This is a genomic window from Stappia stellulata DSM 5886 (genome assembly GCF_000423705.1).
In the GTDB taxonomy this organism is placed as follows: Bacteria; Pseudomonadota; Alphaproteobacteria; order Rhizobiales; family Stappiaceae; genus Stappia; species Stappia stellulata.
The window spans coordinates 282496-338065 of sequence record NZ_AUIM01000004.1 but is presented as its reverse complement, the minus strand read 5'-3'; the positions used below and the strand labels follow the sequence as shown (position 1 = coordinate 338065).

The following is a 55570-nucleotide window of genomic DNA, read 5'->3' as shown; positions in this document are numbered from 1 at the left end:
GGCGAGGCGATCTCCTGGCGCGACCTTATCTTGCTTGCCGGCGGTCTCTTCCTGCTGGTGAAGGCCACCCACGAGATCCACAAGGGGATCGAGGGCGCGCATGACGAGACGGGAACCGCGGTCGCGGCCGGTTTCGGCGCGGTCATTGCGCAGATCATCGTCATCGACATGGTTTTTTCGGTGGATTCCATCGTCACCGCCATCGGCATGGCCGAACATATCGAGGTGATGGTTGCCGCCGTGGTGATCGCGATGATCGCGATGTATGTCGCGTCCGGACCGATCTCCGATTTCGTGCAGAAGCATCCGACGACCAAGATGCTGGCGCTTGCCTTCCTGCTTCTGATCGGCGTCGCGCTGATTGCCGACGGCCTGGGGTTTCATATCCCGCGCGGCTACATCTACTTCGCCATGGCGTTTTCGGCCGGCGTCGAGGTCATCAACATTCTGGCCGCCTCGCGGCGCAAGGCGAAACGTCAGGCGGCTTCCGGCAAGTAACCGGCGAGATGGTCAGCGCTCCGGCGGGGTCCAGTCGTTGTCCGCGCGTCGTTTGCTCACGGCGCGCAACGCTAGACCGAGCGTGACGCCAACGCCGATTGCCACGGTCAGGTCGACCAGAACGGTGAGCACCAGCGTGAGAAGCAGAAGCGCGGTGTCGGCGGCCGGACCCTTCGCGTAGGCGGACCAGCGATGCGGCTCGCTCATGTTCCAGGCCGTCACCATCAGCAGGGCTGCAAGGGCGGGCATGGCAAGATAGCCGGCCATCGGCGCCGCGAGCAGCATCACCGCCAGGATCACCATGGCATGGACGATGCCGGCAACGGGCGTGCGACCGCCGGCCTTGATGTTTGTCGCCGTGCGGGCAATTGCCCCGGTCGCGGGAAGGCCGGCGAAGAGCGCCGATGCGATGTTTGCCGCACCTTGCGCCGTCAGTTCCGCGTTCGGGCGGTGCCGGCCCTCGATCATCCGGTCGGCGACCATCGCGGAAAGAAGCGATTCCACCCCGGCCAGAAAGGCGATCACGAAAGCGGACGGCAGCAGTTCGACGATCCGGTCGACGGAAATCGTCGGAAGTGCGGGAAGAGGCAGGCTTGAGGGCAGGGCGCCGAACCGCGAGTCGAGCGTATCGACCGGCAGTGCGAACACCACCACCAGCCCCGACGCCACCCCGACGGCGACAATGAGACCGGGAAAGCGCGGCGCGAGGCGGCGCAAGCCGACGATCAGCGCAACGGCGACCAGTGCCACGCCCAGCGCAGAGGGGGCGAAAGTGTCGCGCGCGGACCAAATGGCGGACAGCCGGTCCAGAAACTCCGCCGGCGCGTCGCGAAGCGTCAGTCCGAGAAAATCGGGGAGCTGGCTGAAGGCGATCACGATGGCGATGCCGATGGTGAAGCCGTTGACGACCGCTTCCGGCACATGGGCGATGAGATTGCCGGCCCGAAAGTATCCGGCGATCAATAGAATGAAACCGGCCATGAAGGTGGCGAGCACCAGTCCGTCATAGCCGTGATCTGCGATGATTGCGTGCACGACGACAATGAAGGCGCCGGTCGGCCCGCCGATCTGGACCCGGCTTCCGCCGAAAAGCGAAATCATGAAGCCGGCGACGATTGCCGTGACCAGGCCTTTTTCCGGGGAGGCGCCGGAGGCGATGGCGATCGCCAGGCTCAACGGCAATGCCACCATCGCAACCGTGACGCCGGCCAGAAGGTCGGCGAGGAACAATGGCAAACTGTAGGTTTTCAGCGTGGTGAGAATTTTCGGCTGGCGCATGAAACATCGAATAGCACCGCGACACGGGTGCGCGCCAGCGCTCTGGATGTGCGCCATGATGACGCAAAGCGCGCGTCGCGGGGCTTGCCCGGCGTCGGTGCCCGCCCCATGATCCGTCCAACCGGTTATTTCTCAGGGAGAGAGACAAAAATGATTCACGCGATCAGGGTGCATGAAACGGGCGGTCCGGACGTGATGAAGTGGGAAGAGGTCGAGATCGGCGACCCCGGCGCGGGCGAGGCGCGCGTGCGCCATACCGCCATCGGACTGAACTTCATCGACACCTACTTCCGCTCCGGCCTCTATCCGGCACCGGCGGGCACGCCGTTCACTCCCGGAAACGAGGGGGCGGGCGTCGTCACCGCCGTCGGCGAGGGCGTGACCCATGTGGCGCCTGGCGACCGCGTTGCCTATGTCGGGCCGCTCGGCTCCTATGCGGAGGAGCGCCTGGTCCCGGCCGACCGGTTGGTGGTGATCCCGGACGGCGTCGATGACAAGACCGCCGCCGGCATGATGCTGAAGGGCATGACCGCACGCTATCTGCTGCGCAAGACTTACAATGTGACGCCGGAAACGACGCTCTTGTTTCATGCCGCTGCCGGCGGCGTCGGGCTGATCGCCGGGCAATGGGCGGCGAAGATCGGCGCAACGGCGATCGGAACGGTCGGTTCGGCGGAGAAGGCGGAGCTCGCAAGGGCCAATGGCTACACCCATGTGATCAACTACCGCACGGAGAATTTCGTCGAGCGGGTTCGCGAGATCACCGACGGCAAGCTGTGCGACGTCGTTTACGATTCGGTCGGCAAGGACACCTATCCGGGTTCGCTCGATTGCCTGCGCCCCCTGGGGCTCTGGGTGTCCTTCGGCCAGTCGTCGGGACCGATCACCGACTTCAATCTCGGTCTGCTCGGGCCGAAGGGCTCGCTCTTCGCAACGCGCCCGACGCTCTTCACCTATATCGCCTCGCGGGCCGATCTGGAGGAGACTGCCAACGATCTCTTCGGTGTGGTGCGCTCGGGCGACGTGAAGATCCAGGTCAACCAGGAGTATGCGCTGAAGGACGCCGTGACGGCGCATCAGGACCTTCAGGGTCGCAAGACCACCGGCACCACGGTGCTCGTGCCCTGATGCTGCAAGGGCGGCCGGGCGGGGCGTCCGGTCGCGACGGCGGCGGGACGCGGGAAAAAGCGGGTGCCTGAAAATGGACAAGTCACGGCATCTCTACGGGCCGGCCCTGCGGTATTTCGCGGCTGTCGCCCAGGCCGGCTCCATCCGCGCGGCGGCACGCGACCTCAATGTCGCCTCCAGCGCGGTCAACCGGCAGGTGCTCTGGCTGGAACGGGCGCTGGGACATGCGCTGTTCGACCGGCTGGCCCGCGGCGTGCGGCTCACGCCGGCCGGCGAGATCCTGCGCGCTCATGTCTTGCGCACGCTGTCCGACTTTTCGGCAACGGCGGGGGAGCTGGATGCGCTCACCGGAATGCGCAGCGGTGCGGTCAGTATCGCCAGTGTGGAGAGCGTTTCGGAGACCCTGCTGCCGGCCGTGGTCGGCGAATTCCGGCGCCTTTATCCCGGCATTCACGTTGCGATCCGCATCGCGGGTTCGGTGCAGGTGGCCGAAGCGGTCATCGCCGGTGAAACGGACGTCGGCTTCTCCTTCGAACCACCCGAGGACCCGCGTCTGAGCGCCGCCTTTCGGCGGGATCTTGCCATCGGGGCGGTGATGGCGCCGGGACATCCGCTGGCGACACTTCAGCCGCTTCATCTGACGGACTGCTTGGCGTATCCCTTCTGCCTGCCGACGCGCGACCTGTCGCTGCGCAAGCTCATTGACGTGGCGATGCCGGCGGATGCCCTGGCCGGGCAGGCGTTCGTTGAGACCAATTCCCTGCGCATGATGAAGCGCCTGGCGGCGGGCGGGGAAACGCTCGCCTTTCAGACGATGATCGGGCTTGAACGCGAGGTTTTTGACGGCGCGCTCGTGTTTCGTCGACTTGCCGATACCGCGCTGGCGGCGGATCGTTTCACCGTGCTGACATCGTCGCATCGGGGCCTGAGCCACGCCGCCCAGGCATTTTTCGATCATTCGGTGGCCGCAGTCGGTGATCGGCTTTCTCAAATCGATGCCGATACGGCATCATAGGGTGCGCGAATCTGTTCTGGTCCCTCGATCATGGCTCATGCACTCTTTCAAGGCATGAACAATTCATGGTCACTGTCGGGCCGGGTTGCCAAACACGGGAAACACTCATGGGACGACTGACGACACATGTTCTGGACACAGCCCTCGGTCGCCCCGCGAGCGGGCTGGCCCTGTCGCTGTGGCTCCGCGAGGACGGCGGCGACACTTTCCGGAAACTCTCGGATGCCGTGACCAATGACGACGGGAGGGTCGATGGCCCGATCCTGAGCGAGGCCGACTTCCGGCCCGGCATCTATGAGCTGCGCTTCGAGGCCGGTGACTATCTCAGGCGGACGGTCGCCGCTCTGCCGGAACCGCTGTTTCTGGACGTGATCCCGTTGCGCTTCGGCATTTCCGATCCCGATGCCCACTATCACGTGCCCTTGCTGTTGTCGCCCTACGGCTATTCCACCTATCGCGGGAGCTGACAAATGCGCAGCGCCATCCGTTTCCTCCACCGCGGCCAGCTCGTCGAATTGAGCGAGGTCGGTCCGAACGAAACGGTGCTCGATTATTTGCGTCTGCGCCGGGGACTGCCCGGCACCAAGGAAGGCTGTGGCGAGGGGGATTGCGGCGCCTGCACCGTCGCCGTCGGCCGTGCGGTTGCGGGGCGGATGGTCTATCAGCCGGTGAATTCCTGCATCCAGTTTCTCGGCATGCTGGACGGTGCGGAACTGGTGACGGTGGAGGACCTCGCCACGGACGGCAGGCTGCATCCGGTGCAGCAGGCGATGGTTGACTGCCACGGCTCGCAATGCGGCTTCTGCACGCCGGGCTTCATCATGAGCCTGTTCACGCTCTATCACGCAGCCGATGTGCCCGCGACGCGCAAGACGGTGACCGACTGGCTGGCGGGAAACCTGTGCCGCTGTACCGGATACCGGCCCATCGTGGACGCTGCGCTCGGCACCTGTTTCGATGTGCTCGACGATGCCTTTTCGCGGCGGGCAAGCGAGACAATCGCCGCCCTGTCCGCGCTTCAGGACGGCGTGGATGTGATGATTCCGGCCGGCGGCGGGTTTTTCGCGGCGCCCGCGTCCATCGATGCGTTGGCAGCGCTCTATGACGCGCATCCCGATGCCACCATTCTGGCAGGGGCGACCGATGTCGGATTGTGGGTCACGAAACAGTTGCGGGACCTGCCGAAAATCATATGGATCGGCCGGGTCGCCGAACTCGAGGGTGCGGAGGAAACCGCCGGCGGCGTCTTGATGGGCGCGCGCGCGACCTTCGGCGACACCCATGACTTCATGGCGCGGATAGATCCGGATCTCGGGGAATTGTGGCGGCGGATCGGCTCGCGACAGGTGCGGGCCTCCGGCACGGTTTGCGGAAACATCGCCAACGGCTCGCCGATCGGCGACAGCCCACCGGCGCTGATCGCACTCGGGGCGACGCTTGAGCTGCGCAAGGGCGCGGACGCCCGGACACTGCCGCTCGATTCCTTTTTTGTCGATTACGGCAAGCAGGACCGCAAACCGGGAGAAATCGTTACGGGTCTGTATGTTCCCAGGCTCGACCCAAACCATGCCTTTCGCTGTTTCAAGATCTCGAAACGGTTCGATCAGGACATCACCGCCGTGCTGATGGCGGTCCGGCTGACGCTGGTCGACGGGCGCGTGACGGAGGCAAGGGTCGCCTATGGCGGCATGGCGCCGACCCCGAAGCGCGCGGCGGGAACCGAAATCGCACTGATCGGCGCACGACCCGACCAGCCTTCGAGCTGGGCGGCGGCGCTCAAGGCGCTGGCGGAAGACTTCTCGCCGATCAGCGACATGCGGGCAAGCGAGGAGTACCGTCAGGAAGTGGCACGCGCCTTGCTGGCGAAGGCGTTGGTGGAAATCGGCGGAACGCCGGACGAACGCACCCGGATCACTGGCGCCCGGCGCGAGGAGGCCTCCCATGCCGCTTGAGGAAATCGACGGAGAAACAAGGGCTTCGTCATCATCCGGCGACGCACTTGCACGCGTGGGGCAACCGACTCCGCATGACAGTGCCATCAAGCATGTCAGCGGTGGGGCGACCTATGTCGACGACATTCGCGAACCCGCCGGCACGCTGCATGTGGTGCCGGGCTGGGCAGGTGACGTTGTAAGGGGCACGATCACGGATCTGGATCTCGATCCGGTGCGGCAAAGCCCCGGTGTCGTCGCGGTTCTGACGCATGCGGACATCCCGGGCAAGAACGACGTGGCGCCGGCGCTTGGCGACGAACCGATGCTTGTCGAGAGCGAGATCCTCTATTGGGGGCAGCCGGTCTTCGCTGTGATTGCGACGACCCGGGATGCGGCCCGGCGGGCGGCCCGCAAGGCGCGGATCGTCGCCGATCCGCTAGCGCCGGTGCTGACCATCGACGACGCGTTGTCGGCCGATGAAACCGTTCTTCCGGACTATCAGTTCCGAAAAGGCTCGCCGGAGACGGGGCTTGCCACCTCGACCGCCAGATTGCGCGGCCGCATGGAGATCGGCGGGCAGGAGCATTTCTATCTCGAAGGTCAGGTGTCGCTCGCCGTGCCAGGCGAGGACCGGGATGTCTTCGTTCACACCTCGTCGCAACACCCGAGCGAAACGCAGCATATCATCGCACGGGTGCTCGACGTGCCGGATGCCGCAGTGACCGTCGAGGTGCGCCGCATGGGTGGCGGTTTTGGCGGCAAGGAAAGCCAGGCCAATCACTGGGCAGCGCTTGCAGCGCTGGCGGCGCGTGTCACGGGGCAGGCCTGCAAGCTGCGCCTCGACCGTGACGACGACATGATCATGACCGGCAAGCGGCATGACTTCCGGGCGCAGTGGACGCTTGGACATGACGAGGACGGGCGCATTCGCGCAGCCGAAATGCTGTTTCACGCAAGATGCGGCTATTCGGCGGATCTCTCGCTTGGTGTGGTCGACCGGGCGATGTTTCATGCCGATTCCAGCTATTTCTACCCAGATGCGCTGATTCATTCACGCAGGCTGAAGACCAACACCTGTTCCAACACCGCGTTTCGCGGTTTCGGCGGACCGCAGGGCATGCTTGCGGCCGAACGCATGATGGACGAGCTCGCCATCACCGTCGGCAAGGATCCGCTCGATGTGCGAAAGCTCAATTTCTATGGTGCCGACCGCGACACCACGCCCTACGGAATGCATGTCGAGGAACACGCGACACTGCATGCGCTCGTGGAGCAACTCGAGACAAGTGCCAACTACCGCGCGCGACGTTCGGAGATTGTCGCCTTCAATGCCCGCAGTCCGATCCTGAAAAAGGGGCTGTCGCTGACGCCGGTGAAATTCGGTATTTCCTTCACGCTCAAGCATCTCAACCAGGCCGGCGCCCTGGTGCATCTTTACACAGACGGGTCGATCCATCTGAACCACGGCGGCACCGAGATGGGGCAGGGGCTGTTCCAGAAGGTCGCGCAGATCGTCGCCGAGATCTTCGGCGTGACGCTTGACCGGGTGAACATCACCGCGACCCATACAGGCAAGGTGCCAAACACCGGTCCGACGGCGGCCTCCTCCGGAACCGATCTCAACGGCATGGCCGCGCAGATCGCGGCGGAAACGATCAAGGCGCGACTGGTCGCATTCGCAGCGGAGCAGCACGGCGTTTCGCCGGACGACATCGCGTTTCGCGACAATCAGGTGCTTTTCGGAAACGAGGCGATGCCGCTCGGGGCGCTGGCGCGTGCGGCGCATCTGGCCCGCATCCAGTTGTCGGCGACCGGGTTCTATGCAACGCCGACCATCACCTGGGACAGACCGAGCGCGTCGGGCCGGCCATTTCACTATTTCGCCTATGGGGCGGCGTGTTCCGAGGTCACCATCGACACGATGACGGGCGAGATGCGCGTCGACCGCGTCGACATTCTCCACGACGTCGGCAAGTCGCTCAATCCGGCCATCGACATCGGCCAGATCGAGGGCGGGTTCGTGCAAGGCATGGGCTGGCTGACGACGGAGGAGCTTGTCTGGGACGAAAGCGGGCGGCTGCGCACGCATGCGCCGTCGACCTACAAGATCCCGACGGCATCGGATGTTCCGGAAGCCTTCAACGTCGCGCTCTATGCCTCGTCCGGCAACCCGTCCCCGACGGTCTATCGTTCCAAGGCGGTGGGCGAACCGCCGGTGATGCTGGCGATTTCCGTCTTCAGCGCCATTCATGATGCGGTTGCAAGTCTTGCGCCCGGCGTGTTGCCCGACCTCAACGCGCCGGCGACAGCCGAGGAAATCCTGCGTGCCGTCACTGTGATGAAACGACGGAAGGCCGCGGGATGAGCGTCTGGGCCTCGGTTCTGGCACTGCTGAAGGACGAGCCCGCCTGCGCGCTTGTTACGGTGGTGCGTATCGAGGGTTCTGCCCCCCGCGAGGTTGGCGCGCGCATGGTCGTCGATGCGGCGCGGCGGTTTTCCGGCACCATCGGCGGCGGCATGCTGGAATATCAGGCCATCGAGGCGGCCGCGGCCGGTCTGCAAAACGATCCGAGCGACAGCTTGCGGCTCGACCGGATGTCGCTCGGACCGGACCTTGGCCAGTGCTGCGGCGGTCGCGTCACGCTTGCGGTCGAGACGATCACGCGGCGGCGGTGCGACGAGGTGGAGCGTCTCTCCCGCCTCGAGGCGCAAGGGACATTCGTCACGCAAATGACGATCCCGGACGCGGGTGTGTTTCCCCGGCGAACGCTCGTTGATGCGGGATCTTCCCTTCCTTGCGGTGTGGATGCCCGGCTTGGGGACGGTCGACTGAGCGAACGTTTCGGGATCGACAGGACCCCGGTGTGCCTGTTCGGGGCGGGGCATGTCGGCAAGGCGCTGGTGCTCGCGCTCGCCCCCCTTCCGTTTTCCCTCGTGTGGATCGACAACAGGCCGGATATCTTTCCCTCGCGGGCGCCGGCCACCGTACGCATGGTCGCGGCTGCCGACCCGCTGCCCGAAGCGAACGGCCGTTGCAAGGGGGCGGAAGTCCTCATCATGACGCATGACCACGCGCTTGATCTTGCCATTGCGGATGTCGCCTTGCGCCAACCGGACGTTGCCGGCGTCGGAATGATCGGCAGCGAGACGAAAGCGGCGCGCATGCGCTCGCGGCTTGTATCGGCCGGGCACGAGCCACGCAGGGTTGCCGAGGTGTTTCGTTGCCCGATCGGTCTTTCCGGACTTGCCTCGAAGGCGCCGGCCGCCATCGCGACTTCGGTCGCCGCTGAATTGTTGATGCGCCGGGAGCGGCGTGAGCCTGTCCACAATAAACGCCGCAACAGTCTTGCCGGGAGCATCGCAGCCATATGATAAGGGGCGGGGGGATCACATGACAGTGGACGACACAACGGACCCGCAACAGCGGCAGGCCCACCAGCGGCGCGGAACCATTCTTCTTGAAGCGCAGGGCATCACCAAACGCTTCGGAGACATTCTCGCCAACGACGATGTGTCCCTGACCCTGCGCGCCGGCGAAATTCATGCCCTGCTTGGCGAGAATGGCGCCGGAAAATCGACGCTGGTGAAGATTCTCTATGGCGCGCTCGATCCCAATTCCGGGGATCTCGCCTGGCAAGGGCAGACCGTCGGAATCGCGTCGCCGGCCGAGGCGAGGGCTCTTGGCATCGGCATGGTGTTTCAGCATTTTTCGCTGTTCGAAGCGCTCACTGTCGCTGAGAACATTGCGCTTGCCCTGCCGCCGGGCCAGTCGTTCCGGGAGTTGTCCGACCGCATTCGCACGGTGTCGCGCGACTACGGACTGACCCTCGACCCGTCCGCGATCGTTGCCGATCTGTCCGTCGGCGTGCGGCAACGCATCGAGATCGTCCGCTGTCTTCTTCAGGAACCGCGGCTGATCATCATGGACGAACCGACCTCCGTGCTCACGCCGCAGGAGGCGGACCAGCTGTTCGTCACACTGGAGCGGCTCGCATCGGAAGGTTGCGCGATCCTCTATATCTCGCACCGTCTGGAAGAGGTGCAGCGCATCTGCCACCACGCGACCATCATGCGCCACGGCAAGGTCGTGATGGAATGCGATCCGACGCAGGAAACTGCTGGGTCGCTGGCACGGCTCATGGTCGGCAGTGCGGTGCATGATTTGAAACGCGGCGTCGCGCCGCGCGAGGGCAATGTGCACCTTGCCCTGAAGGGCCTGAGCGCCGATGCCGAGGGACCGTTTTCAGTCGCCATCGACACGATCGGTCTCGACGTTCACGCTGGGGAAGTCGTTGCGATCGCCGGCATCGCGGGAAACGGACAAAGCGAGCTTTTCGAGCTTCTGTCCGGCGAGCGGCTTGCCACAATCGATACGTCGGTGATGATCGGCGGGATGCCGATGGGTCGTGCCGGCATCACGAAACGTCGCAGGGCAGGGGCCGCCTTCGTTCCCGAGGAACGGTTGGGACATGGCGCGGTTCCGGGCCTCAAGCTGTCGGAAAACCTCGTACTTACCCGCCACGGAACAGGGGACGGCCTGGTGCGTAGCGGTTTCGTCAAGACGGGGCGGGCAGGCGAGCTGGAACAGAAGATCAAGAAGAATTTCGATGTGCGCATGTCCCACGACGATCCGGAGGCGCGCGCACTGTCTGGCGGAAATCTGCAGAAATTCGTCATTGGCCGGGAGCTCGACCGGCGGCCGGACCTTCTGGTCGTCAATCAGCCAACGTGGGGCGTCGATGCCGGGGCGGCGGCGCTCATTCGTCAGGAACTGATCGATCTGTCGCGCCATGGGGCGGCTGTGCTGGTGATCAGCCAGGACCTCGACGAGATTTTCGAGATTGCCGACCGGGTCGCGGTGATTTCGCGAGGCAAACTCTCGGAGGCAATCCCCTCGAACAAGCTGACGCGGGAGCGCGTGGGGTTGCTCATGGGCGGTCTTGAGGAAAAAACCGGAGGCGCGGGCGATGCGGCTTGAGCTGGAAAAACGCGCCGAACGCTCCACCGCGATGGCGCTGCTGTCGCCGGTGATCGCGATCACGCTAACGCTGGTCACGGGCGCGGTGCTGTTTGCCGCCCTCGGGCAGAATCCGGCCGTGGCGCTTTACATGTTCTTCGTCGATCCGCTGACGGCGTCCTGGTCGCTTCAGGAGCTTGTGGTGAAGGCGACCCCGCTCATCCTGATCGGTGTCGGTCTGGCGGTCTGCTTCCTGTCGAACACCTGGAACATCGGCGCCGAGGGGCAGTTCACTGCCGGCGCGCTCGCGGGCTCCATGCTGCCGATCCTGCTGCCCGGGTTCGAGAGTTTCCTGACCCTGCCGCTGATGCTTGTGATGGGAATCGCCGGTGGCATGTTGTGGGGCGGAATCCCGGCGATCCTGAAAGTGCGCTTCGGAACGAACGAGATCCTCACCAGCCTGATGCTGGTCTATATCTCGCAACTGTTGCTGGATTGGCTCGTTCGCGGCCCCTGGCGCGATCCGGAAGGGTTCAATTTTCCCGAAAGCCGCGTGTTTTCGGAGGCCGCGACATTGCCGGCACTGGCGGACGGGCGCATGCATGTCGGGGCGATCTTCGCGGTGATTGCCGTCATCGCGCTGGCGGTCGTGCTGATGAAGACGCTGAAGGGCTTTGAGATCAGGGTCCTGGGGCAGGCGCCGCGCGCCGGGCGGTTTGCCGGGTTCTCGCGCAACAAGATGATCCTTTTTGCCTTCCTGCTGTCGGGGGGACTGGCGGGGCTTGCCGGCATCAGCGAAGTCTCCGGTTCCGTAAACCAGCTCACGCCGGTGATCTCACCGGGTTACGGGTTTACCGCAATCATCGTTGCGTTCCTCGGCCGGCTCAATCCGATCGGCATCTTCTTTTCCGGCTTTCTTCTGGCCCTTTCCTATCTGGGCGGGGAGGCCGCGCAGGTCACGCTCGGGATTTCCGACAAGACCACCCGCGTCTTTCAGGGTCTTTTGCTGTTCTACGTGCTCGCCTGCGACACGCTGATCCTCTACCGGATCCGTTTCGCCCGGCCGGGCGTCACCGCCAAGGGAGCCTGAGCGATGGGTGCGTTCGAATCCATTCTTCTGACCGTCATCACGGCGGCGACCCCCTTGCTGTTGGCGGCCATCGGCGAACTCGTCGTGGAGCGGTCCGGCGTCTTGAACCTCGGCGTCGAGGGCATGATGATCGTTGGCGCGGTGATGGGCTTTGCCGGCGCGCAAGCCACCGGATCGCCTTACTTGGGGGCGGTTTTCGCACTGCTGTCGGGCATGGGCATGGCGCTTCTGTTCGGCTTCCTCACGTTGCATCTGGTCGCAAATCAGGTGGCGACGGGGTTGGCGCTGACGCTGCTCGGGCTCGGTCTGTCCGGCATGATCGGCGAGGCCTTCGTCGGACAGCCCGGCATTCGGCTGACCGGAATCGACATTCCGGTCCTGAGCGACCTGCCGCTGGTCGGACGTCTCCTGTTTGGCCAGGACGTGCTCGTCTACCTGTCGTTGATCCTGGTCGCGGGGGTCTCCTATGTGCTGTTTCGCACAAGGGCCGGCCTCATTATTCGCGCTGTCGGCGACAACCATGCCTCCGCGCATGCGCTCGGTGTGTCCGTTATCAAGGTACGCTACCTGGCGGTCCTGTTCGGCGGAGCCTGCGCCGGCCTTGCCGGTGGGTATCTCTCGCTCGTCTATACGCCGCAGTGGGTCGAGGGCATGACGGCCGGGCGGGGCTGGATCGCCCTGGCGCTTGTGGTTTTCGCCACGTGGCGACCGGTTCGCGTTCTTGCCGGGGCCTATCTTTTCGGCGCGGTCGGGATCCTGCAATTCCATGCCCAGGCGCACGGCGTGGGGATTCCCTCACAGTTTTTGTCGGCGCTCCCCTACATCGCGACCATTGCCGTGCTTGTCATCATCTCCCGGAACCGCATACTGACACGGGTCAACACTCCGGCCTGCCTGGGACGGCCGTTCGTGCCGGACCGCTGAATCGGCGCGGGGCGACCGGAAACATCAAGACACCGGTCCAATGCCGGGCGACATAACAGAGCAGGGGACGGCACCGAATACAAATCTGCGTGCCGGAGAGGCGATGAACGCCGGCGCAGAATTTCGAAAACCATCGCATTTGCAAACGGGGAACAGGAGCCTCACATGAAAAAACTTTTCGGGATCGCGCTTGCCGCGGCACTCGGCCTTGGGCTGACAAGCGCGCAGGCCGAGGACAAGCTGAAGATCGGCTTCATCTACGTCGGGCCTATCGGCGACTATGGCTGGTCGTATCAGCACAACCAGGGCCGTCTCGCCATCGAGGCTGCCTTCGGCGACAAGGTCGAGACGACCTATATCGAGAGCGTCTCGGAGGGCCCGGACGCCGAGCGTGCCATCGAACGTCTTGCGCGTGACGGTGCGAAGATGATCTTCACCACCTCCTTCGGCTTCATGAACCCGACCCTGAAGGTCGCCAAGAAGTTCCCGGATGTCATGTTCGAGCATGCGACCGGCTACAAGCGGGCGGACAACGTGTCGACCTACTCGGCACGCTTCTACGAAGGTCGCTACGTCATCGGCCAGATCGCGGCGAAGGTGTCGAAGACCGGGACCGCCGGCTACATCGGCTCCTTCCCGATTCCGGAAGTCGTGCGCGGCATCAATTCCTTCATGCTGGGCGCGCAGTCGGTCGATCCGGACTTCAAGATCAAGGTCGTGTGGGCCAACTCCTGGTACGATCCGGGTAAGGAAGCCGACGCCGCCAAGGCGCTGCTCGACCAGGGAGCGGACGTGATCAGCCAGCACACCGACAGCCCGGCGCCGCTGCAGGTCGCAGAGGAGCGTGGTGCGGTCGGCTTCGGTCAGGCGTCCGACATGATCAAGTTCGCGCCGAACGCGCAGCTCACCGCCATCGTCGACGACTGGAGCGTCTATTACGTCAACCGCGTCCAGGCCGTACTCGACGGCACCTGGAAGAGCGAAGACGTCTGGGGCGGTTTCTCCGAGGACATGGTGCTGATGGCGCCGTTCACCAATCTTCCCGAAGACGTGGCCAACGAAGCCGCCGCGATGACGGACAAGATCCGCAGCGGCGAGTTTCATCCTTTCACGGGTCCGATCTACAAGCAGAACGGCGATCTGGCGGTCGAGGATGGCATCATCCTTGACGACGGAACGCTGCTTGGCATGAACTGGTACGTAAAGGGTATCGAAGACCAGCTTCCGCAGTAAAAGACAAAACGAAGCGGCGGCGGACCGATGTCCGCCGCCGTTTTCCGTCCGGTTTACGGACATTCTGCCGATCCGCCGGGCGCAGCGGGTCGGTGTCACGGTCCAAAGGGCCTCGCGCCGCGACCGGGGCAATCCCGGCAAGGATCCGGGTAATGACTGCCGCAGACGACGCGCGCTTTTCCAGGCAAGTGGACTTTCTCAAACAGCTCATTCGCGTGCCGAGCGAAAATCCGCCAGGGGACATGACCGACTTCGCCGAGGCAACGGCGGCCGCCTTGCGCGATCTCGGCTTCGAACCCGAATGGCACCCGGTGCCGGAGCCTTTCGTCCGCCAGGCGGGCATGCGCAGCGTCGTCAACCTCATCGTGCGGCGCAGTTTCGGCGACGGCGGCCCGGTCGTTGCGCTCAGCGCCCATGGCGATGTCATTCCGGCGGGTGAGGGGTGGAGTGTAGACCCCTTCGGCGCGGAGGAAGCCGGCGGCGCGCTTTACGGTCGCGGAACGGTGTTCGGCAAGTCCGACATCAGCGCCTATGTCTTCGCGCTTCTTGCCGTGTCCGACGCGCCCGACGGACTGAATGGCACGGTCGAAATTCACATCACCTGCGACGAGGAAGCCGGCGGCACGCTCGGACCGCGATGGTTGTTGGGGCAGGACCTCAGCAAGCCGGATTGCGTGATCGCCTCCGGTTTCAGCCGGTCCGTCACGACCGCACACAACGGATGCCTGCAGATCGAGATTGTCGTGCGCGGGCGGGCCGCACATGCGGCGGCGCCAGATGGCGGGGTCGACGCGCTCGAAACGGCAACCGGAATCCTCTCCGCGCTTTATGGCGAACGCGACAGGATCGCCGCAAAACGCAGCAAGATCGACACCGACATGCGGCCGCTCCTGACCATCGGCGTGATCCAGGGCGGGGTGAACACCAACGTCGTGCCCGATCGCGTGGCGCTGCGCGTCGATCGGCGCCTTATTCCCGAGGAAACCGGCGAGGCCGTCGAAGATGAGCTGTTTGCGCTGGTCGAGGCGGCGGTGGCGCCGCGCGAGGGCCTGGAGGTCGAATGCCGCAGGCTGCTGCTCGCTGAGCCGTTGAGGCCGGTCAAAGGCGCGGACACGCTCGCCGACATAGTTCAGACAGGCCTGCGCGAACGGTTTCCGGATCCGGGATCCCACACCACCGGTTCACCGTTGTTCAGCGATGCGCGCCATTATGCCGACGCCGGCATTCCCACGGTGCTTTATGGATCCGGTCCGGTATCGCTGGAGGCAGCCAATGCCTATTCGGCAGATGAACACGTGCAGCTGGAGGATCTTCGCGGCGCGACGGATGTGGTCGCCGCAGCCTTGCGGATGTTGCTCGACAGCGATCCGGTATCGCAGGCGTAAGCGCGGTGTCGAGCCAGCGCCATAGAAGGGCTGCGCATCGCTTTCCGTTCTCAAACGTCCGGTCAAAGGGCGCTCGCAAGGGGAAAATCCGGCAAGCGGATCGAATACGCCTAATTCGCATAATATATATTATGGAATATTTTTTGATTGAGACACGACGCCGATGGAGGTGCCGCCGGTCATTGGAATGCGTTTGATGCCGGGCACTTCGAACAGGTTCTTCAGTCCAGCCCCTTAGCGCGTTCGTCTTCGACTGTGCCCGAACCCGGCGCGCTCACGGGGCGACGCTTTCCTCCAGAAGTGCGTCGCGGTCCGTCGCCTCGACGACCTTGCGCGCCAGCGCAAGCGAGAAACCCTGTCGGCAGAGCGATGCGATTTCCTTGCGCTGTCGCTCCGGATCGGCTTCGCCCTTGCGCCAGGGTCCGAAGCGTTTCTTGCGTGCGGCAACGCAGGCGGCGGCGAGATCCGTCGTCTCGTCACGCGCCAGCAGCGTCTCGGCCATATCCTGGGAAATCCCCTTGGTCTGCAACACCGCGGCAATGCGACGGGTCGAGCGGCCCTTGCGGCGCTCGGATGCAATCTTCGATTCCGCATAGAGCCTGTCGTCGACGAGGCCGGAGGCTTCGCAGCGTGTAACGACAGCATCGATCATATGCGCGTAATCGGCCGGATCTTCCTCAAGCGCTGCGCACACGCGCCACACCTTGCGTTCGAGCACCCGGTGCAGATTGCCGGCGCTCGATCCGTATCGATCGAGATAGTGCAAGGCAGCGCGCATCAGCCGCTCTTCGGTCGGTGCGCGCATCTTGCGGCTCATTTCAGTCCGTCACCTGCGGCTCCGCGAAACCGCATCCCGTCGAAGGCCGGCACGACGCCATCCGGCAGTTCCCGCGTCAGCGTCGCATAATCCATGTCCACATGCATGTTCGTCAGGATCGCGGATTTCGGCTTGAAGGCACGAATGTTTTCAAGCGCATCGTCGAGCGAAAAGTGGCTCGGATGCGTTGTGCGGCGCAAGGCGTCGATCACCCATGTGTCCAGGTCCTCGAAGGCCGCCTGCGCTGTGTCCGGAATGCTTTTGACATCAGGCAGGTAGGCGACGTCACCGAAGCGAAAGCCCAGGGCGTTGATGTCGCCATGCGCCACCTCGACGGGCTGGAACGGGATCGGCCCGCCGGCACCATCGATCACGTAGCGCTTGCCCGCTTCGATGCGATGCTCCTTCAGGATCGGCGGATAGCTGGAGCCTTCCGGCGTCCTGAAGCCGTAGTAAAACAGATCGTGGGCGCGATCCGCCGTCGTTGCATCCATATGCACGGGAATGAGCTGGCGATGGGTGATCGCCAGCGGCCTGAGATCGTCGATGCCGTGCAGGTGATCGGCATGGGCATGGGTGAGGAGCACCGCATCCAGATAGGTCACCCGGGCATCGAGCAGTTGCTGGCGCAGATCCGGCCCCGCATCCACCAGAACGGTGGTGGTGCCGCCCTTCCCCGTCCGCTGCACCAGCAAGGCGCACCGCTTGCGGCGATTTTTCGGCTCATCCGGATCGCAGTCGCCCCAGATGTTGCCGACACGCGGCACGCCTGCGGAGGAGCCGCAGCCGAGGATCGTGAACTCCAACTCGCCATCCTGGCTCATTGCGCAGCGGCTCCCGGCACTTTCGAAAACAGGCGGAAGAAGTTCTCGCTGGTCTGACGGGCCATGTCTTCTTCCGGCACGCCGCGGGTTTCGGCGAGCACCTTGTTGGTATGGGCGACATAGGCCGGCTCGTTGCGCTTTCCGCGCCAGGGCTGCGGCGCAAGATAGGGCGCGTCGGTTTCGACAAGCAGCCGATCCGCCGGCAGATCGGCGGCGATCGCCCGCAACTCATCGGAGCGTTTGAACGTCAGGATGCCGGAGAACGAAACGTACAAACCGAGTTCGATGCCGGTCATTGCCAGATCGCGCCCCGACGAGAAACAATGCAGAAGTGCCGGAAATGCGCCCTTCTCCGTTTCCTCGGTCAGGATCCGGGCCATGTCGGCGTCGGCGTCGCGAGAATGGATGACGAGCGGCAGGCCGGTTTCACGCGCGGCGGCGATATGGCGGCGCAGGCCTTGTGCCTGCGCTTCGCGCGGCGCCTTGTCGTAGAAGTAATCGAGCCCGGCCTCGCCGATGGCGACGACTTTTTCATGCCCCGACAGGCGCACGAGATCCTTGGTCGTGACCGCCATTTCGGCGTCCTCGCCCGCATTGTGCGGATGGGTCCCGACGGAGCAATAGACGCAAGGATACTGCTCGGCAAGCGCGCGAATTCGCTCGAATTTCGCGACCCTTGTGCAGATCGTCACCATGAGGTCGATCCCGGCCTCGTTGGCGCGGTCTATGATCGCGTCGCGCTCGGCGTCGAAATCGGGAAAGTCGAGATGGCAATGGCTGTCGACCAGCATCAGGCGTCTCCGCTGTCGGTTGTCTCGGCCTCCACGTAACGCGGGAACACGCCGGCGGGTTTCGGCAGCTCGGTGCCGGGCGTCAGGCGCCCGTTCGTGCCGAGGCTGTCGAAACCGCGCGCGTTGCCGTCGACTTTCAGGAGATCGAGCAGCTTTTCCGCGCTTGTCGGCACCACCGGCTGCGCCAGGATTGAAACCTGCCGGATCACCTCGGCGGTTACATAGAGAACCGTTCCCATGCGCTCGGGGTCGGTCTTTTTCAGCGCCCAGGGCTCCTGACCGGCGAAGTAGCGGTTGGCCTCGCCGACGCAGGCCCACACGCAGGCAAGCATCTGGTGGATCGCCTGCCTGTCCATTGCCGCACGCGCGGTCTCCAGCATGGCATCGGCCTGGGCGAGGATCGCGGTGTCCTCGGCGCTCAGGTCTCCGGGCGTCGGCAGCGTGCCGCCGCAGTTCTTGCCGATCATCGAAAGCGAGCGCTGCGCCAGATTGCCGAGATCATTGGCGAGATCCGCATTGATCCGGTTGACGATGGCATCGTGGCTGTAGTTGCCGTCCTGTCCGAAGGGGACCTCGCGCAGGAAGAAATAGCGAACTGCATCCAGGCCGTAGTGGTCGATCAGCGCGAAGGGGTCGATCACGTTGCCGACCGACTTCGACATCTTCTCGCCCTTGTTGAACAGGAAGCCGTGAGCGAACACCCGCTTCGGCAGCTCAATGCCCGCCGACATGAGAAAGGCCGGCCAATAGACCGCGTGAAAGCGCACGATGTCCTTGCCGATCACATGCAGGTTTGCCGGCCAGAAGCGCCAGCGCGGATCGCTCTCGTCGGGAAAGCCCGCGCCGGTGAGATAGTTGGTGAGCGCATCCACCCAGACGTACATGACGTGACGCTGGTCGTCCGGCACGGGCACGCCCCAGTCGAAGGTGGTGCGCGAGATCGACAGGTCCCGGAGCCCGCGCTTGACGAAACTCACGACCTCGTTGCGGCGGTCGTCAGGTCCGATGAAATCCGGGTTGGCCTCGTAATGAGCGAGCAGTCTGTCCTGATAATCGGACAGGCGGAAGAAGTAGCTTTCCTCCTCCACCCATTCCACGGGCGATCCTTGCGGCCCGTAGCGCACGCCATCGTCGCGAAGCTCGGTTTCGCTTTCCTGGTAGTAGGCTTCGTCGCGCACAGAGTACCAGCCCGAATAGCTGTCCTTGTAGATGTCGCCGTTGGCGGCCATCCGGCGCCAGATTTCCTGGCTGGCGGCGTGATGGCGCGGCTCCACTGTGCGGATGAAATCGTCGTTCGAGCACCCGAGCGCCCCAACCATCTCCTGGAACCGCGCCGCATTGCGGTCGGCAAGCTCGCGGACCGGGATGCCCTCCCCGCGCGCGGTCTGCAGCATCTTCTGCCCGTGCTCGTCGGTGCCGGTCAGGAAGAGGACATCGCGCCCGTCCAGACGCTGAAAGCGGGCGATGGCGTCGGTCGCGATCGCCTCATAGGCGTGTCCGATGTGCGGCACGCCGTTGGGGTAGGAAATCGCCGTCGAGACGAGAAAGGGTGATCGGTCGGTCATGAACGTGTTGTCGATCCGCAGTTCGGTGGCAAAGGAAGGGCGCGGCGGGCTCCCGCATCCCGGTCAGGGCATCCGCGCCGTTTCCGCCAGATCGCGAAACACGTTCAACACGAGTTGTTTGCGGTCAAGGTTGAAGGCATCCGCCTCGCGGGCGGCGCGGTTCGTCTTTTCCCATACCTCGGCTACCCTGACAAGGCGCTGCAATGCGGGGCCGGATGCCGGATCGAGCCTTGCGTGCAGATGGTCTGCAACCAGATCCTGAAACAGCGTCCACGCGTCCTCCGCTCCGTTGCGCGACACCGCGTCTGCGAAGCCATGCACCTGCGCCACATCGACATCGGGAAGCTGCCTTACGAGCGCGGAAAATCCGTCGGCCAGTTCGATGGCATCGCTGGAGGCCAGCGTGATTGCCTTTCGCAAGCTCCCGTCGGCGAGTTCGGTGGCCCGTGCCGACTCGCGGGTGTTGGTGTCGGCGATGCCGAATTCCGCCAGACCGGCCGCGACCTCCCCGTCTGCGAGCGGCTTGGTCGACAGCATCCGGCAGCGCGAGCGGATGGTGGGCAACAACCGGCCCGGCGCATGGGCCAGAACGAGAAACAGCGAGCGTTTGGGCGGCTCTTCCAACACCTTCAGCAATGCGTTTGCCGCGTTCTGGTTCATGTCGTCCGCAGCGTCGACAATACAGATCCGCCACGACCCTTGTGCCCCGGTGGAGCCGAAGAACGGCACGGCGCGGCGCACTTCGTCGACGGTCAGGTCCTGCTTGAACTTGTCCTTGGACTTGCGCTTCGCATCATAGGGACGCTTGAGGTGCAGGATGCCCGGATGTGCGCCGGCGGCAACCTTGCGAAAGGTCGGGTCTTCGGGCGACAGCCAAAGATCGGACGCCGCTCGTGCTGCTTCCGATGAGGGGTCGGGGTGCGCAAGCACGAAGCGGGCGAAGCGGAACGCCAGCGTCGCCTTGCCGATTCCCTTGGGGCCCGAGAGGATCCAGGCATGATGCATGCGTGCCGAGCGGTAGGCGTCGAGCAGGACCGTTTCCGCCGGCGCGTGACCATACAGGAGCGTGCGTTCCCGAGGCAGCGGAATGCCATCCAGCGCGTCCGCTTCAAAAGCATGTGCGTCGTGCTGCTCCATTGGTCTAGCCTCCGATCCGGTCGCGGTCGGCATCGGGCGCGGCGGGGCCGGCATGGCCGAGATCGACGGGAAAGCGCGCACGCACCGCCTGCCAGATTTCTTCCGCCACCGTATCGGTTTGCGCGCTTCCGTCTACCACGACGAATCTTGCCGGCTCGGCTGCGGCGAGATCGAGAAAGAGCTGGCGACGGCGCATGTGCACCTCCCGTGTGTCGGTTTCGAACCGGTCGGGATCGGCGGTCGATCCGGCCGCGCCGCTGCGCGCGGCGACCCGCGACAGGCCGACATCGGGCGATACATCGATCAGGATCGTCATGTCCGGGCGGTATCCGCCAATGGCAACCGCCTCCAGCCGTGCCAGAAACGCGGTATCGACACCGGCCTCGCCCTGATAGACGCGGGTGCTGTCGGCGAACCGGTCGCACAGGACCCAGCGCCCGGCACCAAGAGCCGGGCGAATGGTTTCATCGACATGATCGGCGCGGGCGGCGGCAAACATCACCGCTTCCATTTCCGCTCCGAGCGGCTTGACCTTGCCGGACAAAAGCAGATCGCGGATGGTCTCGGCGGTTGGCGACCCGCCCGGCTCGCGCGTTACCAGGGCTTCAATCCCGGCCGCGGAAAGACGGTCCTTCAAACGGGCGATCTGGGTCGACTTTCCCGCCCCCTCTCCCCCCTCGAAGGTGATGAAGCGGCCGGGTCTTGGCCCGGTAGCGGGCGCATTCCCACGTGCGCGGCCGCGTTTTTCATCCTTCATCAAGCCACCATCCGAACAGGGTTTCGCGCAGGGCGTCGGCGGCCCGGCTGGTCACCGTGCCCCGTTCAACCGCCTCGGCGGTTGTCAGCGGCACCCGAAAGACCACATTCCGGTCGCGCATCACCCGCAGTTCACCGACAGTCTTGCCGCGTTCCACCGGCGCCTTCAGGGGACCGGTATAGACCACCCTCAAACGGTAGTCGCGCTTGCTACCACGCGGCAGCAGAACGTCCACAGGCTCGCGCGCCAGAAGGTCTACGCTCGGTTGCGTGCCGCCGAAAACGCGGGCCTGTGCGAGCACCGCGCCCCTTTCGAACAGGACGACGTCCTCGAAGTCCTTTTCCAGGCTGTCGAAGAGAGCCTTCAGCGCGTCGATTCGCGCATCGGCGGAGGGATGTCCGGCAACCACCCCGATCAGGCGGCGGTTTGCCCGGATGAGCGAACCGACGCCGTTGTAGCCGGATTTGTCGCTGGAGCCGGCGGCCAGCCCGTCAACCCCGGCAATCCCCCCGATCAGCGGGTTCTTGTTGCGTTGGAATATGCCGTTCCAGGTAAAATCGGGAAGGCTGAAAAGCTCGTAGCGGTCCATGTGTCGGGACAGGATGAAGCCCGCCAACCGTCCCAGGTCGGCGGCGGTGGTGACAGCGCCGGGCGCGTCCTGACCGGTCGGGTTCGCAAACCGGCTTCCGGTCATGCCGATGCGTTCCGCCAATGCGTTCATGCGCGCGGCAAATGCGTCTTCGCTGCCCTCAAGTCCTTCCGCAAGGATGATCGCGGCGTCATTCGCATTCTGGACGAGCAGCCCTTTCAGCAAGTCGAGGACGGGCACCTCGCTTTTCAGCGCCGCGAACATCGTCGCGCCGCCGGAGGGAGCGCCGCCGCTGCGCCAGGCATGTTCGCTGACGGGGAACGCGGTGTCCTCGGCGATCTCCCCGGACGACAGCGCTTCGAAGACCGCGGCGGCGGTCATCAGTTTGGCGGTGGAGCCGGGTTGGATGGCGACACTTGCATTGCGGCTGTTCAGCAGGGTGCCGGTGCTGAAATCGAGAAGCAGCGCTGGCGGTTCGGCTTTCTTGTCCTCGGCTGTGTCCTGCGCCAGGGGCGGCGAGGTCGCTGCAACGAGGAAGAACAAGGCGGCAAGCGCTGAAGACCACGTACGCCCAATCATTTCGACAACACCTTCATGGCCTGACGTCACGACGAAAAGCGTCCCGGCCGTTTCGGACCGGGACGTAGAACATAACGGCCATGTGTGCCTGCGCCTACCGGCTTGTCCACATGCTGATCAGCGTGTCTTGTCTGCGAGCTCGGACAACGAAGATCCGCCCTCGATTTCCGCAAACGCACTGTAGGCCGCCGCGATCCGGCGGTCAGCCACATAGGACGAAATCGCCGATCCGGCAACGAAGGTCCCGCCGGTCTCGCGGCTGCCGATGCCGCCGGGCAGAGCCTGAGACCCGGAGGCGGCCGGGGTGTTGTAGCCGAGCGCGGGCGACGTTTGGCCGGCCGCACCGGAAAAGCCGTTGAGCGAGGCAACACGCACGGCATTTTCGCCGGCTTCGAAGGCGATGGCCGGATCGAATGCGGCGGTGACCGTGTTGGAGAAGCTGGCGTTGCTGGCAAGGGCAGCGCCATAGGGGCGACCGCGCGGCACCGGCGCCGGTCCGACAAGGCCGGCCGGCGGCGTCGCCTGCGCCAGCAGGGTACCCGGCTGCGTCGCGCCGGGCGCCACGGCTCCGGGACCGCGATAGGAGGCCATCAGATAGGATTCGTCGAGACCGTCCAGACGGGCGCGTCCGATGTATTCGACCTTGACCTTGGCCACACCCTTGGACTTGTAGTCCAGCATGGTTGCGGCGCGTTCCGACAGATCGATCGTGCGCTTGCCGTGGAACGGCCCGCGGTCGTTGACCCGCACGATCAGCGAGCGGCCATTGGTCACATTGGTGACGCGGGCATAGGAGGGAATCGGCATCGTCGTGTGCGCGGCGGTCAGGGCGTTGCGGTCGAACACCTCGCCATTCGCGGTCTGGCGACCGTGGAAGGTCGGTCCGTACCAGGATGCAAGCCCGACCGATTCGTAATTCGGATCGTCCTTCGGGCGATACCATTTGCCGGCAATCTTGTAGGGCTTGCCGACCATGTAGCGCCCGCCACCCTTGGGAACAGGCTTGTTGTCCGCGACGACCTTGGGACTGGCTGCCACGCCATACTTCTCTTCGCTGAACTTCACCTTCTTCTTGCCTGTCGGCGCCGAGCTGCAGGCAGCCAGAACGAGGCAAAGCGCTGTGACAGCAATAGCGGGAGCCGGTTTGCGCCCACCGAAAAAACCGCCGGCGACGGTTGAAACCGGTCGCGGAAAGGCGCGAAGAAGGCCTTGTGAGGAGCCCGGTGCCCGGCGAAACTCCGCCGGATCCTTGCCTGTCGTCATGTTGCCGCCCTACTCGATACTCTTGCCGGCAAACGAGGCGATGTGTCCGGCGCGACTGGCGCACCCGCACCCGGTTCTTCCGGGGGACAGGAAACCACCCCTCGCCTTTTCCGGCCAAGGTCGGCTTTCCCGCAAGACGACACCGCAGCGCTCTACGCACCGGCGGAACCCTGATTGCGTCGCGATGCGGCCCCCCTAATGGCGCATCACAACCCGTCTAGCATGGGATCCCTTACCGCAAGGTGAAAGCCGGGTCGAGCGAAACAGGCTTCGGTCATGACGTTTTCAACATGGGTGTCGCCTTTCGGTCGCACTGCCGAAGTCACACCGTCAGTTTCCGATTCGCGCGCGGCCGTTCAATCCGTCGTCCCGGGTCCAGTAGAGCGTGCTCCCCTCGCCCTTCGAGAGGGTGAAACAGAACTGCTTGCCGTCGTACCAGCTCTGCCATTTCTGGCAGAGGCGATTGCCGCGCACCCACCAGCGTCCCTCGTCGTTTGGCTGCATGAACCGGCCGAGTCCAACCGCGTCGCCGGAGCCGTCGACCGTGCCGTTGGTCTGGTAGTAGAGCGGAAACTCGCCGCCAAGGGGCGTCTTCAGGTAAATGCGCTTGCCGGACACCACCTGCTTGATTTCGCTTTGAGAGAGCTGGGTATTGGCCTGCGCTGTTGCGGACAGGGCTGCGCAGGACAGCAGTCCGATGGCCACCAGACCGCTCTTCATGAATGCTTCGGGCATGATCGTCTCCCTTGATCCTCGTCACTTCCAGCCATAGAGGCCGGGACGGAATTGCTTGCCTGCCCGGGTTACGCCCGCGCGACGGCGCCGGATCAGGGAGGCCAATGACGCTTTTGTGATGCGGGTCACAGTCCGATTGAAAGAGTTGAACTAGAACCGGGGCCATGGCGCGTGCCCCCGCGCCATACGCCGGCACTCCGGCGCTACCGCCGATCCGGTCCCTGCCTCGACCTTCCGGATCGGCGGTTTTCCTTTGCCCGCAACGCAGCGGGGCGATCCCACTTGACAATGAAGAGCCACCCGGCCAAACGGGAGCCAACGGAAGAGTGGCCGAGTGGTTGAAGGCACCGGTCTTGAAAACCGGCAGGCGGGCAACCGTCTCGTGGGTTCGAATCCCACCTCTTCCGCCATAGTCAAATACTGAATCCGTCCAAGGTGTAACGCGCAAGAACACATGGCACAGAACCGGGATTAGGTGAGAATTGGCGAAAACAGCCGAAAACCATTGATATTGAATAATTATTCGAGATTGCCCGTGCGCATATCTGAAAATTGGCGCGCAAGATCAAATGGCACAAAACGGCGGCAAGCGCGAAATCGCGGCGAGAAAGATCAGCAGAAAACCGCCAATCTGATGCCAGAGGTGGGAAATCTGCTTCCCACCTAAAAACCCCGGTTTTCCGCCGTTTTACATTTCGAAGTGGGAACTCGCGATCTGCTCGCGTCCCGCCGCCTTCGCATTGAGAACTCTGACCAACGCGCAAGAGTTTGAGTTCCCGGAAATCCGCCAATTCCGTTCAGAAAGTCTGACGCGACGCGCGCCCTAAATTGACGCAACTCGACACCCGAATAGCGTGCATTTACGGATTGTAAAACTTGCCAGCGATGCAATTATCAGTAGCACTGGCAACCGAACTGCCATCAAGCCTGCTGTTTACCGGTTCCGGGTTCTTCGGTGGCTGCTCGCAGTCGTTTTTTCAAACGGGTTTCCAACCAGGTTAGAAGCGCCATCAACTCGTCCGCATCGGATGGGTCCTCGGCGCGTGCCAGGAGCGCATTGTAGGCGTCAGCCTGCTCGTCCAGAACGGCATCCGGCGGAAGCTTGATCCCTTCTTCCTTGTGGACCCGCGTTACAAGACGGCCGACCTTGCGGAACAATGCCGGGTTGATCGAAGGCGCCGCGCTCGCCGGAGCCTTTGACGGATCGGCGAACATCTCACCCGCGCCTGTGAGGAGCCAGTTTACATCTATTCCGAGCTTCTCACGGTACGCAGCTAGCACGTGCGCTGTCGGCACATTCTCGCCGCGCTCATACAACGCAAGAGAATCTTTTCCAAATCCCAACGACTTAGCGAACTCCGCGCGAGGCGTATCGCCCAAGCGTCGGCGAACCTCGCGCAGCCGAAAACCGAGATCGGTCTTCGGGGGGCTTTCGGGTCGAGCCACTACACCCACCATTAAATGAAAATCCTCATTTACAAAAAGAGGATCATCATTTATCCCTGTTTTATCGGCCCGTGATTTAGGGCCGTTGTTTCACATCAACCGTTCAAAGAAACCGGCCTGTTACCGCAGGCCGGTTTCGAAAGGGGTAGCCCATGAAGCCCGGAACGCCTCCCGCCTGGGACCAGCATTCCATCAAGGCCGAGCTGCACCGGCGTGGCATGACACTTTCCGCGCTGGCCGAGAGCATCGGAATGAAGCCCAACAGCTTCGGCCACATCTGGACGCGCAAAAATAGCAAGGCTGAGAAGGCGATTGCCGACTTCCTTGAGGTGCCCGTCGAACAGCTCTTTCCCGATCGGTATCCGATCAAGAAAACCCGCATTCTTTCTAGCAGGTATGCGCGGCGTGCCACCAGCGGCAATCGCGGCCAGGACCGCGCGGCGGCATGAACCTGTCGCCACGCGAAATCCTCGCCAAGAAGCGGGAGGCTCAGGGGGCCTTGCTCGCGGAGGTTACGGCTGATCTGGGCGCCAAGATGCACGACCATTTCAGGGCCGCCGTCCGCGATGCGGTGCGCGAGGTCCTACCGGAGGTTCTGGACGAGCTTCGCCAGACGGAAGGATCAGGGCGATGAGCCGGCGGGTTTCCTCGTCGGCGAAGGCGCGCACATATGGCGGCGTGCCCTCCGGCCAATCGAATAGCGCGCGCTCGGCCACCTCTCGGGCAGCGGTGGTGACGCCGGGCTTTATCCCCTCAAGGCCGGCAGCCAGGCAGCGCAGGATCACATCGCGGACGTTCTCGCGGTGCTCGCGCAGCCAATCCATGTCGGTCTGTTCCATCAATCATCTCCATCGTTCTTTCGCCGCCCAACCGGCCACCTGCCGAGAGCGTAGTACCGCCCCGATTGATCGGGACAGGCAAAACGTCCGTCGGCGCCCTGACAAAGGAGTGTCGAAATGACGGCTCTTCCGTCTGCAAACCGCGCTTTTCCTGACAACAGTCTCCCGGTGCCGGGACGGTCTCAAAAGGCCGTGTTGCTGAAAGTCTCCGCCAGCGGCGAGACCTATTTCCACAAGGGCAAGACACATCAAATCGAGGCCGACGGCGGCGGAACCATCGTCGTTGCTGAGACCAGTTTTTTCGAAGGCGACGCGCACCGGTTCGGCTCGCTCTGCGAAGCCCAAGCGGAAGCCGACTGGCTCAATGCGCGCGGGATCGGCGGCGCACCCTGGCACGCAATCGAGGTGCCGGCCTGATGAGATCGCGCGACCTGCGTCAGTGGTCGGGTGGCGGGGCTACCCGCGTTTCCTCCCCAACTGGCCGGGCCGTGCGGCGGCAGGCCCGGCCGCTTTTCGGGGACAACAAGATTACCGGGATGAAACACATGACTGCACACACCATCAGGGATCTGGATCTGGCTGCAATCGACGCGACCGATCGCCTGCGCAAGGCCCTGCCGGCGCGCGTCGAAGCCCTTGCGGAAGATCTCGATCAACGCGGACTGCTGACGCCTATCGAAGCGGTCGGACCGAACGACGATGGCGGTTATCGGTTGATCTATGGGGCGCACCGGCTTGCGGCCGCACAACAACTCGAATGGGCAACCATCCCGTCCATTGTCCATGCACCTGAAGCCTTCGCCGACGAAGCCCAAACCCGTCTTCGGGAGATCCGCGAGAACCTGATGCGGTTCGAGTTGAACCCATTGGAACGGGCCGTCGCGATTACCGCATGGCGGGACATCTACGAGGCCGCGCATGGCAAGGTGAAACCGGGTCGGAAGCCGAAAAAAGCGGATGCCGGAATTAGTGCAAACATTGCACGAATTCAGCCGAGCGGGGATCTCGACGATCAAAGTGCTAAGTTGGCAGTTTGCTTCTCGGAGGCAGCTCAGGCCGCATTCGGCCTGAGCCAGCGGGCGATCTATCTGGCGCTCCAGATCGCAACGATCTCGCCCGACATCCGCGACCGCATCGCCGACAGCCCGCTCGCCGGCAACCAGTCCGAACTCCTGAAACTCTCTGACCAATCGCCGGACCGGCAAGCGCAGATCATCGGTCTCATTCTGGCGGAGCCACCCACGGCGACAAGCGTCGACGAGGCAATTGCCGTGATCGACAAGACCCAGCCGGCACAGACGCCAAAGCCTTGGGAGAAGGTGTCGGATCGGTTCTCACGGCTCAAGCGAGCGGAGCAACATCGCTTCTTCGAGGCGCATCGTGACGCCATCGACCTCTGGTTGGCGGAGCGAGGCTAACCGTCATGTCCCGCCGTCGCGATACCCAAACGCAAGATCTGTTTTCCTGGACCCCGCCGCAAGTCACGGTCGGGCTCGGCGAGGAACAGTCAAGCCGTGGTGCGCTCGACAGTCAGATTGCACGCATGGTGTCGCGGGGGCTGCGCGAGGCACGCGAGGGCGGTGTGTCGCGTGCGGAGATCGCCCGACAGATATCCGAGACACTCGGGCGGGCGGTTTCTGAGACCACCCTCGACAAATGGGCGTCCGAAGCATCCGAGGAACATCGAATTCCGTTGGACGCATTCATTGCCCTGGTTGAAGCAACCGGCTGTCAGGGACTGCTTGGGGCGATCGTCGAGCGCTTCGGGTTGGTCGTGGTCGATGCGCGCTATGCCGACCTGATCGAATTGCACCTAATCGAAGAGCACGAACGCGACGTCGCGGCGCGCAAGGCCTCCCTTGAAGCCAAGTGGAGGGCGCGGCGATGAAGGAATGGTTCACCGCACGCGAGGCCGCCGAACTCGACCTGCCGGGATTGCCCGAAACGGAAAGCGGCATTCTTCGCGCAGCCGAGCGCGAGAGCTGGCACGAACACCCATTCTTGTCTCGTACCCGGAAAGGCCAGCGCGGCGGAGGCCGCGAGTACCATTTCCGGCTCTTCCCGACCGAAGCGCAGCTTGAATTCACGCGGCGCGCGCTCGCCGTGCGCCGGGAAGTGACACGGGACGCCGACGGCAATACGAAGCTGACCTTCAGCGGCACCGAGGCCGCACGCGTCAACCGGGATGCGCGCCTTGCCATCGTCAAGGCGTTCGAGAGCTTCTCGGCCGGCCTGACTCTCGGCCTGTCGTCCCGGCTCCAGATCTTCGCCGATCGCTACAACACCCACTCGATCGAGGTCGAGGACTGGATCAGGGATACCGTTCCCCAGCTGTCCAAGCGCTCCCTGCAAAGGTGGCGCTCCGCGAAACGCGCCGGCAAGGCCGATGCATTGGCAGTCGATCGCTCCACCGCCCGCAAGGGCAAGGGCGTTCTCGACACGGCAAATGGCGGCGCGGTCCGAGTCTTCATTCTGGCGCTGGTCGCCCATCAACCGCATCTTTCGGCCGATCATATCCGCACGCTGTGCCGGGACGAATTCGGCGAGACGCTGCAGGTGGAGCGGCAGGGCCGAATGGCATCCGTCGAAACCCCGCCGGTTCGCACGTTCCAGCACTTTTTGAAGCGGCTTAAAGAGACCGAAAAAGTCGCGCTGACGAAGCTGTCCAACCCGGACAAATACCGTTCCACGATGGCGCCCGCCGGCATCGGCGCGCTGCGGCACATTCGCGAGCCGAATGCGCTTTGGCAGATCGACGCCTCACCGGTGGATGCGCTTTGCACCGACGGACGGCATGCGATCTACGCCTGCATCGATATCGCAACACGGCGCACGCTCTTCTATGTATCAAAGACCCCGCGCGCTTCCGCCGTCGCCATGCTGCTGCGCCGTGCCATTCTCACCTGGGGTGTGCCGGACACGATCAAGACCGACAACGGGTCGGACTTTATCGCCAACGACACCAAACGCCTGTTCGCCGCGCTCGATATAGAGATGGACGTTTCCGACGCCTATAGCCCGCAGCAAAAGGGCCACGTCGAGCGCGTCATCAAGACCTTCCAGCACGATTGCGCCACGCTGCTGCCGGGGTTTGTCGGCCACAACGTCGCCGACCGGAAGGCGATAGAGGACCGCAAGAGCTTCGCCGACCGTCTCGGCGCGGATACCGCCGATCTCTTCGACGTGTCCATGACCGGACTGGAATTGCAGCGCTTCGCCGATGCCTGGACGGAGACGCGCTACAATCACCGCCCGCACTCAGCCCTCAAGGGCAAGACGCCGGCTCAAGCCGCGATGGCTTCCGATGCGGAGATCCGCACGGTCGATGCGCGCGCCCTCGACATCCTGCTCATGCCGGTCGCCGGCAAGGACGGTCTGCGGACGGTTACCAAGCAAGGCATCCGGATCGATCACTTCCATTACGTGATCAACGCAGCCCTTCCCGGCACCCAGGTCTTCGTTCGCATGGACCCCAACGACGCCGGGCGCGTGATTGTCTTCGACGCCGGCGACGGGACCTTTATCGACGAGGCGATCTGTCCCGAGCTTGCCGGCATCCACCCGTCGACGGTGCTTGCGGCCAAGCGCGAAGCACAGTCTGAGACCCTGGACGCCGCAACACGTGAAGCGAAGCGGCACATTCGCGAGATCACCAAGGGTCGCCCGCTGATCGAACGGGTTCTCGACGTTGCTGCGCGCGACGTTCCGAACGTGGTGTCACTGCCCAGGCGCGAGAGCGAACACACGACCGCCGACATTCGAAACGCGCTGGATGCCGTTGCCGAGCCGGCGGCTCCCCAAAAGAGCACCCGTGAAGCCAAGGCAATGGCCGAACTGCGGAGCGAACTTACGGCGCCGGTTCCCGAGCGGGCGAAGGTGACCCCCATCCGGTCGCAGGAGACGCCACAGCTCCGGTTCAAGCGCGCGCTCGATCTGGAAGCGCGCCTGGAGGCCGGTGAGGAACTGGAAACAACAGAGGCCATGTGGCTCGGCGGCTATCAGGCCGGCCCCGAATACCGTGCGCTCGCGTTGATGAGCGAGGACTTCGGCGGCTGAGCGCCGCCCACAAAAAAAGAGCCCCGGCGAACCGGAACCCTTCAAAGTCAAAAGAGGATGTTTTGATGACTGGAAATCTGGCGATGGTCAAGAGCGAAGCGCCCAGGCGAGGCTCGATCGCCCCGCTCAAGAACGTCATGACGCTGATGATGTTGATCGAGACGCTCAAGGATCGCGGCGTCGGTCTGCCGGGGATCGGCGTCTTTTCTGGCGACAGCGGCTACGGGAAATCGGTCGCGGCGCAATACGCCATGAACAAGACGGGCGCCGTCTATATCGAGGTTCGTCACTACTGGCGACAAAAGCGGTTTTGCGAGGCGCTTCTGGAAGAACTCGGGCAACCGCGTCCGCGCGGCACGGTGGCGGCGATGATGGATGAAATCATCCACCGCATGGGAGACGCCCCCAATCGGCCGATGATCATCGACGAGGCCGACAAGCTCGTCGATGGCAAGATGATCGAGTTCGTCCGCGACATCCACGAAACGACGCAAGCGCCCGTGGTCCTGATCGGCGAGGAACTCTTGCCGAAGAAGCTCGAAGCCCACGAGCGGGTGCACAACCGGGTTCTGGATTTCCGGCTGGCGCAGCCCTGCGATCTCGAAGACGCCACGACGCTTGCCGGCTTCCTCGTGCCCGAAGTGGCCATTGCCGAAGAGCTGCTCGACGACATTCGGAAGCAGACGGCCGGCAAGGCGCGGCGCATCGCGACCACCCTGCATGAGATCGGACAGTTCGCCCGCAACCACGGTCTCAAGGACCTCGACCGGACCTCCTACACCGGGCGGATCTTCACCGGCGAGACCCCCATCCGGCGGCGCGGAGGGCGGATCTGATGGCGGCGGTCCTCAAGCTCAAGTCGATCAAGGGCCGTCCCGTCCTGCGCGGCTACGAACACGTCTGGTCGGTCATTCTCGAGCTCACCCGCGACGGCGCGCCCTTCACGAGACACGACGTCGATCAGGCGAGTTGCGACCCCGGCGATAGTTCCGTGAGTGACTACCTTCGCAGACTGCGCGCAGCCGGAGTTATTGTGGCGGCCGGGCAAGCTGGCACGGATCCGCGATACCGGCGCACGGTCTACCAACTTGTTGAGCGTCGAGCCGAGGCGCCGCGCCTGCGCAGGGACGGCTCGGAGGCTCCGCCGTCTGTTCAACAGCTTCTCTGGAACACGATGCGCAACCTTCTGCGCGACGGGTTTAATGCGAAAGAACTGGCGGCGTTCGCCTCGACAGACGACCGCCTGATCAAGACGGTGTCGGTGCATAGCTACATCAAACACCTCGCCCAAGCCGGTTACCTGCATTGCCTGGAGGCAGGACGGCCGCGCCATCTGACCAAGTGGCGCCTGAAACCCTCCATGAACACGGGGCCGAAGCCTCCGAAGATCCTCCGGACACACGCGATCTACGACCCGAACACGAACAACCTGCACGGCGAACCGGTCGCCGAGGAGGTGTCGCCGTGAACGTGACAATCCCGATGATCGACAAGGCCGGCAACGCCTGGGCGGGGTCGCCGCCCGACTGGATTGCCGAACTCGCATCTCTCGCGGACCGCGACGGGCTTTCCGGTGCCGGCAAGCGCATCGGCTACTCGCCCGCGGTCGTCAGTCAGGTGATCAACGCGCGCTATCCCGGCGACCTTGAGAAGGTCGAGGAACGCGTGCGCGGTGCGCTGATGGGGCTTTCGGTCGACTGCCCTGTGCTTGGCGACCTGTCCCGCAATCAATGTCTCGACTGGCAGAAAAAGCCCTATGCGTCGACGTCCGCGCACCGGGTGCGGATGTTCCGGGCCTGCCGGTCCAGCTGCCCGCACTCGCGTGTCAAGGGAGGCGTCGATGCTGAGCGATGAACTCCGGAACATGCGCGCCATGGTCGATGCCGCAACGGACGAGCGCGGCGAGCTGCACCTCAGCGCCATGCAGACGCAACTGGCGAAGAGCGCGCTGCTCGACCTTCTGAAGCGGGCGAACAGTTTGGAAAGCTGTCAGGTCGCCGGCCCGGCGCGGATCACCGAGGCGGACATGCAGACCGGCAAGGTGGTTCGACTGCCGATCGTGCCGCGTCCGGTTCCGCATTCCTCCGGCGATGGAGGGTCGGTTGCATGAGCGAGCTACACGATCTTGTCGATGAAATCGTCGATGCCGTCTTCGATGGCACACGGCAGGACACGCCGGCAACGATTGCCGCAAAGGAAGTGGCAGCGCAACTCATGACCGGCCAGACCCGGCGTGCGGATCTCGTCGCGGCAATCGCTCGGCTGGTCCACGCGGTCAATCTGGAGCTCGCCTATCGCGAGGAAATGCAAGCGCTCTACGGCGGGCCGAGCCTTGAAGAGCAACTTGCGGCGGAGCCCGCGCCACCGCCGGCGCCCCAGCCGTCAAGTCCGCCCCCTAAACCGGCAGCCAAACCGCCGCGCGAGGCGATCTTCCGCCGCTACCGCGAAGTGCCGGTCTTCCATCCCCCTGCGGGACGCGGCGATCCGAACCAGACCCTTTTGGGCGACCCGGCTCCGGGCCGCTCGGCCCTCGATCAACGCAATGGAGACTACCTATGACGGAGACAGTCAACGCAGCCGATGACGGTACGATCGATGTCGGCGGAAAAAGCTATATGGCGGATGCCAAGGGCGCACTCGTGCCGCTCGAAATGGTCAAGCCCGCGCACAAGCTTGAGGACGAGTTGGTGCGCAAGATCATGCGCTACGCCGACGATCTGTCGGCGCAGATCGCTCGGTTTCGCGGCCACACGATGACGGACCTCGGCGAGTTCGACGCGCTGCTCGCCCAGGAGTACGGCGTAACCAAGGGCGGGCCGAAGGGAAACCGCACCTATCAAAGCCACGACGGGCTGATGAAGGTGCAAGTGCAGGTCTCCGATTTCATCGACTTCGGCCCGCAACTCCAGATCGCCAAACGGCTCCTGGACGAATGCCTCAACGAATGGGCGGCCGACAGCCGGCCCGAGATCCGGGCCGTTATCACGCGCGCCTTCAACACCGACAAGGAAGGCAAGGTCAACCGCGCCGAGATCTTCATGCTGTTGCGGCTCGATATCGAGGATCCACGCTGGCAGGAGGCAATGCGCGCGATCCGGGACGCCATGCGGGTGACCGGCTCAAAGGAATACGTCCGCTTCTACCGCCGCGATCGCGTTACCGACCGCTGGCAGGCCGTCACCATCGATCTTGCGAGGGCCTCGTGATGACCGGCCGCAACACCTCCACTGTCCAAAGCTTCGCGGATCTCGCGAAAGCCATACAGCGCGACACCGCGCCCGCTGGTCGCAAGCCCACGCTTCGCTCGCCGTCCCGAAGCCGGCCGGAGCAATCGCATGCGGCTCTGTCCTCGCACTTCCTCGCAAATCGCTGGGGATGGTCATGAGCACGCTCGCAACGATCCACATCGCGAAGAAGCAGCTCGGCCTCGACGACGAGACCTATCGGGATTTTCTGGCGCGCGAGACCGGCAAGCGCTCGGCAGCCGATCTCACCGAAGCCGAGCGGCGCAAGGTGGTTCTGGCATTCGAACAACAGGGCTTCAAACGGTCTTCGAAAGGCGGTTCAAGGCCGCGTGCCGATCGCTTGTCCGGGCCGTATGCTGCCAAGTTCCAGGCGCTTTGGATCGCGGCCTGGAACCTCGGGATCGTCGACAACGCCTCCGATGCGGCGCTGATTGCGTTCGTCAAACGTCAGACCGGGCTCGATCATGGCCGCTTCCTTCGCCATGGCGACGATGCGGGCAAGGTGATCGAGGCGCTCAAGGACTGGATGCGGCGGGAAAGCGGCGACGCGAGCCTGTTCACCCGGGACAGGCTTCGCCCTCCGCTTCTGAACGATCACCGCATGCAGATCCTGCTGGCGCAGTGGACCCGGCTTGTCAGACTGGATGCCGCGCCCGCCGCCTCGATCGACGCATGGGTGGCGCGGATGCAGCCCGGCATCGCCTATGCGGACCTCTCCAAGGATGCCTGGATCGATCTGATGAACGTTCTTGGCGCTAAGCTGCGCGCCGCTTTGCGCAAGGTATGATCCATGCCGTCCAGCGCCTCCGACCACGCCTATCTGCCGGACCTTCTGGCCGAGATTGCCGAGGTCGCGGGTCTCGATGCGGCCCTGAAACTGGCGGCGGCGCGCGGCGGTCAAACCGTCTACATCCCGAGCCGACCGGACCCGGATCACTGGCTTTGCCAGACGGTCGGGCTACCGGCTGCGGAGAAGATCTGCGAGCACTTCCGCGTCCGCAATTCCGGCGGGCGCTTCCTGATCCCGATCGCCCGGACGGCGAGCGCACGGCGCACGCTTGTGAAGGCGCTTGAAAACGGCGCATCGGCGCGGCAAGCTGCGGCAGCGGCGGGAACCCATGAGCGCACCGCCTATCGCGCAAGGGCGCGCATTCGCGCCAAGGACCCCAATCAGGACGACCTTTTCTAGCCTGCCGCTGACAGTGTCAGTCTCACCTCGCATCGGTCGATCCGCCACCGTGGACCTCATCCAACGAGGCCGGGGCGATCCACATGCCGATCATTTCCAAATTGAGCCCGCAGGGGGCGCGCGAGATCGTCGCGCATGAAGGGTTCGTCAGCCGTACCTATCGCGATCCGGTTGGGGTTCCGACGATCGGAACCGGCTTTACCAACCGGTCGGCAACCTTCAAAGCCTATTGGATCAAGACGCGGGGACGCCCGCTGAAGTTCGGCGACACGATCACGCGCGAAGAGTGTCATCGCATCCTTCCCCAGGTCACCGATGAAGAATACGGCGCCGCTGTCGTGCGCCACATCAAGCCGACCCGTCAGCACCACTACGACGGCGCGGCCTCCGTTTGCTTCAATCTCGGTCCGCGCGCGGCCACATGGCGGTGGGCGAAGGCGCTTGCCAAAGGCGATGCCCGTACCGCCGCCGAACTGCTGCGCAAGACGGGCACCACGGCGGCCGGCCGTCGTCTGCCTGGCCTGGTAAAACGCCGTCAGGCCGAGGCGCTGCTGATCCAGCGCGGGATCTATTCGACATCCAAGGCGATCAACGTCCCGCCGCGCGCCGACGTGGCGCGCGCGTCCAGCGCAAGCGACGAGCTGCGGCACTATCAGAGCATTCTTGCCAAACTTGGCCACTACGACGGCGCGCTCGACGGATTGGCCGGACCGAAAACGACAAAGGCCGTCTTCGCTTTCCAGAAGGACCACCCGCACCTCAAGACCGATGGCGTGCTCGGCCCGGCAACAGCCGCCGCGCTGGAACGTGCGACGGCCGCTGGCGAGGCCGGCACGACGACCGGTGTCGGGGCTCTTGTCTCCGGCGCCGGTGTTGCCGCCGCCCAGAGCGGCGCGCCGGATTGGGTGCTGTGGGTTGCCGGCATCGGGCTCGGGTTGGCCGTCCTCGGCGGCACGGTTGTCGCCTGGCGCTATCGCGACGAGATCCGCCACCGCCTGTCCGGACTGGTCAAACGGGGAGCGTCGGCATGAGGGGGTTCCGCACGCTGATCGTCAACACGCTCGTCGCGCTTCTGCCGATCGCCGCCGAAGTGCTGCGCTTTCTCGAGGTCTTCGACTGGCACCTCTACCTGGAGCCGCGCGACGCGCTGTGGGCTATGCTGATCGTCGGCGGCCTCAACATCTTCCTGCGCCGGATCACGCGGACGCCGATCGGGGGTGACGCATGAGCTGGCTTCTCTCCGTCGTCCTGCGCTTCGCGTCCTCCGGTCTGGTCGAGCGCACGCTGTCCTATCTGGAACGCCGACAAACGGAAGAAACCGGCCGCGAGAAACTGCGCACACAGGTCGAGATCGAGACGATCCGCGCGGCCGTTGCCGAGACTAAGGAACTCGCGAAGTTCAATTCCGCAAAGCTGGAACACGCGGCTTTTTGGGGCTTCGCGGGTCTCTTCGTTCTCCCGCTCGGCGCATGGTGGGCGGCCGTCATCCTCGACAGCATCTTCCGCTTCGGCTGGGGCGTTGCGACGGTCCCCATTCTGGAAGCCTGGGGCGGGCAGATGATCCAGTGGCTGTTCTATGTCGGCGGCGGCGTCGCTGCTCTCCGGTCGCTGCGGTAGGTGCTCATGTGGTTCGACTGGTCGAAGCTGAATGCGTTCCTGAGCGTCATTGCCCTTGGCATCAGCTCTGCGGGCGTCGTCTACACCTGGCTTACACGCGGGTCGCGCAAGAACACCCAGGCGATCGCGGCGCTAGAGGCCAAGGTCGAGCAACAGCAAGCGCGGGTCGATCGGGTCGAAGCCAAGCTCAACACGCTTCCCGACCGCGACGATCTCCATCAGCTCGACAAGCAGATCGAGGGAATGAGCGTTCGCTTCGGCGGTGTCGAGGACACTTTAAAAGCGCTTCAACGCGTGACCGAACGGATCTCCGATTATCTCTTGAACAAGGAGGGCAAGCGTTGAGCTTCTCCGAACACATCGCGGGCGACTGCCGTTTGATCATCTTGCGGGCTCTCTCCGAAGAGACCGATCACCGCCTCAACGAAACGCTGCTCGTGCGCGTGCTGGAAACCTTCGGGCACCGCAAGTCCCGCGACTACGTCCGCACGCAGCTCCACCGGCTCGCGGAACTCGACGCGGTGAGCCTGTCGGAAGCCGGAACCGTGCTGGTCGCCGGCTTGCGCCGTGCCGGCCTCGATCACGTCGAGCGCCGCGCCTATCTGGAAGGCGTCGCCAAGCCCTCGCCGGTGGATTGATCATGAGCAAGGGGCGCGGCCGGCTGTCGGCGATCGACAGGCTCCCGGAGGAATGCGAGGACGTCGTTGCCTGGGCGGCGAAGGAACTGACTGCGCGCGACCGCACGCAAGTCGAGATCTACACCGAGTTCCGCGAGAAGCTGATCGCCATCCAGGGCGAGACCGGCGCCGGCTTCGACGTTCCGTCCTTCTCGTCGTTCAACCGCTACAGCGTGAAGCTTGCCGCCATGGCGCGGCGGATCGAGGAAACCCGCAACATTGCCTCCGCACTGAGCGACCGGCTCGACGCCGGTGCGTCCGACGATCTCACGATCATCGCGGCCGAGGCGATCAAGACGCTGATCTTCGAGATCCTGCAATCGGCCGGCGACGGCGGCCTGTCGACCAAGGGCGCGCAGGAACTCGCCAACGCGCTTCGGGCAGCCGCCGCCGCGCAATCCGTGTCCACGTCGCGTCGCCAGAAGGTCGAAGCCGAGTTCGCCGAGAAGGTCGAGGAAGTCGTCGACACGGTGAGCAAGGAAGCCGGTTTGTCGGCGGAAGCGGTTGAACAACTCCGTCGCGAATTCCTGGGCGTTCGCAAATGAGCGAAGAGCCTGGCAAATCGCGCGATCCCGATCTCTTCGCCGGTCCGCCGATGCTGGCGCGCGAAGACGATCAGCTGCCCGGCGACCTGCCGCGCGGTGCCGAGGTGCCGGACGATCTCGATCCGCTCGCGGACGGCATCCTGATGCAGCACCAGATCGACTGGATCGCCGACAAATCAGATTTGAAGCTCGCCGAAAAGGGCCGCCGCACCGGCATCACCTTCGGCGAGGCGCTCGACGACACATTGATCGCCGCCTCGAAGCGGTCCGCCGGCGGCGACAACGTCTTCTACATCGGCGACACCAAGGACAAGGGCCGCGAGTTCATCGGCTATGTCGCGAAGTTCGCAAAATCGATCGGCGAAGAGCTCGCGGCGATCGAGGAATTCCTGTTCGAAGACCAGAAGGCGGACGGCTCGACACGGATGATCTCCGCCTTTCGCATCCGTTTTGCCAGTGGCTACCGCGTCGAGGCGTTGTCGTCGCGCCCGGAAAACATCCGCGGGCTTCAGGGCATTGTCGTGATCGACGAAGCGGCGTTCCATCAGGACGTGCGCGGTGTGCTAGATGCGGTCAACGCGCTCCTGATTTGGGGCGGCAAGATCCGCGTGATCTCGACGCACAACGGCGTCTTGAACCCCTTTAATGAACTGATCCGCGAAGCGCGCGCCGGCAAGGTCCCGTTCTCCGTCCATCACATCCCCTTCGCCACCGCCGTTGCAAACGGGCTCTACAAGCGCGTCTGCCTGATCAAGGGGATCGAGTGGACAGCCGAGGGCGAAGCCGAGTGGGAAGCGAAGATCCGGGGCGCCTATGGTGCGCGCCAGGCGGCCATGCGACAGGAACTCGACGCTATTCCCGCCGAGGCGGAGGGCGCGGCACTGACCCGCGTGCAGATCGAAGCCTGCATGGCGGATGGCATCCCGATCGTGCGATGGGCCTGTTCCGACGATTTCAAGAACGCGCCGGAACACATCCGCAAGGCCGACACGCGCGACTTCTGCGAACGCGAGCTGAAACCCCATCTGGAAAAGCTCGACCCGCTGTTGCCGCATGTCTTCGGCGAGGACTTCGCGCGCAAGGGCGATCTGACGGTGATCAACGTCATGGCGATCACCCGTGCGCTCGTGCGCCGCTCCGGCCTGATCGTCGAGCTGCGCAATGTGCCCTTCGACCAGCAGCGCGACATCCTGTTCTATATCGTCGATCGCCTGCCGCGCATGTCAGGCGGCGCGCTCGATGCCACCGGCAACGGTGCTTACATCGCCGAGGTTGCCGCCCAGAAATACGGTCCGTCGATCGTCGAGGTCAGCCTGTCGCGCGCCTGGTACCAGGTCGAGATGCCCGCCTATATCGAGGCGTTTTCCGATCGCACCGTGATCCTGCCGAAGGACGACGACATCCTGCGGGATCACCAGGCGCTGCAGTATGTCGACGGCATCATCAAGGTTCCCGACGATCACAGCGTCAACGGCGCGGACGGCATGAAGCGCCACGGCGACAGCGCGATCGCCTCCGCGCTCGCCTGGTACGTAAGCCGTCAGGATCTGCCGGAGTTCGACTACACGGCCGCGCGGCATTCCCCACTCGCGCAATTCGGGCAGCAAGTCGGCCACAACGGTGGACCGCCGCTCGACGATGACGACGACTTCGCCCGCGTTGGCGGGATCAATCCATCACGCTCAGGAGGCTTGTGGTGAGCACCTATCAGCTTGTCGATCCGCAGGGGCGGCCCGTCTCCTCCACGTCGCTCCTGAAGGAAGAGGCCGCGCCGACCCTGACAGGCGTGCGTGCGCTCTGGAGCGATCCCGTTGCCTCCGGCCTGACACCGGGCAAGCTTGCCCGCATCCTGCGCGATGCGGTCGAAGGGGAGCCTAGCGACTATCTGGCGCTTGCCGAGGAAATGGAGGAACGCGATCTCCACTACGCCTCGGTGCTCGGCACCCGCAAGCGCGCGGTGCTGGCGATCGAGCCGGCGGTCAATCCGCCCGACGGCGGCGCGACCGACGACAAGATCCTCGACGCGGTGCGCGAGCTTGTCGAAGCGCCGGAATTCGAGACAATGCAGATCGACGTGCTCGACGCGCTCGGCAAGGGCTTTTCCGTCGTGGAGATCCTGTGGGAGTATGGGGCAGAGTGGCGTCCGCGCGGCTATGCCTGGCGCGATCCGCGACACTTCCAGTTCGACCGCAAGACGGGTCGCGAATTGCGGCTGCGCGAGGACGGGTCGATCGAGGGGCGCGCCCTGTCGCGCTATTCCTTCATCCGCCATGTGCCAAAGCTCAAGTCCGGCCTGCCGATCCGGGGCGGTCTGGCGCGTCTGTCCGCCTGGGCCTTCCTTCTGAAATCCTACACGCTCAAGGACTGGGCCGCGTTCCTGGAAGTCTTCGGCATGCCCTTGCGCGTCGGCCGATACGGACGCGGCGCGACGCCGGACGAAAAGCGCGTGCTCCTGCGTGCCGTGCGCGATCTCGCCTCCGATGCCGCCGCGATCATTCCGTCCGGCATGGAGATCGAGTTCATCGAAGCCAAGGGCGGCAGCGGCAATGCCGTCTTCGGCGCGATGGCCGATTACCTCGACGCGCAGATTTCCAAGGGCGTGTTGGGTCAGACGATGACCACCGACGACGGTTCGTCGCTTGCCCAGGCGCAGGTGCATGAAAACGTCCGCTACGACATCCTGCGCGCCGATGCGCGCCAGCTTGCGGCGACGATCAACCGCGATCTGATCCAGCCCTTCATCGCCTTCAACTTCGGTCCGCAGGAACGCTACCCGACCGTCGACCTGCCGGTGGCCGAAGCCGAGGACATCAAGACGCTGTCCGACGCGCTCACCAAACTGGTGCCGCTCGGGCTCAAGGTCTCGATGGCGGAGGTTCGGGAGAAGATCGGCCTGAGCGAGCCGGAGGAAGACGCGGACGTGCTCACGCCGGCGGCAAAGCCAAAGGCCGACCGTCAAGACAGGCCGGAAACGGACGAACCGGAAGACGAGGATGCCGACGATCCGGCAACCGCCCGCGCATGCCCGTCCTGCGGCGAGGTGCATGCGACCGCTCGCGGGGGCGAAGAGCCGGACGAGCTCGACGAACTCCTGGAGGGCGCGCTCGACGAATGGGGCGCGGATCTCGCGCCGGTCATGGATCAGCTCCAGGCGGAGTTCGCCGCAGCCAGCTCCTATGAGGATCTCAAAGCACGGCTCGACCGGCTGGCCGGCACGCTCGACGTCGGACCGCTGGCGCGCAGGATCGTCGATCTCGCAATGATCGCGCGCGGGCTGGGCGATGCCGGCTGATCTGCCCGACGAGTTCCTGACCGCCTCGCCGGAGGTCACGCGCTATTTCCGGGAGAAAGGATCGCGCCCGACCTTCGATTGGCGCGACATCGCCCCGCGCGAACATGCCTATGCCTTCACCGTCGCCAAGTCCGCCGGCTTCGACGTGCTCAAGGATCTGCGCAAGGCCGTCGACGACGCCATCGTCAACCGCGTGCCCTTCGAGGACTTCAAGGCGCGTTTGACACCGACGCTGCAGGCGAAAGGATGGTGGGGCAAGCGCTTCGCGAAAGACCCGGCCGACGGCGTCTCCAAATACGTGCAGCTCGGCAGCCCGCGCCGCCTGCGCACGATCTATTGGGCGAACATCCGCACAGCCCATGCCGCTGGCGAATGGGAGCGGACCCAGCGCACCAAGCGCTTCCTGCCGTACCTGGTCTATACGCTCTCGCTCGCCGAACGCCGCCGGCCCGAACACCGCGGCTGGGTCGGCGTGATCCTGCCTGTCGATCATCCGTTCTGGGACACCCACTATCCGCCGAACGGCTGGGGCTGCAAATGCGGCGTGCGCCAGATCTCACGGCGCGAGGCGGAGCGTCTCGGCTACGACCCGGAAGCCGGCGGGCCTCAGATCGTCATGCGGCCCTGGCGCAACAGGCGCACAGGTCAGACGGTGAAGGTCCCGGTCGGCATCGATCCGGGCTGGGACACCAATCCCGGCAAGACGCGTGGGCAGAACGTCGCCGAGCTGCTGTCCGGCCGGCTTGACGAGCTGTCGACACCGGCGCGGCGTGCGGCGATCGCCGACTTCACGGCGTCGCCGGCGTTCAAGGTCTTCGTCCAGGACGCAATCGAAGTTGGCCTGAAGCGCGCCGCACGGGTGCCTGCGCTCAAGGCGGAAGGGCTATCGGGCCGCGACATTGCAGCGCGACTGAATGGCGAGCACGGCTTCGCCATGACCCGCTTTCCGGTGGCGATCGCGCCGGGGCGCTTCGGAGACGACTATCTGCCTGTGATGATCGACGCGGCGACCATCGGCCATGCGGCCGATCACAGGCGGGTGGTCGATGTCTCCGCCTGGCCGGACTTCGGCGACATACTGAAACGCGCGCGGCTGCGCCGCGACCTCGCCGGCACCATGCGTGCCTTCGATCCCGCGACCGGTCTGTTCATTGTGCTGGATCCGCACGGCGGGCACTGGCGCTTGCGCACGCTGTTCCGCCCACGCGGCAAAGCGCGCTACTTCGAAAAGCAACCCGGAACGGCTCTGGAGTGAAGGGCACACGGGCAGAAGGTCGCAAACCCTTCGCCAACGCATGTGGCCGAGCGCGCCCGGAGGCTTGATTTGCCCGTGTGCATAACTGAAGATACCGGCAAAAACAAAAACTTGCAAAACCCAAAGGGAGATCAACGACTGATAGGCAACCTACAATCTTACGTCTGCTTCCCGCCCCCAACGCCGCCGTTCCGTGGTCAGACTACTAATACCGGAAGCTTCCCTTTAATCTGATCTTACATTCGCGCCCGCTGGAAAATGGCGACCGGGTTGATGCCGTTGTATGTGTTGGCATAAGCTAAAGTCATCGAACAGGCTCAGAGCTACTCGAGGAGCGTCAACCGGCTTTTCATGCCAAGTGATGCTTTTGCCTATAGAATATCTGGATACTTAAGAAGATTAGAGAAACTTCGGGGAAGGTTGGAGCCGTGTCAAAAGGGAAAACTGTCAAGCGACAGATTATATACGATCGACCGGCTGAGACAGATGCATTTACCGGTGGTGGGCATGCTAGAACAGCTAACGGCCTCGCACGATTAATCCGCGAATTTGATGGCGAAACACGTGCGATCGGCCTTGAGGGCCGCTGGGGATCGGGCAAGTCCTCTATCGTTGAGATGGCAAAGAAGACGCTTGAAATTGAGGCTCATCAGCAGAAGAAGAATTCGAACAATCGTGCATATCACATCTTTACGTATGATCTGTGGGCACACCAGACCGGCAACTTCCGACGAACGTTTCTGGAGCAACTGATCGCGTGGCTAAAATCTCAGCCGCAAAGTGACCGTCAATCTCTGAATAAAATCTACGATCAAATCACAAATCGAACTATCAATACGCGAACAAGCAACGAAAAAACGTTTACTTTTTTTGGTCTCATCGTTCTTATTTTCATACTCCTTCTGCCACTTATATATATGTGGCTCAGCCCCTTTGCATTCTCCAACAAGAGCGCCATCGCGAGTGGCTATGGAGTATTCGCGAGGTACGGCGTCTGCATCATGGCGGCCTTGATCACAGTTCACATCGTCTACATGTGGTGGAATGGGAACGGATACCGGGGTCCATATTACCTGATCAAGCGATGGTGGAACGACGAGCCGCGTCCTCAGAGAGGGGAAAACATGTCGATGCTCGCCGCGATCTCGCGTACGCTTTCCTTTTTCTCGAAAGATGCGGAAACCACGCATCTTGAGCAACGCATTCGCGAAATTGATCCCTCGCAGCACGAGTTCGAGAAGACTTTCAAGGACATTATCGGGGGTTATCAGACAAAAGAGCGGCGCATCATCATCGTGTTTGACAATGTTGATCGTCTTCCGAACGACGGAATACAGGACGCGTGGGCGAACATTCGCGCAATCGTCTCGGCGGACCGCGCCAGTGATGGCACTGAGAGAAAGGTCACGTTGATTATTCCCTACGATCGTCAGCACATCCTAACTGCGATCACGACCGACCTAACTGCAATCACGACCGACGCTGACAAGAAAGTTCAGGAAGACCTCCTGCGCAAGTCGTTCGACGCCATCCTGTTTGTAGCAGCACCTGTTATCTCCGATGCGTCTGCTTTCTTTGCCCTGAAACTGTTGGAAGCCCTTGACGATCAAATCGATAAAGAGGTCGGTTATCGAGCGTACAAAATTTTTGACATTTCTTGTCAGGGATCGTTGTCCACTCCCCGCCAGATCATCGCGTTCATCAACGCGGTAACAGGCCTGTGGGAACAATGGGAAGGGCGCATTCCCATACCCACGATCGCGCTTTTCATGGCAAATCGTGAAAAGCTTTCAGTTGATCCGACATCGCTTCGCCGGCCCGACGAAATTGATGAGCGACAACGCGACCTGGCCGATGACCCAGACCTATTCAAGCATCTGGCGGCGCTAGCCTATAATGTAGATCCCGACCTTGCTCTGCAGGTGCTCTTAGACGGTCGAATTGAATTGCTATTCACAGGCATCACACCCGAGGATGAGGTAAACGCGATCATGGACTCGCCTGGCTGGGATACAATCTTGCCAGACGTCTACAGAGACAAAGCGAAGATCTGGGCGAGTACATCCGCGACACAGTTCAGAAATGCGGTTCGCAACCTCTCAAACCTCAATGCGAGCCCCTCCAACAGGCTTGAAAGTAAGCGGGCCTTGCTGGGAGCGCTGGGAGAACTAGTTGCCGTCTCTCCTGCTTCTTGGAGCGAGCAGGAAGACTTGTTGAGACTGTATGAGCTGTGCGATCGCAGCGAAGGGCGTCAATGGACGCTGGCACTGGCCGCGTGGCTGCAGCGCTCTTTGCCCAAGAGAGAGGAACGCGGTTTCTCTCACGGTCGCGATTGGATCTCCTTCGTCGGCAAGATGCACAAGGTGCTCGTGACGGAATACGGCGAGGATGAAGCACTGGAACTGATTTCAAATATTGAATTCCCCGAAAGCGACGAATTTCTCATCGGCGTCGCATTCGATGCAGACCTAACGGGTCTACGCCTAGCAAACTTCAAGAATCGACCGAAAACAAAGGACCTAAACGGAGCGTTGGATTCAAGGCTTATCGAAAATCCTGAGGAGTTTTACTATGCTTGGCCCGAGCTGCGCGCGCTGTTAGGAAAAGGACAGGCGGCCACATTTGCAGGAGCCTTGAGTGCTCATTTACAGGAAACAAAGGTCGAAGATATCGACGACCTTATCATCATGCTAAAGTCCTATAATAAGCTTATAACAGATAGTACAATGACCAGTGCGTTGACGACGGCACGCCAAGACTTGGTTAGTGATGGCGCCCTCTACCATCATATTGAAGCTATTCGTAACTCAAAAAATGACCGAGTGGATGAAGGGCTGGCAGCGGCCTTTTGGTTGATTCTGGGTGAAACAGAGGGAAAGGCGCCGGAAGTAACCAATCTTCAGGCTCACGCCTTCGGTGACCTCAATGCGCAACGAGATTGGGTGAATAAGGCTATACGGGACGCAGAGATTGGTGACGGGTCTGTCAGCAAACTATCCGAGTTGATCCGAGACGGTGATACGCTTGAGGCTTGGATCGACTGGGCGGCGGCCGCCCCCCGCGAGACCCGTCTCGTTCAGAACGCCATTCTGAAAGTCATACAACGCAACGATTTCGCACCACCTCCGCCTTCGGCCCTAGCAACACACTATGAGTTTCTCAAAGAGCTGCTGGGTGAAGATATGGAAGCTCTCCGAGCACGTACCGGCATCGTGAGAAAAACCGAGGAATGGACATCGTTGGCACCCCCGGATCTTCCGCTTTCCCTGATCGCCGACAATGCCAAGCGCCAGGAACAGGGTTGGCAGGCCATGTATACCACGATCGATAAATGGCTAGTCGATCAAGACGCCGACACATTGACGCAATCGCTGCTCGATGAGACGCGTCTCGTTGATGTCTTGCGCCAACGTGTAATAGACGCCAAGCTAACCCTTCCACCGGACAAAATAAAAACAGCTATCAAGGATCATGTCCTGGGCATGCTGTCCGGCGAAAGACCGTCGCGAAAAGACTTTGATTCCGTCTGGCGTGCTGTTCCAGTCAATTCAAGAGCAGGCTTGGCGAAAGATGTGCTGGACCTTCTGGACAACACGGTTGTCACATCCGCGGGTATAGACGTTGCGCTCACCTGCTATTCCGAGCTGCTTGCACAACTTCCACTAACAAAGCGCTCCGATGTTGCTGCCCGAAAGATCATACTGCCTTCGGTGGAAGCAGCGCTGAACGGATCAGCCACAGCACTTGATTTCTTGAAAGACAACGAACGACAGATGCGGCAGGTGCTGAAGGGAGTAGAGGAACCTTCAATTATCGGAGAACTTTGTGACCATCTCGAAAGCCGTACTTCTTCCGATGAGGACGAGGAGAGTGATAGCGTGCGCCAGCGTATACGTGAAATTCTTGCTCTCTCATGCTCCCAGTCAGAAAATTCCGAAGGAGACCAGCCCGAACAGTAAATGATACCGGCCGAGCAGTCGAACTGGGCGTGCGGGAATTATGATTTCGAAATCTGTACTAGACGGATTCGGATCTTGTGGCGGAGAGACGGCGATGGCCAAATGTGATGTGTGCGGCAGCAGCGCCGAGGCGGGTAGGCGCGGTGACATGCGGCAGTTTCGATGCAACCGATGCGGCCCCTTCATGATCACCGGCAGTGCAGTGGCAGTGCTTAGAGGTCGTTTCCACGAGTCGAACGGCGCCGTCAATGAACTCGTTGTAGCCAAGGTCAGTCACTACATCCGTCTACATTCTTCCGAGGACGAGTGGCTGGAAATCCATTCAAATATGATCGACGACATGGTAGCGCAGAAACTGCCATCGCCGAAACAGCAGCGAGAAAACCTGTTACGTTGGATGGCAGAACAGGCCGGTGAAGATCACTTCAAAGCCATAGCATTCTCAGGAACCGACATCTGCTCCATCATAGGCGCTGCATCCCCAGATGCGGCGAGCAACCTGATTGATGATGCCGAAAAAAAAGGACTGATCGAGTTCGTGCCCGACGACAACTATCGATTGACCGGTGCGGCTTGGGATCACTTGGAGGCCACGGAGCGCCCGTCAGCACGTCGCTATTCGGGCGACAACTTTGTAGATTCCGCAAGGATTGCGGAGCTCCGAGCCATCGAGAGCGATCAATTCGATTTGTCTCGTCTCCTAAGAATGTGTGAAGAGCTCAACGATGCTTGGCGTTCCGGCAGGACGATTTCGACGGCCATGCTTGCCCGCGCGATCGTAGACCACGTGCCACCCATTTTCGGTCGCAATAGTTTCAGTCAGGTTGCAAGTAACAGCTCCAAATCGATAAAGGGCTCGCTCCAGCAAATCGAAACGTCGCTCCGCCACATCGCGGATGGTGCATTGCACACACACATCCGAGCGAGGGAGAATGTTCCTACGCCGACACAAGTCGACTTTAGGCAAAACTTCGATGTCCTATTGAGCGAAGTGGCGCGAAACCTCCGCTAGTTCATCTTCGAACAGACGGCAATCGCAACTCGCGAATCGGCGGGCATCCCAGCGCGGCGCAGCAGCTTGATCAACGCCGCAGCGGACTTTCCTGTTACTATGGTTTCGTCGACGATGAGTATCGATTTGATCGAGGGTTCGTAGCCGTTCGGCGAATGCACAAACTCGCGCTCGACCAGATCATCGACGGTCGTCTCACTGTTTTGCGCCTTGATCTCACCCTTGCGGGTGAACGTCTCGGTGAAATCGCGGACGGGCCATTTGCCGAGGATCGCATCACGATATGGCTGCAAATCGTTTCTGGAACTTGGCGGGCAGACGATTGCATCGAAGCAAAAGCCACTCGCCTCGATTTGTTGCACCAGAACGGTCTGAAACTTCGGGATCAACGCATGGTAATTCACCTGCACCGAAGGCACATAATTGTTTTTAGTTCGCATTACATTGAAATATATCCCGGCAGTTCCTGTCCCCTCCGTGACGTGAAAAACGGTAACGGTCTCTCCGGTTGGCAACTCAATAGAACTGACTGTCATGTGTCTCTACCCTGGATATCTCACATTGAAGAGACTATCTGGCTCAGGCGAAATGGCCATCCCTCGCGCCGGGCGGTGGTATAAGTCTTGAATCTCCCTGGGGTTGCTAGACACTCCAACTCCTAGCGGCTGACAAATTCCTGCATATCGTATCGCCAACTCACCAACGCTCTGAACCTCCGTCGATTTCGCTTCATGAGGCGCTTCCGGTTGTGCTCCGCCTCAATCCCCGCCGCCACCCCCAAACGCGCGTCCTACCCCCTTTAAACCCCCTTTAACGGCGAAGCTGTCGCCGGGGCGCGGGTGCGGTTTGCATCGTGCGGGTGGTGAAGCCGGGAAGTGACGTTTTCGACCGGATTTGATCGCCGGTCCTGGCACTCATCCGCCTGACACTGTCAGGGGCGCGGGTGTGCGGTGCGTCCTGCACGTTGTCGCCCATGACAACGCGAACCGCAACCGCCCTTTTTTCGACAACCGCCATCGCCTCCGAGACCGGATCGGCGGCGCCCGCATGGGTGCAGCTCTTTCCGGCCGGGCCGGAGCTGGTTGCCCGCGACGGCCGGCGCTGGCGCCTGTCCGATCCCGCGTCGGTGATCGCGGCCTTTGAGGCCAACGGCGCGCCGCTTCCCATCGACTATGAACACAGCCAGGCGCACCGCGCGCCGAAAGGCGAGACCGCGCCGGCAGCCGGCTGGATCACCGCGATGGAGATCCGCGACGGCGCGCTTTGGGGCGCGGTCGAGTGGACCGACAAGGCCGCCGCCATGATCGTGGCGCGCGAGTACCGCTTTTTGTCGCCCGAGTTCCTTCACTCCAAGACCGGCGACATCCTCCGCCTTGCCGGTGCCGGCCTGGTCAACCGCCCGGCGCTGCGCATGGCCGCGCTCTCGCGCGCCGAAGATCCCGCTTCCCCTGATGCTTCAACAGATGCTCCCTCCAACCTCCCGGAGACCCCCATGGACCTCACAGCCCTTTGCCGCGCGCTCGGCCTCGATGCCGGCGCTTCGATCGACAACATCCTCGCCGCCGTCGAACGCCTCAAGACCGAACACCAGACGGCGGTTGCCGCCGCCCAGGCGCCGGACATGGAGCGTTTCGTTCCGCGCGCCGACTACGACCAGGCGATCGCCCGCGCCGATACGGCCGAGACGGCGCTTGCAGCCGAACAACGGAAGATCCGCGAGGCGGACGTGAATGCGGCAATCGAGGACGCCGTGAAAGCCGGCAAGATCGCCCCGGCCTCGCGCGATCACTACCGCGCACTTTGCGCCCAGGAGGGCGGTCTCGACCGGTTCAAGGATCTGGTCGGAACCCTGCCGGTGATCGGCAAGCCGTCCGATCTCGACGACAAGGACCTGGCCGCCGGCAAGTCCGCGTTGACCGATCAGCAGCGCAGCATCGCCTCAAAGCTCGGCTTGTCCGACGAGGACTACGCCGCGACCGCCTGAGGCGCGCCGCAGCCCTTTGACCCACGGCGCGCCGCGCCCGACCGGAGATCCACCTCATGGCCCTCATCAAGGAACGTCAGACCCGCATGCGCCTGCCCGAGCGCGAAAGCCACCCGGTCGCGGCCGGTGTGAAGATCCTCGCCGGATCGCTCGTCGTGCTGGAGGCCGGGTTCGCCAGGCCGGGGCGCACGGCAACCGGGTTGATCGCGCTGGGGCGCGCGGAGCGCACTGTCGACAACACCGAAGGTGCTGCTGGCGAAGCCCGGATCGAGATCCTGCGCAAACGCGCTTTCCAGTTCGACAATCTCGACGCCGATCCGGTCGGCCAGGCCGACGTCGGCACGACCTGCTTCATCGTCGACGACGAGACGGTCGCCAGGACCGACGGCACGGGCACACGTTCGTCCGCCGGCCGCGTTGTCGCCGTCGACCCCGCCGGCGTCTGGGTCGAGGTCTAGCGCCCGGCCGCGCCGCCCGAGTTTCCCTTCTTCCGCAAGGACCGCATCCGATGCTCATCAACCAGCAATCCCTCGACGATCTCTTTCGCGGGTTCTCCCGCGCCTATCAGAACGGCTTTGCCGAGGTGAAGCCGCACTGGCCGCAACTGGCGACCATGATCCCGTCGTCGACCCGCGAAAATTCCTATGCCTGGCTTGGCAAATTCCCGAAGCTGCGGGAATGGATCGGCTCGCGCGTCTACGAAACGATGGCAACGCACCGCTACACGATCGTGAACCGCAAGTTCGAGGGCACGGTCGAGGTCGAGGCGGACGATATTTCCGACGACCAGATCGGGATCTATTCGCCGCTCTTCACCGAAATGGGCCGTTCTGCCGCAGCGCATCCGGACGAGCTCGTCTTCGAAATGCTCGACCAGGCCTTCGAGGCGGAGTGCTACGACGGGCAGCCCTTCTTCGACACCGATCACCCGGTGATCGACCCGGAAACGCGCAAGGAAGTGTCGGTTTCCAACATGCAGGCCGGCGCGGGCGTGCCCTGGTACCTGATGGACACGACCCGCGCCTTGAAGCCGCTGATCTACCAGAAGCGCCGGGACTACCGCTTCGTGCGCAAGGACGATCCAAAGACCTCCGACCGCGTGTTCGACCAGGACAAGTTCACCTATGGCGTTGATGGACGCGCGGCGGCCGGCTTCGGGTTCTGGCAGATGGCCCATGCGTCGAAAGCCGACCTCACCAAGGAAAACCTGCGCGCCGCTCGCCGGGCCATGATGGACCTGAAGAACGAGGCGGGCCGGCCGCTCGGCGTGAAGCCGAATGTGATCGTCGTCGGCAGCACCCATGCCGATGCTGCTCGCGACCTGATCCTCGCCGAACGCCTGGCGAACGGTGAGACCAACACCGACCGGAACCTGCTCCAGATCATCGAGATCCCGCATCTCGCCTGAGCCTGACGGGCGCGCCGGCCGCGCCCGTTTCTCCTCGCCCTGATCCCGATCCTGCTCACAGGAGGCCGCCATGCCCCCCGCAACACCGTCGCCCGCCGCATCCGAAACCTCCGAACCGGCACAGCCGAACGCGGCCGAGCCGCAAGCCGCCAACGATCCCAAGGCGGCCGACAAGCCCCAGGCGGCCGACAAATCCAAGCCCGCCGCGAAAGCCGCAAAGCCGAAGGCATCCGCCAAATCCGCGCCGAAGCCCGACGCCGGCAAGTCGGAACCGCCGTCCGATTGTGGCGAGGTTCTGGTGGTGACCGCGCGCCGGCCGCGCCGCCGGGCGGGACGGGCCTTCGGCAAGGAACCGACCGAAATACCGCTCGCCGATCTGAGCGACCCGGACCGCGTCGCGATCGAAGGCGACCCCGCACTCACCGTGAAGATCCAGCCGGCCGACTAAGGCCGGCCCGTCAACCGCCACCCCGGAGCGCATCGTGATCTACGCCAGCCAAGCCGACATCGAAGAGATCTGGGGCGCGGACTTTCTCGCGGACATCCTGCCCGAGGATGTCGATCCGGCGGCGGCGATCACGCGCGCCCTTGAGTTTGCGGCCCGCGAGATCGATGCGCATATCTCGGCGCGCTATGAGCTGCCGCTTGCCACGCGTCCGGACGTTCTGATTTCGCCTTGCGCCAATATCGCGGTCTATGTCCTGGCGAACCGCCATGCCGCGCTCACGACCACGATCGAGGATCGATACAAGGATGCGGTCGATCTCCTGAAGCGCATCGCCGAGGGCAAGGCCGGCCTTGGATCGGCCGAGCCGAAGATCTCGGTCGATGGAACATCCAGCGACAGCGGCGCCGCCTTCTTCGCCGAACCGCGTATCTTCGGCCGGGGGCGGTCATGACCGGTATCGCGATCCGCATCGATGACAGCGATCTTGCCGCGCGCCTGGTGCAAATCGAAGGGCTTGCCGACGCGCCCAAGGACGAGCTTGCCGACGGCATCGGCCGGCTTGTTCAGGAACAGACCCGGCGCCGCATCGAAGAGGAAAAGACCGCGCCGGACGGAACGCCCTGGAAACCGAACCGCGCCGGGACCTCGATCCTTTATGCCGAGGGTCACCTGTCGCGCTCCGTCGACTACGTCGCCTCAAGCCATGGCGTCACGATCGGCTCAGGTCTCATCTATGCCCGCATCCACCAGGAAGGCGGCACGATCAAGCCGAAGAAGGGCAAGACGCTCCGCTTCATGGTCGGCGACGCCGCCGTCTTTGCCCGCGCGGTCACCATGCCGGCACGTACATGGATGGGTCTTTCGGCCGAGAACCGCGCCGACATCGAGGCGGCGGTGCGTGATTGGCTCGGGAGCGTGCTGCAATGAGCCGGATCAACGCCTTTCGAAGCGCCGTTGAAACCAACTTCAAGACCGCTTTGCCGACCCTTAAAAGCTGCGAACTGCAGCTCGGCCGCTTCGATCTCGACGAGCTGGAGCGCAATTCGATCCGCACGCCGGGCCTGCGCATTGGCGTCCTGCGCGCACCCGTCCAGTCGAACGCCGACGGATCTTATGACCTTCCGCTGGAATGCGCGGCCTTCGCAATCGTGCAAGGCTCAGAGCCTGCGCGCGACAATGATGCCTGGGCGATGGCCGAGGCCGTTCTCGCCATTCTGTCACCGCGCCAGCGCTTCGGCCTGGACAGCATCGGTGCGCCCTCCAAGCTGCGGATCGCGCCCGTTTTGAGCGGCAAGATGGACCGGCGCGGCGTTTCCGTGGTTGCGGTCGAATGGACGCAGGTTCTGCGCAACGCGACCGCTGGCGTCTTCGCCAATTCGCCGACCATAGACCTCATCTTCGAGGTGAACGGCGAGGCCTTCGTTCCGGATGCGGAGGTCGCGCCGTGATCCCGACCGTCGCCCGCGAGATCCGAACCCTGCGCAAGTCGGTCGACGCGCTGAACCGCAGGGTCGCCGCGAGCCACATGACCGGCAAGGTCGTGGAGATCAAGGGCAACAAGGTGCGGCTGGAGTTGATGCCGGCGGACAGCCGCACCGGCAAGCCGTTCTTGTCGCCCTGGGTGCAGGTGCAGGAAAGCGCCGGCGACGGCGTCGGCGGTTATTCCACCCATGTGCCGGTCGCCGTCGGCGAGACCATGCGGCTTCTCTCACCACACGGCGAAGTCGGGCCGCAATCGCTGGCCGTGCGCGATGGCTACACGACGGATAACCCCCGGCCGACCGACGATGACCAGCGGTTCGTCATCAAGCACGGCGATGCCCGTATCGAGATCACCCGCAATGCGATCGAGATCGGGATCGGCGGGGCGGCCTTGCGCATCACCGCCGACGAGCTGGTGACCACCGCGCGCACCCGGCTCAACAACGGCACCCGCAAGGTTCACCACGTCGACGCCCGCGACGAAGCCGGCCACCGCGCGATCGAAGGCGCCGACGACGTGCTCGTCTGACCCCATCCACAGGAGACCCGACATGCAGAAATCCTACCGCGTTCTCGAAGCCGCCGGCCCCTGGGTCGCCGGCGTGCGCAACCCCGGCAAGGGCAAGACGATCAAGCTCACCGAGGAACAGGCGCAATATGCGGTGATCGCCGGCGAGCTGGAGGACCCGGCCGCCGACAAGGCCAAACCCGTCGACGCCGACAAGCCGGCAGCGAAGGCGAAGGGCTGACCCATGCGCACCGGGGTCGACGCCAGGACGGGACGCGTGTTGACCGGCTGGGACCATTGCGTCCAGTCGATCGGCAAGGTCATCACGACCCGCGTCGGCACCCGCATCATGCGGCGGGACTTCGGCTCCCGCGTGCCCGAGCTTCAGGACGCGCCAGCCAATCCGCGCACGCTCCTGGAGCTTTATGTGGCGATCGCCGATGCGCTTGAAGACCCGCGCAACGGGGAACCCGGCTTCCGCCTGCGCACGATCGACATGATCGAAGGCGGGCGGTCCGGACGCTTCGTCTTCAGGCTTGATGGCGTCTTCTATCCGGCCGGTCATCTTGGCGACTACAGCCTTCGCGAGGATCGTGTCGCCGACGTTCTGGTGGGGGCCGCATGACGATCCCGCAGCTTCCCGCCCCGGCGATTATTGAAGAGCTGGACTATGAGGCGCTGCTGGGAGCGCTCGTCGAGGACGCGCGGGCCCGTCTTGCCGAGGTCGGCATCACCTGGAACGTCGGCGGACTGGAAACCGATCCGGTGACGATCATCTGCCAGGCCTTTGCCTATCGCGAATTGCTCCTGCGCGGGCGGATCAACGATGCGGCCCGCGCCAATCTGCTCGCGTTCGCGCGCAACTCCGATCTCGACCACCTGGCCGCCTTCTACGATGTGGCGCGGCTTGTCGGCGAGGATGATGCGCGGCTGCGCGAGCGGGTGCGGCTGACGATCCTCGGTCGCTCCGCCGGTGGCCCGGCCGAGCGTTACAAGGCCGTTGCGATGGCGGCGGACGTGCGCGTGCGCAATGTCGCGATCTGGCGAGACGGCCGCGACCCGACCGTGCGGATCGCAGTTCTGTCGACCGAAGCCGACGGCGTTGCCGATCAAGGCCTGCTCGACACGGTGCGCGCGGCGCTTGAAGCGCCGTCCGTGCGGGTGGTCTCTGATCGTTTCGAGGTTGCCTCGGCGGTTCGCAAGTTCGTCGATGTGACCTTGCGGGTTCGGCTTGCGCCGGATGCGCCGCAGTCCGTGCTCGATGATCTGCCGACGATCCTCCAGGAGGCCTGGACGGCGGAAGCGCTGCTTGGGCTGGATCTCACGGCTTCCTGGCTGGTCGCGCGGGCCATGCGACCCGGCGTGAGCCGCGTCGAGGTGGTCGCTCCGGCGGAGGACGTCGTCGCCGCGCCGACCGAGGCAATCGCGCTCCAGTCGATCACGATCGAGGACGGAGGCCGCGGGCGATGACGACGACGCTGGTTCCCTCCAACTCAACGCCGCTTGAGCGCGCGCTCGACCTGACCGGCGCCGGCGCGATTGCCGGCCTTGAGCAGGCGGCGGATGCCATCGCGGGCTGGAAGATCGTAAACCCGCAACCGGCGCTCGCACCCTGGCTCACCTATGAATACGGCCTCGGGCCGCTCAGCCCATACGTTCCGAACCTCTACGACCTGCTAGACGACGGCATTCGGTGGGAGCGGTTGCGCGGCACGCATGCCGGCATGGCAATGGGGCTCGGCTTTGTCGGTTACTCGGCTGAGATCGTCGACCCGCCCGCGCGACGGCTCGCCTGGGCGGATTATCAGCTCACCTTCGACCGGGTGCGTGACGACGAGGCGGACCTTGTGCCGATCGACGGCGTGGCACGGCTGTCGCAGCCGGCGCGTTCGCAGTTCCGGCGCGGCGTGCACGGCTATGACATTCCGGCCGTCGAGGCGTCCTGGACGCGGACAAGCGCGTGCATTCTCGGCGACGACAGCGGCGTGCATCTCCCGGAGACCGGAGGGCTGGACGGGCCGAAATGGTCTTATGGGCGCAGCTATCCGTTCGCCGTCACCTTGAGCGAGGCGGAGCTGACAGCGCTCGGGATCTGGATCCCCGGCGACG

At 63.5% G+C, this 55570-nt stretch carries 61 protein-coding genes and 1 tRNA gene (2 of these 62 running past the window's edge); 49 read left to right on the top strand and 13 right to left on the bottom strand.

Translation table 11 applies throughout. The features are described from left to right. On the top strand, window positions 1–498 hold the 3' portion of the coding sequence (locus G572_RS0101795; protein ID WP_037545060.1) for a TerC family protein. 240 nt of this gene lie to the left of the window's left edge; 498 of the gene's 738 nt are visible here — the last part of the coding sequence; the start codon falls outside the window, past its left edge; it ends in the stop codon at window positions 496–498. A 12-nt stretch (window positions 499–510) separates the two neighbouring features. Here G572_RS0101795 and G572_RS0101790 read toward each other — a convergent pair whose 3' ends face one another. Next, window positions 511–1776, bottom strand: coding sequence for a SulP family inorganic anion transporter (locus tag G572_RS0101790; RefSeq protein WP_029057020.1), 1266 nt, complete (start codon window positions 1774–1776; stop codon window positions 511–513). Between the two features lie 150 nt (window positions 1777–1926). On the opposite strand from G572_RS0101790, the gene G572_RS0101785 reads away from it, so the two are divergent. The 11 genes from G572_RS0101785 (at window position 1927) to G572_RS0101735 (ending at window position 15442) form a co-directional block, all read left to right on the top strand. Then, complete coding sequence (locus G572_RS0101785) at window positions 1927–2904, top strand: quinone oxidoreductase family protein (protein ID WP_029057019.1); 978 nt, start codon at window positions 1927–1929, stop codon at window positions 2902–2904. Between the two features lie 73 nt (window positions 2905–2977). Beyond that, complete coding sequence (locus tag G572_RS0101780; RefSeq protein ID WP_029057018.1) at window positions 2978–3919, top strand: LysR family transcriptional regulator; 942 nt, start codon at window positions 2978–2980, stop codon at window positions 3917–3919. Window positions 3920–4026: 107 nt separating this feature from the next. Then, window positions 4027–4386: a hydroxyisourate hydrolase gene (uraH, locus tag G572_RS0101775; protein ID WP_029057017.1), complete on the top strand. Its 360-nt coding sequence runs from the start codon at window positions 4027–4029 to the stop codon at window positions 4384–4386. Window positions 4387–4389: 3 nt separating this feature from the next. Continuing rightward, window positions 4390–5871 (top strand): xanthine dehydrogenase small subunit, encoded by a 1482-nt coding sequence (xdhA, locus tag G572_RS0101770; protein ID WP_029057016.1) that lies wholly within the window; start codon window positions 4390–4392, stop codon window positions 5869–5871. Next, window positions 5861–8218, top strand: a complete 2358-nt coding sequence (xdhB, locus tag G572_RS0101765; protein WP_037545057.1) for a xanthine dehydrogenase molybdopterin binding subunit — start codon at window positions 5861–5863, stop codon at window positions 8216–8218. Before xdhA ends, xdhB begins: the two co-directional genes overlap by 11 nt. After that, entirely contained in the window at window positions 8215–9225 is a 1011-nt protein-coding gene (xdhC, locus tag G572_RS0101760) for a xanthine dehydrogenase accessory protein XdhC (protein ID WP_029057014.1), read from the top strand. The genes xdhB and xdhC overlap by 4 nt, the downstream gene beginning before the upstream one ends. A 19-nt stretch (window positions 9226–9244) precedes the next feature. Further along, window positions 9245–10831: an ABC transporter ATP-binding protein gene (locus tag G572_RS0101755; RefSeq protein WP_084649824.1), complete on the top strand. Its 1587-nt coding sequence runs from the start codon at window positions 9245–9247 to the stop codon at window positions 10829–10831. Further along, window positions 10821–11900, top strand: a complete 1080-nt coding sequence (locus tag G572_RS0101750) for an ABC transporter permease (RefSeq protein ID WP_029057012.1) — start codon at window positions 10821–10823, stop codon at window positions 11898–11900. Before G572_RS0101755 ends, G572_RS0101750 begins: the two co-directional genes overlap by 11 nt. A gap of 3 nt (window positions 11901–11903) precedes the next feature. Then, window positions 11904–12824, top strand: a complete 921-nt coding sequence (locus G572_RS0101745) for an ABC transporter permease (protein ID WP_029057011.1) — start codon at window positions 11904–11906, stop codon at window positions 12822–12824. Between the two features lie 165 nt (window positions 12825–12989). Then, window positions 12990–14057, top strand: coding sequence for a BMP family ABC transporter substrate-binding protein (locus tag G572_RS0101740; RefSeq protein WP_029057010.1), 1068 nt, complete (start codon window positions 12990–12992; stop codon window positions 14055–14057). 152 nt (window positions 14058–14209) lie between these two features. After that, the gene (locus tag G572_RS0101735) at window positions 14210–15442 is read left to right on the top strand and encodes a M20/M25/M40 family metallo-hydrolase (protein ID WP_029057009.1); all 1233 of its coding nucleotides are present in this window, start codon (window positions 14210–14212) and stop codon (window positions 15440–15442) included. Window positions 15443–15716: 274 nt separating this feature from the next. On the opposite strand, the gene G572_RS0101730 is transcribed toward G572_RS0101735, so the two are convergent. From G572_RS0101730 to G572_RS0101690, 9 genes are all read right to left on the bottom strand, one after another. After that, window positions 15717–16259: a regulatory protein RecX gene (locus G572_RS0101730; RefSeq protein WP_029057008.1), complete on the bottom strand. Its 543-nt coding sequence runs from the start codon at window positions 16257–16259 to the stop codon at window positions 15717–15719. Beyond that, on the bottom strand, window positions 16256–17083 hold the full coding sequence (locus G572_RS0101725) for an MBL fold metallo-hydrolase (RefSeq protein WP_029057007.1): 828 nt from the start codon (window positions 17081–17083) through the stop codon (window positions 16256–16258). The genes G572_RS0101730 and G572_RS0101725 overlap by 4 nt, the downstream gene beginning before the upstream one ends. Next, window positions 17080–17874, bottom strand: coding sequence for a TatD family hydrolase (locus tag G572_RS0101720; RefSeq protein ID WP_029057006.1), 795 nt, complete (start codon window positions 17872–17874; stop codon window positions 17080–17082). The genes G572_RS0101725 and G572_RS0101720 overlap by 4 nt, the downstream gene beginning before the upstream one ends. Beyond that, the gene (gene metG, locus G572_RS0101715) at window positions 17874–19439 is read right to left on the bottom strand and encodes a methionine--tRNA ligase (protein WP_029057005.1); all 1566 of its coding nucleotides are present in this window, start codon (window positions 19437–19439) and stop codon (window positions 17874–17876) included. The genes G572_RS0101720 and metG overlap by 1 nt, the downstream gene beginning before the upstream one ends. Before the next feature lie 63 nt (window positions 19440–19502). Continuing rightward, a complete protein-coding gene (locus tag G572_RS0101710) occupies window positions 19503–20576 on the bottom strand; it encodes a DNA polymerase III subunit delta' (RefSeq protein ID WP_029057004.1) in 1074 nt (357 codons plus the stop codon). Window positions 20577–20580: 4 nt separating this feature from the next. Next, the gene (gene tmk, locus G572_RS0101705; protein WP_051241457.1) at window positions 20581–21333 is read right to left on the bottom strand and encodes a dTMP kinase; all 753 of its coding nucleotides are present in this window, start codon (window positions 21331–21333) and stop codon (window positions 20581–20583) included. Beyond that, window positions 21323–22501, bottom strand: coding sequence for a D-alanyl-D-alanine carboxypeptidase family protein (locus tag G572_RS0101700; protein ID WP_029057002.1), 1179 nt, complete (start codon window positions 22499–22501; stop codon window positions 21323–21325). The genes tmk and G572_RS0101700 overlap by 11 nt, the downstream gene beginning before the upstream one ends. Window positions 22502–22618: 117 nt before the next feature. Beyond that, window positions 22619–23566 (bottom strand): septal ring lytic transglycosylase RlpA family protein, encoded by a 948-nt coding sequence (locus tag G572_RS22060; RefSeq protein WP_342664753.1) that lies wholly within the window; start codon window positions 23564–23566, stop codon window positions 22619–22621. Between the two features lie 528 nt (window positions 23567–24094). After that, on the bottom strand, window positions 24095–24499 hold the full coding sequence (locus G572_RS0101690) for a hypothetical protein (RefSeq protein WP_051241455.1): 405 nt from the start codon (window positions 24497–24499) through the stop codon (window positions 24095–24097). 320 nt (window positions 24500–24819) lie between these two features. Between G572_RS0101690 and G572_RS0101685 the strand changes: the two genes are divergently transcribed. Continuing rightward, window positions 24820–24909 (top strand) — tRNA-Ser (locus G572_RS0101685). A 511-nt stretch (window positions 24910–25420) separates the two neighbouring features. On the opposite strand, the gene G572_RS0101680 is transcribed toward G572_RS0101685, so the two are convergent. Next, window positions 25421–25957, bottom strand: coding sequence for a helix-turn-helix domain-containing protein (locus G572_RS0101680; RefSeq protein WP_208978995.1), 537 nt, complete (start codon window positions 25955–25957; stop codon window positions 25421–25423). A 140-nt stretch (window positions 25958–26097) separates the two neighbouring features. Between G572_RS0101680 and G572_RS0101675 the strand changes: the two genes are divergently transcribed. Then, a complete protein-coding gene (locus tag G572_RS0101675; protein ID WP_029056999.1) occupies window positions 26098–26394 on the top strand; it encodes a helix-turn-helix domain-containing protein in 297 nt (98 codons plus the stop codon). Between the two features lie 99 nt (window positions 26395–26493). Here the strand turns inward: G572_RS0101675 and G572_RS26160 are convergent, their stop codons facing one another. Then, window positions 26494–26784: a hypothetical protein gene (locus G572_RS26160; RefSeq protein WP_156884452.1), complete on the bottom strand. Its 291-nt coding sequence runs from the start codon at window positions 26782–26784 to the stop codon at window positions 26494–26496. A gap of 117 nt (window positions 26785–26901) precedes the next feature. On the opposite strand from G572_RS26160, the gene G572_RS0101665 reads away from it, so the two are divergent. The 23 genes from G572_RS0101665 (at window position 26902) to G572_RS25285 (ending at window position 47631) form a co-directional block, all read left to right on the top strand. Next, window positions 26902–27201, top strand: a complete 300-nt coding sequence (locus G572_RS0101665) for a hypothetical protein (RefSeq protein ID WP_029056997.1) — start codon at window positions 26902–26904, stop codon at window positions 27199–27201. Window positions 27202–27329: 128 nt separating this feature from the next. Beyond that, window positions 27330–28202 carry a ParB N-terminal domain-containing protein gene (locus G572_RS0101660; protein ID WP_029056996.1) on the top strand — a complete coding sequence of 291 codons (873 nt, stop codon included), beginning with the start codon at window positions 27330–27332 and terminating at the stop codon, window positions 28200–28202. Between the two features lie 5 nt (window positions 28203–28207). Beyond that, window positions 28208–28672, top strand: coding sequence for a hypothetical protein (locus G572_RS0101655; protein ID WP_029056995.1), 465 nt, complete (start codon window positions 28208–28210; stop codon window positions 28670–28672). Further along, on the top strand, window positions 28669–30840 hold the full coding sequence (locus G572_RS0101650; protein WP_029056994.1) for a Mu transposase C-terminal domain-containing protein: 2172 nt from the start codon (window positions 28669–28671) through the stop codon (window positions 30838–30840). Before G572_RS0101655 ends, G572_RS0101650 begins: the two co-directional genes overlap by 4 nt. Window positions 30841–30905: 65 nt before the next feature. Then, window positions 30906–31676 (top strand): AAA family ATPase, encoded by a 771-nt coding sequence (locus G572_RS0101645; protein WP_084649821.1) that lies wholly within the window; start codon window positions 30906–30908, stop codon window positions 31674–31676. Then, on the top strand, window positions 31676–32308 hold the full coding sequence (locus G572_RS0101640; protein WP_029056992.1) for a hypothetical protein: 633 nt from the start codon (window positions 31676–31678) through the stop codon (window positions 32306–32308). Before G572_RS0101645 ends, G572_RS0101640 begins: the two co-directional genes overlap by 1 nt. Next, the gene (locus G572_RS0101635; protein ID WP_156884450.1) at window positions 32305–32694 is read left to right on the top strand and encodes a transcriptional regulator; all 390 of its coding nucleotides are present in this window, start codon (window positions 32305–32307) and stop codon (window positions 32692–32694) included. Before G572_RS0101640 ends, G572_RS0101635 begins: the two co-directional genes overlap by 4 nt. Further along, window positions 32681–32950, top strand: a complete 270-nt coding sequence (locus G572_RS0101630) for a hypothetical protein (RefSeq protein ID WP_029056990.1) — start codon at window positions 32681–32683, stop codon at window positions 32948–32950. The genes G572_RS0101635 and G572_RS0101630 overlap by 14 nt, the downstream gene beginning before the upstream one ends. After that, complete coding sequence (locus tag G572_RS0101625) at window positions 32947–33399, top strand: hypothetical protein (protein WP_029056989.1); 453 nt, start codon at window positions 32947–32949, stop codon at window positions 33397–33399. The genes G572_RS0101630 and G572_RS0101625 overlap by 4 nt, the downstream gene beginning before the upstream one ends. Then, window positions 33396–34046 carry a DUF3164 family protein gene (locus tag G572_RS0101620; protein WP_029056988.1) on the top strand — a complete coding sequence of 217 codons (651 nt, stop codon included), beginning with the start codon at window positions 33396–33398 and terminating at the stop codon, window positions 34044–34046. Before G572_RS0101625 ends, G572_RS0101620 begins: the two co-directional genes overlap by 4 nt. 175 nt (window positions 34047–34221) lie before the next feature. Continuing rightward, window positions 34222–34872, top strand: a complete 651-nt coding sequence (locus tag G572_RS0101615) for a gp16 family protein (RefSeq protein WP_029056987.1) — start codon at window positions 34222–34224, stop codon at window positions 34870–34872. Window positions 34873–34875: 3 nt separating this feature from the next. Beyond that, complete coding sequence (locus G572_RS0101610; protein WP_029056986.1) at window positions 34876–35274, top strand: hypothetical protein; 399 nt, start codon at window positions 34876–34878, stop codon at window positions 35272–35274. An 83-nt stretch (window positions 35275–35357) separates the two neighbouring features. Then, window positions 35358–36305 carry a glycoside hydrolase family protein gene (locus G572_RS0101605; protein WP_037545049.1) on the top strand — a complete coding sequence of 316 codons (948 nt, stop codon included), beginning with the start codon at window positions 35358–35360 and terminating at the stop codon, window positions 36303–36305. Next, window positions 36302–36502: a hypothetical protein gene (locus G572_RS0101600; protein WP_029056984.1), complete on the top strand. Its 201-nt coding sequence runs from the start codon at window positions 36302–36304 to the stop codon at window positions 36500–36502. Before G572_RS0101605 ends, G572_RS0101600 begins: the two co-directional genes overlap by 4 nt. Next, window positions 36499–36891: a hypothetical protein gene (locus tag G572_RS0101595; protein ID WP_029056983.1), complete on the top strand. Its 393-nt coding sequence runs from the start codon at window positions 36499–36501 to the stop codon at window positions 36889–36891. Before G572_RS0101600 ends, G572_RS0101595 begins: the two co-directional genes overlap by 4 nt. Before the next feature lie 6 nt (window positions 36892–36897). Then, window positions 36898–37236 carry a DUF2730 family protein gene (locus G572_RS0101590; RefSeq protein WP_029056982.1) on the top strand — a complete coding sequence of 113 codons (339 nt, stop codon included), beginning with the start codon at window positions 36898–36900 and terminating at the stop codon, window positions 37234–37236. Continuing rightward, complete coding sequence (locus tag G572_RS0101585; RefSeq protein WP_029056981.1) at window positions 37233–37529, top strand: VpaChn25_0724 family phage protein; 297 nt, start codon at window positions 37233–37235, stop codon at window positions 37527–37529. The genes G572_RS0101590 and G572_RS0101585 overlap by 4 nt, the downstream gene beginning before the upstream one ends. A 2-nt stretch (window positions 37530–37531) precedes the next feature. Further along, a complete protein-coding gene (locus tag G572_RS0101580; protein WP_037545047.1) occupies window positions 37532–38113 on the top strand; it encodes a DUF3486 family protein in 582 nt (193 codons plus the stop codon). Then, window positions 38110–39813: a hypothetical protein gene (locus G572_RS0101575; RefSeq protein WP_029056979.1), complete on the top strand. Its 1704-nt coding sequence runs from the start codon at window positions 38110–38112 to the stop codon at window positions 39811–39813. The genes G572_RS0101580 and G572_RS0101575 overlap by 4 nt, the downstream gene beginning before the upstream one ends. Then, on the top strand, window positions 39810–41405 hold the full coding sequence (locus tag G572_RS0101570; protein WP_029056978.1) for a phage portal protein family protein: 1596 nt from the start codon (window positions 39810–39812) through the stop codon (window positions 41403–41405). Before G572_RS0101575 ends, G572_RS0101570 begins: the two co-directional genes overlap by 4 nt. Then, complete coding sequence (locus G572_RS25290) at window positions 41395–42660, top strand: phage head morphogenesis protein (RefSeq protein ID WP_051241448.1); 1266 nt, start codon at window positions 41395–41397, stop codon at window positions 42658–42660. The genes G572_RS0101570 and G572_RS25290 overlap by 11 nt, the downstream gene beginning before the upstream one ends. 428 nt (window positions 42661–43088) lie before the next feature. After that, complete coding sequence (locus tag G572_RS0101560) at window positions 43089–46619, top strand: P-loop NTPase fold protein (protein WP_169391272.1); 3531 nt, start codon at window positions 43089–43091, stop codon at window positions 46617–46619. A gap of 94 nt (window positions 46620–46713) precedes the next feature. Further along, window positions 46714–47631 carry a hypothetical protein gene (locus G572_RS25285; RefSeq protein ID WP_156884449.1) on the top strand — a complete coding sequence of 306 codons (918 nt, stop codon included), beginning with the start codon at window positions 46714–46716 and terminating at the stop codon, window positions 47629–47631. On the opposite strand, the gene G572_RS0101550 is transcribed toward G572_RS25285, so the two are convergent. Next, entirely contained in the window at window positions 47628–48167 is a 540-nt protein-coding gene (locus tag G572_RS0101550) for a phosphoribosyltransferase (protein ID WP_156884448.1), read from the bottom strand. The genes G572_RS25285 and G572_RS0101550 overlap by 4 nt on opposite strands. 437 nt (window positions 48168–48604) lie before the next feature. Between G572_RS0101550 and G572_RS0101545 the strand changes: the two genes are divergently transcribed. The 12 genes from G572_RS0101545 to G572_RS0101490 all read left to right on the top strand — a co-directional run. After that, window positions 48605–49615 carry a phage protease gene (locus G572_RS0101545; RefSeq protein ID WP_029056975.1) on the top strand — a complete coding sequence of 337 codons (1011 nt, stop codon included), beginning with the start codon at window positions 48605–48607 and terminating at the stop codon, window positions 49613–49615. A gap of 56 nt (window positions 49616–49671) precedes the next feature. Continuing rightward, a complete protein-coding gene (locus G572_RS0101540) occupies window positions 49672–50073 on the top strand; it encodes a hypothetical protein (RefSeq protein WP_029056974.1) in 402 nt (133 codons plus the stop codon). 50 nt (window positions 50074–50123) lie between these two features. Beyond that, on the top strand, window positions 50124–51023 hold the full coding sequence (locus G572_RS0101535) for a Mu-like prophage major head subunit gpT family protein (protein ID WP_029056973.1): 900 nt from the start codon (window positions 50124–50126) through the stop codon (window positions 51021–51023). A gap of 70 nt (window positions 51024–51093) precedes the next feature. Continuing rightward, entirely contained in the window at window positions 51094–51471 is a 378-nt protein-coding gene (locus G572_RS0101530) for a hypothetical protein (RefSeq protein WP_029056972.1), read from the top strand. Window positions 51472–51505: 34 nt separating this feature from the next. Then, window positions 51506–51922: a gp436 family protein gene (locus G572_RS0101525; RefSeq protein ID WP_029056971.1), complete on the top strand. Its 417-nt coding sequence runs from the start codon at window positions 51506–51508 to the stop codon at window positions 51920–51922. Further along, window positions 51919–52398, top strand: a complete 480-nt coding sequence (locus G572_RS0101520) for a phage virion morphogenesis protein (RefSeq protein WP_029056970.1) — start codon at window positions 51919–51921, stop codon at window positions 52396–52398. The genes G572_RS0101525 and G572_RS0101520 overlap by 4 nt, the downstream gene beginning before the upstream one ends. Next, complete coding sequence (locus G572_RS22045; protein WP_051241445.1) at window positions 52395–52919, top strand: hypothetical protein; 525 nt, start codon at window positions 52395–52397, stop codon at window positions 52917–52919. The genes G572_RS0101520 and G572_RS22045 overlap by 4 nt, the downstream gene beginning before the upstream one ends. Further along, entirely contained in the window at window positions 52916–53482 is a 567-nt protein-coding gene (locus tag G572_RS25280; protein ID WP_051241443.1) for a hypothetical protein, read from the top strand. Before G572_RS22045 ends, G572_RS25280 begins: the two co-directional genes overlap by 4 nt. Window positions 53483–53504: 22 nt before the next feature. Further along, on the top strand, window positions 53505–53702 hold the full coding sequence (locus tag G572_RS22035) for a hypothetical protein (RefSeq protein WP_037545042.1): 198 nt from the start codon (window positions 53505–53507) through the stop codon (window positions 53700–53702). 3 nt (window positions 53703–53705) lie between these two features. Next, window positions 53706–54086, top strand: a complete 381-nt coding sequence (locus tag G572_RS0101500) for a GPW/gp25 family protein (protein WP_029056969.1) — start codon at window positions 53706–53708, stop codon at window positions 54084–54086. Further along, window positions 54083–54931 carry a baseplate assembly protein gene (locus G572_RS0101495; protein WP_029056968.1) on the top strand — a complete coding sequence of 283 codons (849 nt, stop codon included), beginning with the start codon at window positions 54083–54085 and terminating at the stop codon, window positions 54929–54931. The genes G572_RS0101500 and G572_RS0101495 overlap by 4 nt, the downstream gene beginning before the upstream one ends. Further along, window positions 54928–55570 carry the 5' portion of a phage tail protein gene (locus G572_RS0101490; RefSeq protein ID WP_029056967.1) on the top strand. Its footprint extends 500 nt past the window's final position, so only the first 643 of its 1143 coding nucleotides appear in the window; its start codon is at window positions 54928–54930; its stop codon lies beyond the right edge, outside the window. The genes G572_RS0101495 and G572_RS0101490 overlap by 4 nt, the downstream gene beginning before the upstream one ends.

Bases quoted from the DNA above. Each gene is read 5' to 3' on its own strand.
- G572_RS0101655 (WP_029056995.1), top strand. From the start codon at position 28,208: ATGTCCCGCCGTCGCGATACCCAAACGCAAGATCTGTTTTCCTGGACC.
- G572_RS0101590 (WP_029056982.1), top strand. From the start codon at position 36,898: ATGTGGTTCGACTGGTCGAAGCTGAATGCGTTCCTGAGCGTCATTGCC.
- G572_RS0101665 (WP_029056997.1), top strand. From the start codon at position 26,902: ATGACGGCTCTTCCGTCTGCAAACCGCGCTTTTCCTGACAACAGTCTC.
- G572_RS0101580 (WP_037545047.1), top strand. From the start codon at position 37,532: ATGAGCAAGGGGCGCGGCCGGCTGTCGGCGATCGACAGGCTCCCGGAG.
- G572_RS0101640 (WP_029056992.1), top strand. From the start codon at position 31,676: ATGGCGGCGGTCCTCAAGCTCAAGTCGATCAAGGGCCGTCCCGTCCTG.
- G572_RS25285 (WP_156884449.1), top strand. From the start codon at position 46,714: ATGGCCAAATGTGATGTGTGCGGCAGCAGCGCCGAGGCGGGTAGGCGC.
- G572_RS0101610 (WP_029056986.1), top strand. From the start codon at position 34,876: ATGCCGTCCAGCGCCTCCGACCACGCCTATCTGCCGGACCTTCTGGCC.
- G572_RS0101595 (WP_029056983.1), top strand. From the start codon at position 36,499: ATGAGCTGGCTTCTCTCCGTCGTCCTGCGCTTCGCGTCCTCCGGTCTG.
- G572_RS0101630 (WP_029056990.1), top strand. From the start codon at position 32,681: ATGCTGAGCGATGAACTCCGGAACATGCGCGCCATGGTCGATGCCGCA.
- G572_RS0101495 (WP_029056968.1), top strand. From the start codon at position 54,083: ATGACGATCCCGCAGCTTCCCGCCCCGGCGATTATTGAAGAGCTGGAC.
- G572_RS0101750 (WP_029057012.1), top strand. From the start codon at position 10,821: ATGCGGCTTGAGCTGGAAAAACGCGCCGAACGCTCCACCGCGATGGCG.
- G572_RS26160 (WP_156884452.1), bottom strand. From the start codon at position 26,784: ATGGAACAGACCGACATGGATTGGCTGCGCGAGCACCGCGAGAACGTC.
- G572_RS0101545 (WP_029056975.1), top strand. From the start codon at position 48,605: ATGACAACGCGAACCGCAACCGCCCTTTTTTCGACAACCGCCATCGCC.
- G572_RS0101620 (WP_029056988.1), top strand. From the start codon at position 33,396: ATGACGGAGACAGTCAACGCAGCCGATGACGGTACGATCGATGTCGGC.
- G572_RS0101785 (WP_029057019.1), top strand. From the start codon at position 1,927: ATGATTCACGCGATCAGGGTGCATGAAACGGGCGGTCCGGACGTGATG.
- uraH (WP_029057017.1), top strand. From the start codon at position 4,027: ATGGGACGACTGACGACACATGTTCTGGACACAGCCCTCGGTCGCCCC.
- G572_RS0101625 (WP_029056989.1), top strand. From the start codon at position 32,947: ATGAGCGAGCTACACGATCTTGTCGATGAAATCGTCGATGCCGTCTTC.
- G572_RS0101520 (WP_029056970.1), top strand. From the start codon at position 51,919: ATGACCGGTATCGCGATCCGCATCGATGACAGCGATCTTGCCGCGCGC.
- G572_RS0101680 (WP_208978995.1), bottom strand. From the start codon at position 25,957: ATGGTGGGTGTAGTGGCTCGACCCGAAAGCCCCCCGAAGACCGATCTC.
- G572_RS0101540 (WP_029056974.1), top strand. From the start codon at position 49,672: ATGGCCCTCATCAAGGAACGTCAGACCCGCATGCGCCTGCCCGAGCGC.
- G572_RS0101710 (WP_029057004.1), bottom strand. From the start codon at position 20,576: ATGGAGCAGCACGACGCACATGCTTTTGAAGCGGACGCGCTGGATGGC.
- G572_RS0101600 (WP_029056984.1), top strand. From the start codon at position 36,302: ATGAGGGGGTTCCGCACGCTGATCGTCAACACGCTCGTCGCGCTTCTG.
- G572_RS0101500 (WP_029056969.1), top strand. From the start codon at position 53,706: ATGCGCACCGGGGTCGACGCCAGGACGGGACGCGTGTTGACCGGCTGG.
- xdhB (WP_037545057.1), top strand. From the start codon at position 5,861: ATGCCGCTTGAGGAAATCGACGGAGAAACAAGGGCTTCGTCATCATCC.
- G572_RS0101730 (WP_029057008.1), bottom strand. From the start codon at position 16,259: ATGAGCCGCAAGATGCGCGCACCGACCGAAGAGCGGCTGATGCGCGCT.
- G572_RS0101575 (WP_029056979.1), top strand. From the start codon at position 38,110: ATGAGCGAAGAGCCTGGCAAATCGCGCGATCCCGATCTCTTCGCCGGT.
- G572_RS0101735 (WP_029057009.1), top strand. From the start codon at position 14,210: ATGACTGCCGCAGACGACGCGCGCTTTTCCAGGCAAGTGGACTTTCTC.
- G572_RS0101790 (WP_029057020.1), bottom strand. From the start codon at position 1,776: ATGCGCCAGCCGAAAATTCTCACCACGCTGAAAACCTACAGTTTGCCA.
- xdhC (WP_029057014.1), top strand. From the start codon at position 8,215: ATGAGCGTCTGGGCCTCGGTTCTGGCACTGCTGAAGGACGAGCCCGCC.
- G572_RS0101605 (WP_037545049.1), top strand. From the start codon at position 35,358: ATGCCGATCATTTCCAAATTGAGCCCGCAGGGGGCGCGCGAGATCGTC.
- G572_RS0101690 (WP_051241455.1), bottom strand. From the start codon at position 24,499: ATGCCCGAAGCATTCATGAAGAGCGGTCTGGTGGCCATCGGACTGCTG.
- G572_RS0101725 (WP_029057007.1), bottom strand. From the start codon at position 17,083: ATGAGCCAGGATGGCGAGTTGGAGTTCACGATCCTCGGCTGCGGCTCC.
- G572_RS0101650 (WP_029056994.1), top strand. From the start codon at position 28,669: ATGAAGGAATGGTTCACCGCACGCGAGGCCGCCGAACTCGACCTGCCG.
- G572_RS0101615 (WP_029056987.1), top strand. From the start codon at position 34,222: ATGAGCACGCTCGCAACGATCCACATCGCGAAGAAGCAGCTCGGCCTC.
- xdhA (WP_029057016.1), top strand. From the start codon at position 4,390: ATGCGCAGCGCCATCCGTTTCCTCCACCGCGGCCAGCTCGTCGAATTG.
- G572_RS0101535 (WP_029056973.1), top strand. From the start codon at position 50,124: ATGCTCATCAACCAGCAATCCCTCGACGATCTCTTTCGCGGGTTCTCC.
- G572_RS22045 (WP_051241445.1), top strand. From the start codon at position 52,395: ATGAGCCGGATCAACGCCTTTCGAAGCGCCGTTGAAACCAACTTCAAG.
- G572_RS0101720 (WP_029057006.1), bottom strand. From the start codon at position 17,874: ATGCTGGTCGACAGCCATTGCCATCTCGACTTTCCCGATTTCGACGCC.
- G572_RS0101645 (WP_084649821.1), top strand. From the start codon at position 30,906: ATGACTGGAAATCTGGCGATGGTCAAGAGCGAAGCGCCCAGGCGAGGC.
- G572_RS0101675 (WP_029056999.1), top strand. From the start codon at position 26,098: ATGAAGCCCGGAACGCCTCCCGCCTGGGACCAGCATTCCATCAAGGCC.
- G572_RS0101660 (WP_029056996.1), top strand. From the start codon at position 27,330: ATGACTGCACACACCATCAGGGATCTGGATCTGGCTGCAATCGACGCG.
- G572_RS0101550 (WP_156884448.1), bottom strand. From the start codon at position 48,167: ATGACAGTCAGTTCTATTGAGTTGCCAACCGGAGAGACCGTTACCGTT.
- G572_RS0101745 (WP_029057011.1), top strand. From the start codon at position 11,904: ATGGGTGCGTTCGAATCCATTCTTCTGACCGTCATCACGGCGGCGACC.
- G572_RS0101700 (WP_029057002.1), bottom strand. From the start codon at position 22,501: ATGATTGGGCGTACGTGGTCTTCAGCGCTTGCCGCCTTGTTCTTCCTC.
- G572_RS25290 (WP_051241448.1), top strand. From the start codon at position 41,395: ATGCCGGCTGATCTGCCCGACGAGTTCCTGACCGCCTCGCCGGAGGTC.
- metG (WP_029057005.1), bottom strand. From the start codon at position 19,439: ATGACCGACCGATCACCCTTTCTCGTCTCGACGGCGATTTCCTACCCC.
- G572_RS0101780 (WP_029057018.1), top strand. From the start codon at position 2,978: ATGGACAAGTCACGGCATCTCTACGGGCCGGCCCTGCGGTATTTCGCG.
- G572_RS0101530 (WP_029056972.1), top strand. From the start codon at position 51,094: ATGCCCCCCGCAACACCGTCGCCCGCCGCATCCGAAACCTCCGAACCG.
- tmk (WP_051241457.1), bottom strand. From the start codon at position 21,333: ATGAAGGATGAAAAACGCGGCCGCGCACGTGGGAATGCGCCCGCTACC.
- G572_RS22035 (WP_037545042.1), top strand. From the start codon at position 53,505: ATGCAGAAATCCTACCGCGTTCTCGAAGCCGCCGGCCCCTGGGTCGCC.
- G572_RS0101740 (WP_029057010.1), top strand. From the start codon at position 12,990: ATGAAAAAACTTTTCGGGATCGCGCTTGCCGCGGCACTCGGCCTTGGG.
- G572_RS0101755 (WP_084649824.1), top strand. From the start codon at position 9,245: ATGACAGTGGACGACACAACGGACCCGCAACAGCGGCAGGCCCACCAG.